The 57,671-nt window shown below is 70.3% G+C and carries 41 protein-coding genes (1 of these 41 cut by a window edge); 12 read left to right on the top strand and 29 right to left on the bottom strand.

Going from position 1 to position 57,671, the window contains the following annotated elements; translation table 11 throughout:
- Positions 1–361: 361 nt before the first annotated feature.
- Positions 362–2,485, bottom strand: a complete 2,124-nt coding sequence (locus DI272_RS13195; RefSeq protein WP_109495565.1) for a type IIA DNA topoisomerase subunit B — start codon at positions 2,483–2,485, stop codon at positions 362–364.
- Positions 2,486–2,925: 440 nt separating this feature from the next.
- Between DI272_RS13195 and DI272_RS13200 the strand changes: the two genes are divergently transcribed.
- Positions 2,926–3,156, top strand: coding sequence for a hypothetical protein (locus DI272_RS13200; protein WP_109495566.1), 231 nt, complete (start codon positions 2,926–2,928; stop codon positions 3,154–3,156).
- Positions 3,157–3,301: 145 nt separating this feature from the next.
- On the opposite strand, the gene DI272_RS13205 is transcribed toward DI272_RS13200, so the two are convergent.
- The 8 genes from DI272_RS13205 to DI272_RS13240 all read right to left on the bottom strand — a co-directional run bounded on the left by DI272_RS13205 (position 3,302) and on the right by DI272_RS13240 (position 17,815).
- Complete coding sequence (locus tag DI272_RS13205; protein WP_109495567.1) at positions 3,302–4,159, bottom strand: trypsin-like serine protease; 858 nt, start codon at positions 4,157–4,159, stop codon at positions 3,302–3,304.
- 167 nt (positions 4,160–4,326) lie between these two features.
- Positions 4,327–5,862, bottom strand: coding sequence for an RNA polymerase sigma factor (locus DI272_RS13210; RefSeq protein ID WP_109500818.1), 1,536 nt, complete (start codon positions 5,860–5,862; stop codon positions 4,327–4,329).
- A gap of 431 nt (positions 5,863–6,293) precedes the next feature.
- The gene (locus DI272_RS13215) at positions 6,294–7,181 is read right to left on the bottom strand and encodes a FadR/GntR family transcriptional regulator (RefSeq protein ID WP_109495568.1); all 888 of its coding nucleotides are present in this window, start codon (positions 7,179–7,181) and stop codon (positions 6,294–6,296) included.
- A 162-nt stretch (positions 7,182–7,343) separates the two neighbouring features.
- Positions 7,344–9,563 (bottom strand): ATP-binding cassette domain-containing protein, encoded by a 2,220-nt coding sequence (locus DI272_RS13220; RefSeq protein ID WP_109500819.1) that lies wholly within the window; start codon positions 9,561–9,563, stop codon positions 7,344–7,346.
- Positions 9,564–9,723: 160 nt separating this feature from the next.
- On the bottom strand, positions 9,724–10,482 hold the full coding sequence (locus DI272_RS13225) for an NUDIX domain-containing protein (protein WP_109495569.1): 759 nt from the start codon (positions 10,480–10,482) through the stop codon (positions 9,724–9,726).
- A gap of 130 nt (positions 10,483–10,612) precedes the next feature.
- Positions 10,613–12,529, bottom strand: coding sequence for a glycogen debranching N-terminal domain-containing protein (locus DI272_RS13230; RefSeq protein ID WP_258314883.1), 1,917 nt, complete (start codon positions 12,527–12,529; stop codon positions 10,613–10,615).
- Between the two features lie 1,090 nt (positions 12,530–13,619).
- Complete coding sequence (locus tag DI272_RS13235) at positions 13,620–15,473, bottom strand: DUF4192 domain-containing protein (protein WP_258314542.1); 1,854 nt, start codon at positions 15,471–15,473, stop codon at positions 13,620–13,622.
- A gap of 182 nt (positions 15,474–15,655) precedes the next feature.
- Complete coding sequence (locus DI272_RS13240) at positions 15,656–17,815, bottom strand: RecQ family ATP-dependent DNA helicase (protein WP_109495571.1); 2,160 nt, start codon at positions 17,813–17,815, stop codon at positions 15,656–15,658.
- A gap of 308 nt (positions 17,816–18,123) precedes the next feature.
- Between DI272_RS13240 and DI272_RS13245 the strand changes: the two genes are divergently transcribed.
- Positions 18,124–18,756, top strand: coding sequence for a hypothetical protein (locus DI272_RS13245; RefSeq protein ID WP_109495572.1), 633 nt, complete (start codon positions 18,124–18,126; stop codon positions 18,754–18,756).
- Positions 18,757–19,245: 489 nt separating this feature from the next.
- Here DI272_RS13245 and DI272_RS13250 read toward each other — a convergent pair whose 3' ends face one another.
- The 3 genes from DI272_RS13250 to DI272_RS13260 form a co-directional block, all read right to left on the bottom strand.
- Positions 19,246–19,878 (bottom strand): hypothetical protein, encoded by a 633-nt coding sequence (locus tag DI272_RS13250; RefSeq protein ID WP_109495573.1) that lies wholly within the window; start codon positions 19,876–19,878, stop codon positions 19,246–19,248.
- 68 nt (positions 19,879–19,946) lie between these two features.
- On the bottom strand, positions 19,947–20,648 hold the full coding sequence (locus DI272_RS13255; RefSeq protein ID WP_109495574.1) for a ribonuclease HII: 702 nt from the start codon (positions 20,646–20,648) through the stop codon (positions 19,947–19,949).
- A gap of 115 nt (positions 20,649–20,763) precedes the next feature.
- On the bottom strand, positions 20,764–21,387 hold the full coding sequence (locus tag DI272_RS13260; RefSeq protein WP_109495575.1) for a TetR/AcrR family transcriptional regulator: 624 nt from the start codon (positions 21,385–21,387) through the stop codon (positions 20,764–20,766).
- Between the two features lie 187 nt (positions 21,388–21,574).
- On the opposite strand from DI272_RS13260, the gene DI272_RS13270 reads away from it, so the two are divergent.
- Positions 21,575–23,122 (top strand): MFS transporter, encoded by a 1,548-nt coding sequence (locus DI272_RS13270; RefSeq protein WP_109495576.1) that lies wholly within the window; start codon positions 21,575–21,577, stop codon positions 23,120–23,122.
- A gap of 452 nt (positions 23,123–23,574) precedes the next feature.
- On the opposite strand, the gene DI272_RS13275 is transcribed toward DI272_RS13270, so the two are convergent.
- Positions 23,575–24,480: an ADP-ribosylglycohydrolase family protein gene (locus DI272_RS13275; protein WP_109495577.1), complete on the bottom strand. Its 906-nt coding sequence runs from the start codon at positions 24,478–24,480 to the stop codon at positions 23,575–23,577.
- Between the two features lie 592 nt (positions 24,481–25,072).
- Between DI272_RS13275 and DI272_RS13280 the strand changes: the two genes are divergently transcribed.
- Together DI272_RS13280 and DI272_RS13285 are read left to right on the top strand one after the other, a co-directional pair.
- Positions 25,073–26,314, top strand: a complete 1,242-nt coding sequence (locus DI272_RS13280; RefSeq protein WP_109495578.1) for an IS110 family transposase — start codon at positions 25,073–25,075, stop codon at positions 26,312–26,314.
- A gap of 54 nt (positions 26,315–26,368) precedes the next feature.
- Positions 26,369–26,905 carry a DUF4240 domain-containing protein gene (locus DI272_RS13285; protein ID WP_109495579.1) on the top strand — a complete coding sequence of 179 codons (537 nt, stop codon included), beginning with the start codon at positions 26,369–26,371 and terminating at the stop codon, positions 26,903–26,905.
- A 47-nt stretch (positions 26,906–26,952) separates the two neighbouring features.
- On the opposite strand, the gene DI272_RS13290 is transcribed toward DI272_RS13285, so the two are convergent.
- Together DI272_RS13290 and DI272_RS13295 are read right to left on the bottom strand one after the other, a co-directional pair.
- Entirely contained in the window at positions 26,953–27,612 is a 660-nt protein-coding gene (locus tag DI272_RS13290; protein WP_109495580.1) for a histidine phosphatase family protein, read from the bottom strand.
- A gap of 119 nt (positions 27,613–27,731) precedes the next feature.
- Entirely contained in the window at positions 27,732–28,337 is a 606-nt protein-coding gene (locus tag DI272_RS13295) for a YdbC family protein (RefSeq protein WP_109495581.1), read from the bottom strand.
- A 148-nt stretch (positions 28,338–28,485) separates the two neighbouring features.
- On the opposite strand from DI272_RS13295, the gene DI272_RS13300 reads away from it, so the two are divergent.
- Complete coding sequence (locus DI272_RS13300; protein WP_109495582.1) at positions 28,486–29,019, top strand: TerD family protein; 534 nt, start codon at positions 28,486–28,488, stop codon at positions 29,017–29,019.
- Between the two features lie 137 nt (positions 29,020–29,156).
- Here the strand turns inward: DI272_RS13300 and DI272_RS13305 are convergent, their stop codons facing one another.
- Together DI272_RS13305 and nrdR are read right to left on the bottom strand one after the other, a co-directional pair.
- Positions 29,157–32,051, bottom strand: coding sequence for a vitamin B12-dependent ribonucleotide reductase (locus DI272_RS13305; protein ID WP_109495583.1), 2,895 nt, complete (start codon positions 32,049–32,051; stop codon positions 29,157–29,159).
- Positions 32,052–32,214: 163 nt separating this feature from the next.
- Positions 32,215–32,757 carry a transcriptional regulator NrdR gene (gene nrdR / locus DI272_RS13310; RefSeq protein WP_109495584.1) on the bottom strand — a complete coding sequence of 181 codons (543 nt, stop codon included), beginning with the start codon at positions 32,755–32,757 and terminating at the stop codon, positions 32,215–32,217.
- 574 nt (positions 32,758–33,331) lie between these two features.
- Here nrdR and lexA point away from each other — a divergent pair.
- Entirely contained in the window at positions 33,332–34,111 is a 780-nt protein-coding gene (gene lexA / locus DI272_RS13315; protein ID WP_109495585.1) for a transcriptional repressor LexA, read from the top strand.
- Positions 34,112–34,325: 214 nt separating this feature from the next.
- Here lexA and DI272_RS13320 read toward each other — a convergent pair whose 3' ends face one another.
- The 4 genes from DI272_RS13320 to DI272_RS13335 form a co-directional block, all read right to left on the bottom strand.
- A complete protein-coding gene (locus DI272_RS13320; protein ID WP_109495586.1) occupies positions 34,326–36,308 on the bottom strand; it encodes an ATP-dependent DNA helicase in 1,983 nt (660 codons plus the stop codon).
- A 455-nt stretch (positions 36,309–36,763) separates the two neighbouring features.
- Complete coding sequence (locus DI272_RS13325; RefSeq protein ID WP_109495587.1) at positions 36,764–37,576, bottom strand: GNAT family N-acetyltransferase; 813 nt, start codon at positions 37,574–37,576, stop codon at positions 36,764–36,766.
- Between the two features lie 142 nt (positions 37,577–37,718).
- Positions 37,719–39,878, bottom strand: coding sequence for an IucA/IucC family siderophore biosynthesis protein (locus DI272_RS13330; RefSeq protein WP_109495588.1), 2,160 nt, complete (start codon positions 39,876–39,878; stop codon positions 37,719–37,721).
- Positions 39,879–40,359: 481 nt separating this feature from the next.
- Positions 40,360–42,000, bottom strand: a complete 1,641-nt coding sequence (locus DI272_RS13335) for an aminotransferase class III-fold pyridoxal phosphate-dependent enzyme (RefSeq protein ID WP_109500821.1) — start codon at positions 41,998–42,000, stop codon at positions 40,360–40,362.
- A 400-nt stretch (positions 42,001–42,400) separates the two neighbouring features.
- Between DI272_RS13335 and DI272_RS13340 the strand changes: the two genes are divergently transcribed.
- The 3 genes from DI272_RS13340 (at position 42,401) to DI272_RS13350 (ending at position 46,297) form a co-directional block, all read left to right on the top strand.
- Positions 42,401–43,627: a serine protease gene (locus DI272_RS13340; RefSeq protein ID WP_109495589.1), complete on the top strand. Its 1,227-nt coding sequence runs from the start codon at positions 42,401–42,403 to the stop codon at positions 43,625–43,627.
- Between the two features lie 165 nt (positions 43,628–43,792).
- Positions 43,793–44,995 carry a serine protease gene (locus DI272_RS13345; RefSeq protein ID WP_109495590.1) on the top strand — a complete coding sequence of 401 codons (1,203 nt, stop codon included), beginning with the start codon at positions 43,793–43,795 and terminating at the stop codon, positions 44,993–44,995.
- Positions 44,996–45,154: 159 nt separating this feature from the next.
- A complete protein-coding gene (locus DI272_RS13350; protein ID WP_375138113.1) occupies positions 45,155–46,297 on the top strand; it encodes an IS30 family transposase in 1,143 nt (380 codons plus the stop codon).
- A gap of 81 nt (positions 46,298–46,378) precedes the next feature.
- Here DI272_RS13350 and hflX read toward each other — a convergent pair whose 3' ends face one another.
- From hflX to miaA, 6 genes are all read right to left on the bottom strand, one after another.
- Positions 46,379–47,872 (bottom strand): GTPase HflX, encoded by a 1,494-nt coding sequence (gene hflX / locus DI272_RS13355; protein WP_109495592.1) that lies wholly within the window; start codon positions 47,870–47,872, stop codon positions 46,379–46,381.
- Positions 47,873–48,017: 145 nt separating this feature from the next.
- Entirely contained in the window at positions 48,018–49,487 is a 1,470-nt protein-coding gene (locus tag DI272_RS13360; RefSeq protein ID WP_109495593.1) for a M1 family metallopeptidase, read from the bottom strand.
- Positions 49,488–49,901: 414 nt separating this feature from the next.
- Positions 49,902–52,100 carry a bifunctional (p)ppGpp synthetase/guanosine-3',5'-bis(diphosphate) 3'-pyrophosphohydrolase gene (locus DI272_RS13365; protein WP_109495594.1) on the bottom strand — a complete coding sequence of 733 codons (2,199 nt, stop codon included), beginning with the start codon at positions 52,098–52,100 and terminating at the stop codon, positions 49,902–49,904.
- Positions 52,101–52,388: 288 nt separating this feature from the next.
- Complete coding sequence (dapF, locus tag DI272_RS13370; protein WP_109495595.1) at positions 52,389–53,264, bottom strand: diaminopimelate epimerase; 876 nt, start codon at positions 53,262–53,264, stop codon at positions 52,389–52,391.
- A 161-nt stretch (positions 53,265–53,425) separates the two neighbouring features.
- On the bottom strand, positions 53,426–53,929 hold the full coding sequence (locus tag DI272_RS13375) for a hypothetical protein (protein WP_109495596.1): 504 nt from the start codon (positions 53,927–53,929) through the stop codon (positions 53,426–53,428).
- Between the two features lie 108 nt (positions 53,930–54,037).
- The gene (miaA, locus tag DI272_RS13380; protein WP_109495597.1) at positions 54,038–54,976 is read right to left on the bottom strand and encodes a tRNA (adenosine(37)-N6)-dimethylallyltransferase MiaA; all 939 of its coding nucleotides are present in this window, start codon (positions 54,974–54,976) and stop codon (positions 54,038–54,040) included.
- A gap of 182 nt (positions 54,977–55,158) precedes the next feature.
- On the opposite strand from miaA, the gene DI272_RS13385 reads away from it, so the two are divergent.
- On the top strand, positions 55,159–55,488 hold the full coding sequence (locus DI272_RS13385; protein WP_109495598.1) for a hypothetical protein: 330 nt from the start codon (positions 55,159–55,161) through the stop codon (positions 55,486–55,488).
- Between the two features lie 24 nt (positions 55,489–55,512).
- Positions 55,513–55,779 (top strand): antitoxin, encoded by a 267-nt coding sequence (locus DI272_RS13390; protein ID WP_109495599.1) that lies wholly within the window; start codon positions 55,513–55,515, stop codon positions 55,777–55,779.
- A gap of 111 nt (positions 55,780–55,890) precedes the next feature.
- Here DI272_RS13390 and DI272_RS13395 read toward each other — a convergent pair whose 3' ends face one another.
- Both DI272_RS13395 and miaB read right to left on the bottom strand, forming a co-directional pair.
- A complete protein-coding gene (locus DI272_RS13395) occupies positions 55,891–56,619 on the bottom strand; it encodes a class III extradiol dioxygenase subunit B-like domain-containing protein (RefSeq protein ID WP_109495600.1) in 729 nt (242 codons plus the stop codon).
- A gap of 213 nt (positions 56,620–56,832) precedes the next feature.
- A protein-coding gene (miaB, locus tag DI272_RS13400) for a tRNA (N6-isopentenyl adenosine(37)-C2)-methylthiotransferase MiaB (protein WP_181387178.1) crosses the window boundary here: on the bottom strand, positions 56,833–57,671 show its 3' portion. 688 nt of this gene lie beyond the right edge of the window; the window shows 839 of its 1,527 coding nt (coding positions 689–1,527); its start codon lies beyond the right edge, outside the window; it ends in the stop codon at positions 56,833–56,835.

Genomic DNA, 57,671 nt, shown 5'->3' on the forward strand with positions numbered 1-57,671 from the left:
CCGACCGACCCTAGAGCCCAGCCCCCGTCCCAGAAACCGATCCCGACCGAGAAGCCAGCCCGCCCCGCCCCGCCCCGCCCCGCCCCGCCCCGCCCCGCCCCGGAAACCGATCCCAACCGACCTCGCCGCCGTCAATCCTGGTTCGACCCGCGAGCCAGGCCCCGACCTGAGGCGGGAGAACCCGCCCCAGACCGGCCCCGGCCCACGATCCGCCCCGGCCCCTGCCCCGCCCACGTTCACACCCGGCCCACGATCCGAGCCCGGCCCGCGCACCTTGAACCCGCAGACCCAGATCAGCCCACGGCCCGCGCACCCCGAACCCGCAGACCCAGATCAGCCCCGCCCCAAGCAGCGCGCAGCGCTACGCGTCGATGCGCGACCGATCCAGCGTCGCGGCCGAGCTGGAGATGAACTCCTTGCGCGGCGCCACGTCGTTGCCCATCAGCAGGTCGAAGACCTGCTCGGCCGCCTCCAGGTCGGAGAGGTTCACCCGGCGCAGCGTGCGGTGGCGCGGGTCCATGGTCGTCTCCGCCAGCTGGTCGGCGTCCATTTCGCCGAGACCCTTGTAGCGCTGGATGGAGTCCTTGTACCGGATGCCCTTGCTCTGGAACTCCATGAGCTTGTCGCGCAGCTCGCGGTCCGAGTACGTGTAGACGTACTTGTCCTGCCCCTTCTTGGGCTGGATGAGCTCGATCCGGTGCAGCGGCGGCACCGCCGCGAAGACGCGCCCCGCCTCGATCATCGGCCGCATGTAACGCTGGAAGAGCGTCAGCAGCAGAGTCCGGATGTGGGAGCCGTCCACATCGGCGTCGGTCATCATGATGATCTTGCCGTAGCGCGCCGCGTCGATGTCGAAGGTCCGGCCCGACCCTGCTCCTATGACCTGGATGATCGCGCCGCACTCGGCGTTCTTGAGCATGTCGGTCACGGACGACTTCTGAACGTTGAGAATCTTGCCGCGGATCGGCAGCAGCGCCTGGAACTCGGAGTTCCGAGCCAGCTTCGCCGTACCCAGCGCGGAGTCTCCCTCGACGATGAACAGCTCACTGCGGTCGACGTCGTCGCTGCGGCAGTCGGCGAGCTTGGCGGGCAGCGACGAGGACTCCAGGGCCGTCTTCCGGCGCTGCGCGTCCTTGTGCTGACGGGCGGCGATACGCGTGCGTGCCGCCGCCACCGCCTTCTCCATGACGACTCGGGCCTGCGCCGCGGCATCCCGCTTGGTGGAGGTCAGGAACGCCTTGAGCTCCTTGGAGATCACGGTGTTCACGATGCGACGGGCCGCCGAGGTACCGAGGACCTCCTTGGTCTGCCCCTCGAACTGCGGCTCGGCTAGGCGGACCGTCACCACCGCCGTGAGGCCTTCCAGGGCGTCGTCCTTGACGATGTCGTCCTCGGCCACGCGCAGCAGCTTCTTGGCACGCAGCACCTCGTTCATGGTGCTGGTCACCGCGGTCTCGAAGCCCGCCACATGGGTGCCGCCCTTGGGGGTGGCGATGATGTTCACGAACGACTTCAGGGTCGTGTCGTACCCCGTGCCCCAGCGCAGGGCGACGTCGACGTCGAGCTCCCGGGTGACCTGGGTGGGCGTCATCTGCCCGTGCTCGTCGAGAACGGGAACCGTCTCCCTGAAGGTGCCCTGGCCGGAGAAGCGGAGGACATCGCAGACGGCCTTGTCGGTCGCCAGGTACTCGCAGAACTCGCTGATGCCGCCGTCGAAGCGGAAGGACTCCTCGCCCTTGCTGCCGCCCTCTCCGAGACCGAACTCGTCGCGGACGACGATGGTGAGGCCGGGGACGAGGAACGCGGTCTGACGGGCGCGCTGGTGGAGGTTCTCCAGGGAGAGCTTGGCGTCCTTGAGGAAGATCTGCCGGTCGGCCCAGTAGCGCACGCGCGTGCCGGTGCGGGTCTTGGGGATCTTCTTGGCCTTGCGCAGGCCGCCCGTCGCGTCGAACTTGGCGTCGGGTCCGGCCGCGGCGAAGCCGCCGGGCACGCCACGTCGGAAGCTGATCGCATGCGTGTGTCCGTTGCGGTCCACCTCGACGTCCAGCCGCGCGGACAGGGCGTTCACCACGGAGGCGCCCACGCCGTGCAGACCGCCGGAGGCCGCGTAGGAGCCGCCTCCGAACTTGCCGCCGGCGTGCAGCTTGGTCATGACGACCTCGACGCCGGACAGGCCGGTCTTCGGTTCGACGTCGACCGGGATGCCGCGGCCGTTGTCCCGGACCTCCACCGACCCGTCGTCGTGGAGGATGACCTCGATGTGGTCGCAGTAGCCCCCGAGGGCCTCGTCCACGGAGTTGTCGATGATCTCCCACAGGCAGTGCATCAGGCCACGACTGTCAGTCGAGCCGATGTACATACCCGGGCGCTTGCGCACGGCCTCGAGCCCCTCAAGGACGAGCAGGTGCCGCGCGGTGTAGTTGGAACCGTCCCGGTCTGCTCCTGCCAGCAGCGCTGTGGACGGCACGGACGTCTCGGCGGTCACGCGGTTCGCTCCTCGCTGAATTTCAGGTGTGGCCCTTGTGGGTAAGGGCGCGGCTTCGGCCGCCGCCAAGAGGGTACCGAGGCCTGGTAGAGCCGTTGTAACGCCACCCTCGTCTGAACTCACACTAGTCCAGAGTCGCATGCATGTTCGATCCCTCGATGGAGTGAAGTACATATCACGTTCCCTTCGGGGCATGAACCATTTAGGCTCCGGGCACGTCCTCATGAACAACCGGCAAGCCAGCCGGGAGGACAGACATCGACATACAGCGCGAACCCGTAAGACACAAAGACACGCAATACGGCACATTCGCCGCCAACCGGCAACAGACAGCCGGCCTCGAAAGATTTTTTCGAGGAAAAGCCCCGAGCGGGAACGTTTTAGGGCTGGTTGGATGTTGACCCTGGTACGACAGCTCGTCGAGCTAGAGAAGAGGCGACGTGACTACTGTTCTGACCCCCGCGAGCCCGTTGACGGCCGCCGATCGCTGCGACCGCTGCGGCGCCCAGGCATACCTGCGCGTCGTCCTGCTCAGCGGCGGTGAACTGCTCTTCTGCGCCCACCACGGGCGCAAGTTCGAGCCGGAACTCAAGAAGATCGCCGCTGAGATACAGGACGAGACGGAGCGGCTGACGTCCGTTCCCGCATCCGCCTCCGAAGAAGAGCGCTGACACCTCGCGTCCACGACGAGTCGGCATCGGCACAGGCCGATACGCGGACGGCCGCCCCTGACAGCAGGGGCGGCCGTCCGCACTCATGACCGGCGGTCACCGGGACGGCCGCCCGACCAATCGCCCGTGGCGCCGTCACGCCCCCTCAGGGCGCCGTACGGCCCTCTCCCGCCCTGTCGGCCCATCCGAGCGTCCGTACGACCTCGGACACGCGCGTGTAGACGCCGGGACTGCCCGGCAACGCGCAACCGCTCCCCCAGGACACCAGCCCGATCAGCCGCCCCTGGGCGACCAACGGACCGCCGCTGTCGCCCTGACAGGCATCACGACCGCCCTCTTCCTCGCCGGCGCACAGCATCGAGTCGGCGCGGTAGGTGCCGTCCGCACTGCCTGGGTAGGCCCGCTCGCACAGACCGTCGGACAGCACATGGACGCGGGCGGCCCGCAGGCTCCGGGCGTAGTCGCCGCTGCCTGTCACATCTCCCCACCCGTAGACCGTCGCATCCCCGCCCGGCTCGTACGCCGCGTCACCGTCGGCCGCCATGGTGATGGCCGAGTCGCGCGGCAGCGGCTTGGCGAGCCTGAGCAGCGCGAAGTCCCCGGCATTGGTGTCGGGGTCGTACTCCGGGTTCACCCACGTGTCGCGCACGCGGATCTCCTGACCCTGGTCGGAGAGCAGGTCGGTACGGCCCGCGATGACCTTGAAATCACGCACCCGGTGCGGAGGCACCCCCAGGACGTCCTCACCCACGCAATGCGCCGCGGTGAGCACGGTGGTCCGGCCGACGGCCACGCCCCCGCAGAACTGTCCCGCGCGCGTACCCCCGAACCGGTCACGACTGGACAGCGCCACGGTCCACGGGGCGTCCGAGATGTCGACGGGGAAACCGCCTACGACGATGCTGTCGGCGGCCACCGGGGCGGCGGACGCCAGCGGTATGGCACCCGCCACGGCCGCCAGGACCAGCGACCGGTTCAGCGCCCGGGCAAAGGGACGACGCATGCATGCTCCTCACTCTGGGGTGGACTTGGAAAACCCAGAGTGATCCACGGCGCCGCGCCCCGCACCCGCGGACGCCGCAGCCACGCCCCGCCCAGCCCGGTCCAGCACGAAGGCCCGGCCCCCTGAGGGGAGCCGGGCCTTCGACGTCGTACGACCGCGTCCGCTTCCTAGTCGAGGTAGTCGCGCAGCACCTGCGAACGCGACGGGTGGCGCAGCTTCGACATGGTCTTGGACTCGATCTGGCGGATGCGCTCACGCGTCACGCCGTACACCTTGCCGATCTCGTCGAGGGTCTTCGGCTGACCGTCGGTGAGACCGAAGCGCATCGAGACGACGCCCGCCTCGCGCTCGGACAGGGTGTCGAGGACAGAGTGCAGCTGCTCCTGGAGGAGCGTGAAGCTGACCGCGTCGGCCGGGACCACGGCCTCGGAGTCCTCGATGAGGTCACCGAACTCGCTGTCGCCGTCCTCGCCCAGCGGGGTGTGCAGGGAGATGGGCTCGCGGCCGTACTTCTGGACCTCGATGACCTTCTCGGGGGTCATGTCGAGTTCCTTGGCCAGCTCCTCCGGGGTGGGCTCGCGGCCCAGGTCCTGGAGCATCTGACGCTGCACGCGCGCGAGCTTGTTGATGACCTCGACCATGTGCACCGGGATACGGATGGTGCGGGCCTGGTCGGCCATCGCGCGGGTGATCGCCTGACGGATCCACCAGGTGGCGTACGTGGAGAACTTGTAGCCCTTGGTGTAGTCGAACTTCTCGACCGCGCGGATCAGACCGAGGTTGCCCTCCTGGATGAGGTCCAGGAAGAGCATGCCGCGGCCGGTGTAGCGCTTGGCCAGGGAGACCACCAGACGGAGGTTGGCCTCCAGGAGGTGGTTCTTGGCGCGGCGGCCGTCCTCGGCGATGATCTCCAGCTCGCGCTTGAGCTTCGGGGCCAGCTTGTCGGCGTTGGACAGCTTGTCCTCGGCGAACAGGCCGGCCTCGATGCGCTTGGCGAGCTCGACCTCCTGCTCGGCGTTGAGCAGCGGGACCTTACCGATCTGCTTGAGGTAGTCCTTGACGGGGTCGGCGGTGGCGCCGGCCACGGCGACCTGCTGCGCGGGCGCGTCGTCCTCGTCGTCGTCGGAGAGGACGAAGCCCTTGCTCTCGCCGCCCTCCTCTTCCTCCTCGCCGGGCTTGATGTCCTCGAGAACCTCGTCCTCGAGAACCTCCGCGTCGTCCTTGCCGGCGGTCGTCTTCTTGGCCGTCGCCTTCTTGGCGACGGTCTTCTTCGCGACCGCCTTCTTGGCGGTCGTCGCCTTCTTCGCAGCGGCCTTCTTCACGGGCGCCTCGCCCTCGGCGGAGGCCTCGGCGGCGGGTGCCGCCGGAGTGGCGGTGGCGGTGGCCTTCTTGGTGGTCACCGCCTTCGCCGCGACCGTCTTGGTAGCGGTGCGCTTGGCCGGACTCTTCGCTGCGACGCTCTTTCGGGTGCGCTTGGGCTCCGCGGCACTGACCATCAGCGTCACACCCTCTTCCTCGAGGATCTGGTTGAGGCTGCGCAGTACGTTCTTCCACTGAGTGGCCGGAATCTGGTCAGCTTCGAAGGCCCGACGCACATCGTCGCCGGCGATCTGCCCCTCAGCCTTTCCCCGCTCAATCAGAGCCATGACAGAGACGGACTCGGCGATCTCCGGCGGGAGCGTACGGGATGTGCTGGCCGACACGAACAACCTCTCGGAACGTTGGAAAACGGCTTCCGGCCCCGTCCGGGATTGGACAGGAACCGACCACCGGCCATGAGGACGGGCCGACGGTGCGGGCGGGGGCCGGGAAGATGCACAGCGCCATGCATGGCGTCCGTATTCCCTCCGCGGCTGTCACCTCTTAGGTCATCGCGTTGCTTCCACGAGCGTTACGCCCAATCTGCGTGGCCCGAGTCACACCCCGTAAGCGCTCAAAAACGGTCAGAAGCGGACAGAGGCGGTCGCCTGCGCGCGTCGGGAGGAAGAAAACAGCTTGCAGACCGCCTCGCCCGCACTGTCGGACCCCGCAGGATCCCGAAGGATCCTGCGGGGTCCGACGGGAGGCGGCCCTTCGGCCGGACCGTACCCAGGAGGGGGAGGCACCCTCCGGCCGCGCCGCCCGCGGTGCGTGGTCAGTGCTCGCGCGGCGCCGGCACCACGCGCTCCACCTCGGGGTGGACGATGAGCAACTGGCGCATGGCGGACTCGGCCGCCATGCCGTCGCCGGTGGCGAGAGCGTCGACGATCCTGCCGTGCTGCGCCAGCGATGCCTCGTTGGGGCGGTCGCATCCGGTGACCGGACCACCCGACACCTGAAGGGCAGCCGACACGATCCCGGAAAGGTGCTCCAGCATGCGGTTGCCCGCGACCTGGATGAGCAGGGAGTGGAACTCGGCATCCGCGCGCGAGAACGTCAGCGCGTCCCCCTGCGCCATGGCGTGCCCCATGATCTCCACCATGTCGGCAAGCCGCTGCTGCACTTCCTCGCGCCCATGGCCGGCGGCGAGGCGGGCGGCGAGCGGTTCGATCGTCCAACGCAGCTCGCTCAGCTCGCGGCGCTGGTCGTCGCGCTGCGGCCCGAACGCCCGCCATTCGATGATGTCCGGGTCGAGGAGGTTCCAGTCACTGACAGGGCGCACGCGCGTGCCGACGTTCGGGCGGGCGCTGACCAGGCCCTTGGCCTCCAGGACGCGGAGGGACTCACGGACGACGGTACGGGAGACCTCGAAACGCTGGCCGATCTCCTCGGGCACCAGCGGGCGGTCGGCGCCCAGGTCGCCGGAGACGATCATCTGACCCAGCTGCTGGACGAGTTGGCCGTGCAGTCCGCGTCCACGGCTGCCCGCGGCACGCCGGCCGACGCGGCCCAGTTCGGGTTCCGCGGCGTCCCAGGCGGAGGCGCCGAGGCGGTCTGCGGCGGGCACATCCGCGTAGGGGTAGCGGTCGAGTTCGCCCGGGCCGGCGAGACCGGAGTCTGCGGAGCGGGCGGCGGTCATCATGGTGTGCGCAAGGGTACTCACGGATCCTTTGTCGGCGCCGTCCTCAACTCCCTTGAGGTCTTTGGTGAAAAGCACACGAAAGGGTGATCGCTCACCCCGTCGCAATTGACGCCTTATCGGAAAGAAATGGGCTTTCCGTGGGGAGTTGCGTACAGAGCAGGTCCAGAAGGTCGCGGACGGTCGTCATCGGACCCTGCTGCGCAGGGTCGTGAGCAGATATGCGCAGAGCAGGCCCGTCAACGACAACGCCAGCGCGCCGCCCACGGGTTGACCGATCACTCGGGCCACGCCGGACAGATAGCGCTCTCCACCGAAGGGCCACTGGAGCAGAAACGTCTCACGCAGCCGCAGTGGGAATCCCGCGGCCGTCCGCACAGCCGGTCCCTCCAAGGCCTTTTGTACGAGGGGGACGACGACGACCGGTACGGCGACCACGGCGGCCAGCCCCGCGGTGGTGGACCGGAAGATGCCCGCGGCCAGCACACCGGCCCAGGCACACCCGACGACGAGCCCCAGCCAACTCGCGCCCAGCGAGAGCCAGTCGGCGGGAACTCTGGCGAGCTCCCCTCCGTATACGAGATAGAGCACTTCGGCGTCGCAGCCCACGGTGAGGAACGCCAGCAGCAGCGCGGTGGCGCCGGAGACGACGAGTTTGGCCGCGAGCAGCCCCAGCCGACGGGGCACGGTGCCGCGGTCAGCCGCGAGGGCGGGGTGGCGGAACTCGTCACCGAAGGCGAACGCACCCAGCAACCCAGCTCCGAGCGCCGCGGGCGGCAGGGGCAGCTCTCGCGGCCACGCGGCCAGAAGACGGTGCTGCGGGGTGTGGCCGACGCGGGCGAGCAGTACGGCGGTCAGAGCGGACGCGACGAGCACGGCGGCCCCCGTGAGGAACCCGGTCCCGACCCCGACCGCGCGACGCAGCTCATAGCGAAGGGGACGCAGGGGGCTGGGAGCGGGACGGACCGAGATGGGGGGTGGGAGTGGGGACAGGGCGCCGGGCCCGGAGATGGCGCGGACGGGAACGGGGCGCGCGGGTGCGGGGCGCGCGCCGGGCTCGGCAGGCGGTGCAGTCCGCGCAGGAGCCCGCTGTTGCGGGGCCGCGCAGGAGCGGGCGTCAGACGTGCTCGCCTCGGGGAGGCGGGTGCCGGGTTTCTGCACCGCTTGGGCCGCCGCGCCCTGGGCGAGCTGAGCGAGGCCGGTTTGCGGGGCTCCCGGGGCGTCGAGGTGCGGGTGGCGGTCTCGGGCGGGGCGTGAGGGCGGTGAGTCCGTCAGGGACTGCGGTACGAAGTCGGACGCGTGGGACGAGTGCGTCGCCGTCGGCTCCGGTCCAGGGCTGCGGGAACCGCAGGAAGCGTCGACCTCTCCGGGGTCGGCCAGGTCGACCGGGCCCTCCGAGGCCAGGCGGGCTGCCTCCGGGGGATCGGTCCGCTCGGGTACGTCCGCAACGGCCGAGTCCGCCGATACGACGCCGGGACTCCCCCGCCCATCCGCAGCGGGTCCCCCGCTCCCTGGAGCCGTTCCCGCGCCCGGACCCATGTCGCCGACCTCGTCGGCCAGTTGATGGACGAGCACGCCATGACGGAACGCGATCTCGCCGACGTCGGCGCAGGTGCTGCCGTACACGGAGAGACGGTTGCCGCCCTCCCGGACGACCTCGACCGAGCGGTGTGCGGTGCGGGCCTCCTTGGCCAGGAGCGCGGCGAGACGGACGGCGTGCGGGGTGCGGACGACGACGCGGGGACGCAGCCGGGTGCGGGAGAAGTCGGCGGCCTCCTGATCGGCGACGAGTCTGCCCTCGTCGAGGGTGACGACCCGATCGGCGGTGCGGGCGGCCTCCTTGGGGTCGGCGGTGGTGATGAGCACGGTGCCGCCCTGTGTCGCGTGAGCGCGCAGCATGCCGTACAGCCAGCGGCCCTCCCGGACGGAGAGACCCTCGGCAGCGTCGTCCAGCACCAGCGTGTGCGGGTCGGACAGCAGGGCGCAGGCCAGGCCGAGGCGGCGGTCCATGCCGCGCGAGAGGGTGCCGAGGCGCTCCTCGCGCAGACTGACGAGACCGACGACCTCCAGTACCTCGTCGGCACGCCGTACCGGAACCCCTGCCGCGGCACACAGCATCCTCAGATGCCCCCGGACCGTGCGTGCCGGGTGGCCCGGCACATCGCCGAGGAGCACGCCGACTTCGCGCGAGGGATGGGCGATCCGGTGCAGGGGGCGTCCTCTGAAGTAGGTGACGCCGCGGCCCTGTTGGAGTTCGAGCATGAGCCTGAGCGCGGTCGTCTTGCCCGACCCCGGCGCACCGAGCAGCGCGGTCACGCGGCCTGCCCGGGCTTCGAAGGAGAGGTCGTCGACGACGGGCGGAAGCTCCTTGCGAGGGTTGCTGGTCAATCCGTAGGCCTGGATCACCCGCAGCAAGATAGCGCGCTATGTCCGTTTTTTCGGGTACCGCGAGGCCCGCTCGCCGGACGGCAGTCAGGCCTCGCGGACCGGAGTTCGCCGCTCACCCGATCCACCGAACAGCGCCCGGACCCCTACCTCCCGCCGTGATGAGGGCGGTTGAGCAGCCTCACACCTCGGGGCGCAGCATCGGCGGGTTGAGGAGAGTGGCGCCGCCGGCGCGGAAGAGCTGGGCGGGACGGCCCCCCTGGCGGGTGGTCGTCCCGCCGGTGGGGACGAGGAAGCCCGGCGTGCCCGTCACCTTGCGGTGGAAGTTGCGCGGGTCCAGCGCCACTCCCCACACGGCTTCGTAGACGCGACGCAGTTCCCCCACGGTGAACTCGGTGGGGCAGAACGCCGTGGCCAGCGACGAGTACTCGATCTTGGAACGGGCGCGCTCGACACCGTCGGACAGGATCTGCGCGTGGTCGAAGGCGAGCGGTGCGACCGGTTCGCCGTCGCGTCCATAGCCCCCTTGCTGGAGCAGTTCCTCGACCGGCGCCCAACGTGCGTTACTGGCGTCGCCGCCCGCCCGGGGTGCGGGGAGGTCGGGGGCGAGCGCGAGGTGCGCGACGCTGACCACCCGCATGCGGGGGTCCCGCTTGGGGTCGCCGTAGGTCGCGAGCTGCTCCAGGTGCGCGCCGTTGTCCTGCGCCGGCACGGCCGGTTCGTGGGCGCGCAGCCCCGTCTCCTCGGCGAGTTCGCGGGCCGCCGCCTGCGACAGGTCCTCGTCGGCCCGTACGAAACCGCCGGGCAGCGCCCAGCGCCCCTGGAAGGGCGGTTCGCCCCTGCGCACCGCCAGCGCGCACAGGGCATGGCGGCGCACGGTCAGCACGACCAGGTCCACGGTGACGGCGAAGGGCGGAAAGGCTGACGGGTCGTAGGGCATGCGGCGATCATAGTCGTCTGCCTGACGATAAACACTCCCTTCGTCGGCCGCATCGGTGGCTGATCCACTTCGGTCCGGAACCTGCCGATCGCCCGCTCCGGGCTGTACCGCGGCAGTGCGTCGTACGAGGTCACACCCCTAGTTGCAGCCCGTCGGCCGCCTCTTCGACCATGGCGAGACCGAGGCGGCCGACCCGCACGGAGAACGGGGCACCGGCGATCCGCAGTCCGGTCAGCACGATCTCTCCCAGCGGCGCACTGCGCACGGGACGCAGGGTGACCGTCCCGGCCGGGGCGTCGGGGCGGATTCCCGCGAGCGTGGTCAGCAGCAGCACCCCCGCGGCCGCCGCGGTGGCCGCGGGCCGACACGCCGCCGGGTGCGGGACGGGCGTGCTCCCGTCGGTGCGCTGCTCCCCCGCGTACATCTCGGGCAGCCGGTGACCGAAGGCCTCGGCCGCTGCCAGCATGCCCTGGAGCAGTGACGTCGCCTGCTTCTCGTATCCGGCGGCGGCCAGGCCCGCGACGGCGACCGCCGTCTCGTGTGTCCGGACGGCACCCCCGCGATGTCCGTACGGGTTGTACCCCGCCTCCTTCGCGCCCAGCCCCCGCAACCCCCAGCCCGAGTCCATGGCAGGACCGCCGAGCAGCCGGGCCAGCTGTTCGGTCCGCACCTTGCCGAGCAGCCCGGCGGCCAGCTCACCGGCGCCCAGCAGACCGGTGTCGAGGAGATGCACGGCCGCAGCGCCGAGGTGCGGGACGGGACGGCCGTCCGGGGCGAGGGCTGCCGCGGGCCGACCGCCGCTCAGATCGTCGATCCAGAACTCGCCCTGAAAGGCGGCCCGCAACTCCTGCGCCCATTGCCGCAGCCCGGGACCACCCGGTCTGCCGCAGGAGTCCAGCAGATCGGCGCCGAGCAGGGCCGCGCGATGGGCATGTGCCTGCGTCTCGCAGCGCAGCGGGCCGCCGGGCTGCGGATCGCGCAGATAGGGACCGTCGCCGACGTTGGTGCGCAGCCAGGTCAGACAGCGCTCGGCGACCGGCAGGAACTCTTCCGTCTCGGCATCAGGCAGCCCCCAGCGACGGGCTTCGGCGAGCAGCGCCGGGAAGAGCAGCGTGGCCTCCGTCCCGGTGCAGCTCGGCGGCAGATGGGTGCCCGCGTCCCGTCTGGGTCCGGGAAGCATCCCGGACTGCGGCCCTGTGCCCTGGAGTTGGGTGCGGGCGAGGGTGCGCAGTGTGCCTGCGGCGAGGCGGGTGCCGAGCGGCAGGGCCATCCGGGCCGCGGCGAGCGCGTCGGCCGGCGCCAGCCCGCACCGCCAAGGCGCGCCGGCGGCCAGGTGGGTGTCGGTGGGATGTGCGGGGTCGCGCAGCAACAGGGCCTGAAGGTCCTCGATGCTCGTCCGCAGGAGGTGCTGCGCCCTGGGGTCGTCGCCCATCGCCCGGGCGGCAGCGAGAGGGCTCGTCGCCGCCCGGCCCACGGCCCGGGCGGGGCCGGCACCGTCGAGGCGCACCCGCAGCTCCACGCTCGCGCTGCCTCCCGGCGGCACGACGAACTCCCAGCGCAGCAGTCCGGCCGAGGCCAGTGCGTCGGCGGGCGGCGGGTCGGCCGTGACCGACGAGTTCCCGGCGGGGGACGACCAGCGCAGGCCGGAGTCGTGCACGCTCGCGGGCAGTTCGGGTCCCGGACCTCCGCCCGCGATGGCTCCCAGGTCGGCCAGATCCGTGCCGAGGGCCACCTCGACCGGCAGTCTCAGCGGGCGAACGGCCGCGCTGTGCACAGTGATCCGCTCCGTACCGTCAGCGTGCCGGATGCGCTCGACGATCACATCGGGGTCTGGGCCCACATGCGGAGAGGTACGCAAGGTGCCGAGGAATCGCACGCTGTCGGCCCCGGTCATACGCGCCTGGACCGTGAGCGGTTCACGCCCGGCCACTCGGACCTGACAGCGCGACAGCACACGTCGACCGGCCCGGAAGACCCCTTCCAGCCCGCTGCCCGTCAGCTGTCCTTGCTCCGTGGAGATGGCGAGGCTTGGGAGGGCGACGCAGATCAGAAGGGTGTGGGTGGGAGGCAGGTCGGCAGGACGCCGGGGCGGCGGCAGTTGACCGCTCGGTGCCGGTGCGGCCGGGGAACGGCTTGCCTGCCGCAGGGGGCGGGGTGGCGTCGAGGAGTGGGGCGTGTGCGTGTGCTGGTCTGTCCGCGGTGGGGTTGGAGGACGTGTCTGGATTGCCGTCGGCGGGATCGGTGGGTGTGTCTGGTCTGCCGTCAGCGGGGTGCGGAGGGGTGTCTGGTCTGCCGTCAGCGGGGTTGGGAGGGGTGTCTGGTCTGCCGTCGGTGGCATTGGAAAGCGTTTCTGATCTGCCGTCGGCGGGTTCGAAGGGCGTGGCTCGGGTGCCGCTGCGGCGGAGGGTGGGCCATGCGCTTCGACGGGGTCCGGCTCCCATGAGGGAGACGGGTCCTGGCCCCTCGTCCCGCTGATGGGGTCAGCCGGAACGGCCTCCCATGATGGGTGGGATGAGGGGCGAGCAGGGACGCCGCGCAGGCCTCCCGGCGCGGGCTGTCCGGCACCTTCGGGTCCGGCACCGTCAGGTCCGCCGCCGTCAGTTCGGGCACCCTCGGGTCCGACACCATCCATGAGCGAGGAGAGGCGGGGACGCCGCGCAGGCGGATCCGCGGCGGAAGGGTGGTCGGCGGCGGCGGGCGGAGTCGGCTGGTACATGGGCGGCCTCTTCTGCGCTCGGTGCGCCTCGGGCAGGTGCGGCGTCCTCGGGGCGGGACTCTGAATCGTGGCGGGACTGTGAACGGGGGTGCGGCGGCAGGTCCGTCCACGCGTTCCGCCACTCAGGTGAACGGAGCAGGACTCCTCGGGGTCACGCCTCCGGCCACCGATGCAGACCGGATGGCGGTGGGGTCGGAAACCCGCGGCCAGGCAGGTGCGGTATCTCCTCCACACCACCCGCGCCACCCACGCCGCCCGCCCCACCCACGATGCCGCCCGACAGCCAGGTTCGACGGCCTTGGCGACGGCCCCCAGCCGTCCGAAGCCGCAGGAGCCATAGAAGCCGCAAACGCCCTTGCAGATGCCGAAGCGGTGCACTCCGCCGAAGCCGCCGAGTCGGCAGCGCCTGCCCCACGCGCCCTCACGTTGTTTCCGCATCCCCTACGCCCCCGGATCGCGCATCGTCTCCGCGCGTCCCGCGTCCGCTCCCGTCGACGCCCTTCCGTGTACGTCCGGTACGCGCTCCCTCAGGCCGCGTACCACCCGCGGACGTGCGCCCCGCGCCAGGCCGCCGCGAACCACTCGACGACGAGCGCGCCGCACCAGGCCGCGCACCTCCCGCGGCCGACGCACGAGGGCGGGAGCTGCCCACCCCCGGACTGTGTCCATCCTCCTTCGCTGATCGGGCCCCGCTCGCAGCCGCGTCGGCGGATCGGGTCCGGCGTCGACGGGCGGAACCCTGCGCAGGCGACAGAAGCGGCACGGACACGGCAACATCGCCGTCCTCTACGGCCCGCATGTCCTCGTCGTCTCCGGCGCTTCCCGCGGTCGACAGATCCGGCGCCGTTCCAGCCACGGAATCACCGGCTTCCGCGGTCTCCGTCCGTCCCCTGTCACCACGTTCCGCCCGCAGGCAACGGCGGATGGACTCCGGGTCCAAGCCCTCGTTGCAGGCCTGATGGAGCAGACGCGCGAAGAGGTAGTCAGGGTCCGCGCCCAGGGCCATGGCCAGCGCCTCCCTGGCCTCCAACTGGTCGCCGGTCGACCATGCGACCCAGCCGGCGAGGGTCAGAGGCGCCGCGGCATGTTCGCCGTACGGTCCGACGCAACGTCGGGCGAGGGCGCGCCAGAGACGAAGGGCCGGGCCTGCCGCGTCCCCTTCCATCCACTCGGCCGCACGGTCACGGGTCGTGCGGTCCTGAAGGCCGAGAATCAGTGCCGCGGCCTCATCGTGGCCCAGCAGTTGGTCGTCCCGAAGATCCTCGGTGAGGATGCCGCACACGGACGGTGCTTGCTCGAAGCGCCGCATGATCAGTTCGGCGAGTTCCAGAGTCTCCTCGGCAACTCCGGCGCGGCCGGCCTCGTCGAGGATCCTCGGGACGATGGCCATACCGGCCGTGTCCAGGGCAATCTCCTGGGCCAGGGCGGAGGCGTTCTCCCAGGGCATCATCCTGGCCCGCAACTCCCGCAGGGTGCCTCGCACTTGGAGGCCGGCATAGGTGGCGGCAGCCGCCAGCACCGAGGTACCGGGCAGGCCCATCGCATGCCCCTCGGGCGGACAGCACGCCTCGCTCACGCAGCAGTACGACCAGAAGCGGCCGTCGGAAATGCACAGCGCCTCGATCACCGGCACGTCGCGGGAACCGCACTCGATGCGCAACTGCTGGGCGAGCGGCCGGAGTCGTTCCATCACCTGCCGGCCCGATTCGCCTCGCCCCGGCTCCTGGCAGAGGTAGGCGACCATCTGGTCGGGACGGGCTCCTCTGCGCTCGCTGCCCGTGACCAACCCGTGGGCCAACTGCCGGGCCACCGCGGGCCAGTCGTCGGCACTGGCGGGGATGCCGAGCCGAGCCCGGCCTCCGAAGCGGCCACGTCCGTCCTTGTCGCGGAGGGCGACCAGGACGATGCTGTCCTCCGGCCGGTAGCCGAGCAGATACGGCAGGGCGTCGGCCAGTTCGGCCGGGGTGCGCAACGTCAGCTGGTCGTCGCCGTGGCCGTCGTACGCGAGGGAACTGACAGGTTCCGTCCGCCCCGGGCGCTCGCCTCGCGCGCCGAGCACTGGGCGGGTGCCGCTTGCCGGTGCCCCGCCACCGTCGGACGAGGTGCCCCTCTCAGGGACGGAATCGGGGCTCCCGACGGGCGAGGCGTTTTCGAGAGATGTGGTGCTTTCGTGAGACGCGGTGCTTTCGAGGGATGAGGCGTTCGAGAGCGATGAGGTGCTTTCGGTGGATCCAGAGCTTTCAGGGGATCCAGTCGTTTCGCCGTGATTCGTCATGCCCTGACGATCTCGCACCTCGCCGCATCCCGCTTGAGCCTGTGGATAACTCCGGCCGCGGACACGTCAATTCGATCCAGGCGCGCCTACGTCAACGCTCTCGGGCGCACCAACGGACACGCTGACGCACGCCCCGAGAGACACGCTGACGAACATGCTGACGGGCGCCCGCACGAAGCGACTCAGCCTGCCGCCGCAAGCACCAGGGGAAGCACCTGCGCGCTCCCGGCCCGAAGGAGCAGGCGGGCGGCGACCGCCAGAGTCCAGCCGGAATCGGTGTAGTCGTCCACGAGCAGGACGGGGCCGGGAGTCCGGGCCAGGGCCTCGGCGAGCCCCTCCGACACACCGAAGCTGCCGGACAGCGCCTTGAGCCGCTGCGCGGAATTGCTGCGCCGGGCGGTGTGCGCACCCCCTGGGCCCGTGTAGGTCAAGGTGCCCAGGAACGGGAGGTGGCCGATGCCCGCGATGCCCTCGGCAAGGGAACCCACCAAGCGGGGGCGGGCCAGGGACGGTACGGCGACGACACCCACCGGCCGGGCGGCGGCTTCCGCGCTGCCTGAGGCCCACCCGCCCGGAGAGCGCGCCCAGTCGGCGAGGACCGCCACCGCGGCCCGCAGCACGTCGTCCGGGACCGGGCCGTCGGGCGCGTCCTCGGCCAGCAGCGGGCGGAGCCGGTTGCCCCAGCCGATGTCGGAGAGCCGCCCCAGGGCACGCCCGGTGGAGCACTGCTCCTTGGCCGGGATACGGCCCTTGAGGTCGATGCCCAGCGCGGGCATGCCGGTCGGCCACATCCGACGCGGTTCGACCTCGACACCGGGGCGGTCCAGTTCCTTCGTCGCCGCCGTCAGCGTCTCCGCCGAGACGGAGGTGTCGGCCCAGGGCCCGGCGCAGTTGTCGCAGCGGCCGCAGGGGGCCGCCCCCTCGTCGTCCAGTTGGCGGCGCAGGAACTCCATGCGGCACCGGTCCGTGCTCACATAGTCGCGCATGGCCTGCTGCTCGGCGGCGCGCTGCCGCGCCACCCAGGCGTACCGCTCGGCGTCGTAGACCCATGGTTCGCCGGTGGCGACCCAGCCGCCCTTGACCCGTTGGACGGCCCCGTCCACGTCGAGGACCTTGAGCATGGTCTCCAGGCGGGTGCGCCGGAGGTCCACCACCGCCTCCAGTGCGGGCACCGACAGCGGTCGGCCGGCGTCGGCCAGCGCCGCGAGGGTCTGGCGGACCTGCGCCTCGGGCGGGAAGGCGGTGTCGGCGAAGTAACGCCAGATGGCTTCGTCCTCCTTGCCCGGCAGCAGCAGCACATCGGCGTGCGCCACACCGCGTCCCGCGCGGCCGACCTGCTGGTAGTAGGCGATCGGCGAGGACGGCGAGCCGAGATGGAGGACGAAGCCCAGGTCGGGCTTGTCGAAGCCCATGCCCAGCGCCGAGGTCGCGACCAGCGCCTTGACCCGGTTCTCCAGCAGGTCGGTCTCGGCCTGGAGCCGGTCCGCGTTCTCCGTACGCCCCGTGTAGGAGGCGACCTGGTGTCCTCGCTGTCGCAGATACGCCGTCGCCTCCTCGGCTGCGGCGACCGTCAGCGTGTAGATGATTCCGGAGCCGGGCAGCTCGTCCAGGTGCTCGGCGAGCCATGCCAGGCGGTGCGCGGCGTCCGGGAGGCGCACGACGCCGAGGCGCAGGCTCTCCCGCTCCAGCGGGCCGCGCAGCACCAGGGCCTCGCCCGCGCCGGTGCCCAGTTGCTCGGCCACGTCCGCGGTCACGCGCGCGTTGGCCGTCGCGGTGGTGGCCAGTACAGGAACCCCGGGGGCGAGCTCGGTGAGCATCGCCCGCAACCGGCGGTAGTCCGGGCGGAAGTCGTGCCCCCAGTCGGAGATGCAGTGCGCCTCGTCGACCACCAGCAGACCGGTCGTCGCCGCCAGCTTGGGCAGCAACTGGTCCCGGAAGTCTACGGAGTTGAGGCGCTCCGGGCTGACCAGGAGCACATCGGTCTCGCCCCGCTCCACCTCCTCGTGGATGGTGTCCCACTCCTCGGGGTTGGCCGAGTTGATGGTGCGCGCCTTGATCCCGGCCCGTGCCGCCGACTCGACCTGGTTGCGCATCAGCGCCAGGAGCGGCGAGACGATCACCGTCGGGCCCGCGCCGCGGCGGCGCAGCAGCGCGGTGGCGACGAAGTACACCGCCGACTTGCCCCAGCCGGTGCGCTGCACCACCAGCGCGCGCCGTCGGTCCTCCACCAGCGCGGCCACCGCCTGCCACTGGTCCTCCCGCAGCCGCGCGGAGCCGTCCGGCGCCCCGACCAGCTCGGCGAGGACGGCGTCGGCTTCGGCACGGAGATCCAGGTTGTCCATGACTCCATGCAACCCGATGGCACTGACAATCGGCCACTTCACACCGCGTGACACCAGGCATCCTGTCCGTCAGGCACGCGTGCGTGTCTGGCGTCGCACGGTGAGACACCGGGTAGGGATATAAACCACACACCGTCAGATACCGGTCGGTGGCCCCAATTGCTCGTTGCCGCATCCAAGTTCGCCAGGAAGAATTGAACTCCGCTCCCCGCACGGCTCGCCCGTGGTCCGGTAGGGCTCTGCTGCGGCGTGCGTTCCCCCGAATCCGACCCCGCCCGCAGTGTGGGCGCGTAGCCGAAGGGAGGACCGTGACCTTCGGATTCGCTCCGTCCTCGGCGGCATCCACGTCGACGTCTGCCGACCTGTCCGCCGCATCCAACCCGCTGACCCGTCTGCTCGAACCCGCGGAGTGGGCCGCAGCCGGGATTCCCCTGCTGCGCAACCCCCGGGAGGTCGTCAGCGGACTGCACTCCCGGCACCGTCCGACGACCGCGACGGCGATCGTGGCCGTCCTCGATCCGGACGAACGGCTGCGCGCGAGCGCCTCGTTCACCCGCCGCCCGGCACCGGCCGACGGGTGGATGTTCCGCAACGCGCTGCTCGCCCAGCTGCGCCGGGTCATCCCGCACGATCTGCGCCGCCGCACGCCGGTACGTACGGCCGTGCTGCTGTACTGCCGTGACGGCGACGCGCGTTGGACGGAGGAGGACGGGGCGTGGATGTGGGGACTGCGCGACGCCTGCACCCTGCATGGACTGCGCTGCGGCGCCTACATCACGCTGACCCGTGACGGCTGGCAGGTCCTCGGCGAGGGCCGCGGCGGCCGTCGGCCCAATTCCACGTCGGCGCCGGAACCCTTCGCCTTGTCCGAGGCGCCGCCCCCGCTGCCGCGCACCGGCGGTGCCGCTTCAGAGGTGCTGCGCCGCGCGGCAGCCCGCTGAGCTCCGGAAGGTGCCCCAAGCCGCCTTCCGACGCGCGGCGCGGGCCCTCCGGTCAACTCCCGACAACCACGGCTCCCCCGGACTCGCCACACAGCCATGTCGTACGGCGTCACGCCGCATCGAAGCCGTCGTACGACGACGTACGGCATCGCACGGCGCCCTGCAGCGTCACACAGCGCCCCACTGCATGAGTGTCGAGCGTCCTGAAGAGGTCGGGGTCGTCACGCAGCGACGCCCGCCCTGGGTACCGCACGTCCACGGCAAAGGACGACGGGCGGGCCTCTTCTGGATGTGGCCCAGCACAGCCCCACCGCGAGCCGTACTCACCGCAGCGAGCCGCTCAGCGGCGCCGGAACCGACCAGGGCGAGGGCACGCGCACGGACCGCCCTCAGGCGTCCGCGCACGACAAACCCCCCACCGTGCAGGCGCCACCGCAGCGGCGCCCTCATCATTCCCGGCGGCGTCCCCCCGGACGTACCGGAACGGGCTCAGACGCCCGTGCCCAGCACCGAGTTGATCTGCTGCGGGTCGCCGCAGACGATCAGCAGGGCGCCGGCCCGGCTGTGGGCCAGGGGCAGGGCACCAGCGGCGACGGCGTCGGAACCGCCGTTGACGGCGACCACGACGACAGGGCGCGCGGCGGCACGGGCCACGGCATCGGCGTCGAGGTAGAAGACGTCGTCGCCCGCGTCGTGCTGAGCCCAGTAGGCGGCTTCGCCGAAGGACAGCTCGTGGGCGGCCCACGGGTGCTGCTCGCCGGTGGTGACCACCAGGACGTCGCCGGGGGCACGACCCGATTCCAGGAGCAGGTCGACGGCTTCCTCGGCGGCGTCGAGCGCGCCGTCGGCGGAGGCCGGGATCAGCTGGATCTGCGGGGTCGCCGGAGCAGGAGCGGCGGCGCGGGGCGCCGGGCTCGGTCCGGGCTTGGCGGCCACGTCATGCGGCGCGCGCTGCACCGGAGGCGTGGGGCGGAGGGGGCCGGGACGCCCGGGACGCGGATGGGCCGCGGGCCGGGGACCGGGTACGGGGCGGGGGGTCGGCGCGGTACGGCCACTGGCCGAAGTGGCGCGGGGACCCTGGGCACTCTCGTGAATCTGAGGCTCCTCGGGAAGGAGAGGCATGAGCTGACTTTTATCAAACATTGGTGCGGCTCGCGTCGGCGGGTGGCACATAAGTGCGAGCGGAACGGTCAGAAATCGAAGCCGAGCTGGCCCTCGATCTCCGGAACGCGTCCGTTCGCCCAGCTGCGGACCTTCTTGAGATGCCGCCACTGGGGCAGCGCATCAAGATACGCCCACGACAGCCGGTGGTACGGGGTGGGCCCCCGCTCCTCCAGCGCGGCCTTGTGCACGGGTGACGGATACCCGGCATTGTCCGCAAAACCGAAGTCTGCATGGTCGATACCCAGTTCGGCCATCATTTTGTCGCGCTGGACCTTGGCGATCACCGAGGCCGCCGCGACCGCCACGCAGGACTGGTCGCCCTTGATCACCGTACGAACCTGCCACGGCACCCCGAGGTAGTCGTGCTTGCCGTCGAGGATCACCGCCTCGGGACGGACCGGCAGGGCGTCCAGGGCACGTACTGCCGCCAGTCGCAGGGCGGCTGTCATGCCCAGGTCGTCGATCTCCTCCGGGGACGCGTGCCCCAGGGCGTACGACGTCACCCACTTCCGCAGCTCCGCGGCGAGCTCGGTGCGCCGCTTGACGGTGAGCAGCTTGGAGTCGGTGAGGCCTTCGGGGGGTCGGCGCAGTCCGGTGATCGCCGCGCAGACGGTGACGGGGCCGGCCCACGCACCGCGCCCCACCTCGTCGACACCGGCAATGACCTTCGCTCCGGTCGTGGCGCGGAGGGAGCGCTCGACGGTGTGTGTAGGCGGTTCGTACGGCATGGCGCCCTTAGCGTACGCCGCCCGGATCATCCGGCGACACCCCGGTTCCCGGAGTGGTGTCACGCTCCGCCCGCGACCCACTCAGCCCGCGACGGTACAGCCGCGGCAAGGCCCTTCAGTCACCGCTCGGCCGCAGCAGGGGAACCATGAACTGGTCGAGCATCTCCTGCAACTCCTGATCAGTCCATTCGCTTCCGCTCATCTTGGAGCGGTACATCATCATGGCCGGAATGGCGTCGAAGACATAGCCGTTCGCAGCGTCGGCGCGGACCTCCCCCCGCTCGATTCCGCGGGCGATGACCTCCCTGAGCAGTCTGAGCGTCGGCTCCACGACCCCTCCGAAGATCACCCCATGGAAGCGCTCCGCCTGAGCCTCGTCGCATTCGTGAATGACGGCACGGAGCGCGAAACCGGGACGCGAGTACATCGCGTCACGCGCCTGCCGACAGAGCGCGAGGAGGTCCGCACGCAACCCGCCGAGGTCGGGCGCCTCGTCTATCAACGGCAGTCCGGCCTTGAGCGCGTCCGCGACCAGATCCTCCTTGGAGGGCCAGCGGCGGTAGACCGCGGCCTTGCCGGTCTGGGCGCCCGCGGCGACTCCTTCCATGGTGAGACCTTTCCAGCCGACCGTACTGAGCTGCTCCAGCGCAGCATCGAGGATCGCGCGTTCGAGCACGGCGCCGCGCCGACGGAGGGAGGCCGCCTGAGCGGGGGCGGCCGTCCAGCGCGAGGTAACCATCTGAGTTTCTCCAGCGAGCAAGGGGATCGGGGAGGTCGGTACTGCAAGGAAGACGCGCGGCGACAACGGGGGGAAACGCCACACGACTCCAATTTAAGTGAACGCTTGCGTTCACTAAGGGGGACTCACTACCGTGGACGCGACAGTGAACGCGAGCGTTCACTAAGGCATTTGTGGGGGACCCATAGTGACAACCTCTCAGTTGATCAAGAATCAGAAGCCAGGTGCGGCTCGCCGGGAAGGACACCCCGGCATCGCGCTCACCGTCATCGCGGCCTGCCAACTCATGGTGGTCCTCGACGCGACGATTGTGAACATCGCGCTCCCGCACATTCAAGACGCTCTGAAGTTCAGCACCACCGACCTCACCTGGGTCGTCAGCGCCTACACACTCACCTTCGGCGGGCTGCTGCTCCTGGGCGGCCGCGCCGGTGACATCCTCGGCCGGCGACGAGTCTTCACCACCGGCATCCTGCTGTTCACCCTTGCCTCGCTGCTGGGTGGACTCGCCCAGGAGCCCTGGCAGTTGCTGGCGGCACGCGTCCTGCAAGGCGTGGGGGGTGCGATCGCGTCGCCCACCTCGCTGGCCCTCATCACCACCACGTTCCCCGAAGGCCCGGAGCGGAACCGGGCGTTCGGAGTCTTCGCCGCGGTCTCGGCGGGCGGTGGCGCGATCGGCCTCCTCGCGGGCGGCATGCTGACCGAGTGGCTGGACTGGCGGTGGGTGTTCTTCGTCAACGTGCCGATCGGTGTACTGATCGCCGTCCTCACGCCGCTGTACATCAGCGAGTCCGAACGGCACACCGGCCGCTTCGACATCGCGGGCGCACTCACCTCGACAGCCGGTATGGCATCCCTCGTCTATGGCTTCATCCGCGCGGCGGACGAGGGCTGGCGGGACAGCCTGACGATCGGCTCCTTCGCCGCCGCGGTCGTCCTGCTGCTGTCCTTCGCGTTCATCGAGACGCGCGCGAAGGAGCCGATCACGCCGCTGAGGATGTTCGCCGACCGCAACCGCTCGGGCACCTACGTGATCATGCTGAGTCTGGCTGCGGCGATGTTCGGCATGTTCTTCTACATCGTTCTCTTCGTGCAGAACGTGCTGGACTACACCCCGATCGAGGCAGGACTCGCCTTCCTGCCGGTGACGGTGGTCATCGCTCTCGGCGCGGGTCTGTCGCAGCGGTTCCTGCCGGTGCTCGGCCCCAAGCCGTTCATGCTCGCGGGCTCGGCCCTCGCGGTGATCGGCCTGTTCTGGCAGACCCTGCTCAGCTCCGACAGCACGTACGCCGGCGGCGTTCTCGGCCCGATGCTGGTGTTCGGCTTCGGAATGGGCCTGAACTTCGTCACGCTGACGATCACCGCGGTCTCCGGCGTCGCCCCGCACGAGGCGGGCGCGGCATCCGGACTGCTCAACACCACGCAGCAGGTGGGCGGATCGCTCGGCCTGTCCATCCTGACCACGGTGTTCGGCTCGGCCAGCAAGGATGAGGCGGAGAAGCAGCTGCCTCAGTTCATGGCCGACGGCACGGCGGAGCAGAAGGCGGAGTTCGCCAAGACGCATCAGCTGCCCGCGCCCTGGGGCCACGAGGTGCTCGCGCAGGGCATCTCGACGGGATTCGTCGCGGCGGCTTCCATGGCCGTACTCGCCCTCGCCACCGCCTGGCTGGTCATCCGGGTCCGCAAGAGCGACCTGGAAGCGCTCGCGGGGACGGCAGGCCCCGGCATCGGCTGACCGGGGCGGACTCACGCAAAGCCGCGGATGGCCGGGCGTCGTCCGGCGGACGGCAGGCGCCGACGCCGGTCCGGCCATCCGCGCGGCGAGAACCAGCAGCCCCACCAGAATCCACACCGCCCGCATGACACCCCCAGCACCCGTCGTACGTCACTTGGCCGCAGGCCCCATGGCTCACACCGCGACTGCCACGACAACGCACGGGCGGTCACACAGAGTTCCCGTCATGCACGGAGAGTTTTCAGACGAACCGACAACGACACGCAGCGCTGCGCGCCCCCGTGTGAGGGTCACACGGTCCTGGTCGAAGCCGCCCGCCAGTCCGGGCCGAAGCGGCCTCGCAAGTTCCTCGGCCGAAGCAGTCCCGCATACAGACGCCGCCAGCCACTGCGCCCCCCTGCGCCGAACCACCGCGCCGCCATGCTCCACAGCAACCTGACGCAGGCACCGATTCAGCCGGCCACAGCCATCCACTCCGGCAGCACCTCGGTCCGCCCCACCCACTCGGCGGGCGGCGCTCCCGCCTTCCCCGCGGCGATGACACCGCCCACGATGGCGCAGGTCGTATCCACGTCGCCGCCCACCTGGGCGGTCGACCAGAACGCCTCTTCGTAGTCACTGAGCGACCGGGCGGCCGACCAGATGGCGAAAGGCACGGTGTCATGGGCCGTCGTACGACGGCCGCAGCCCAGCACCGCCGCGACGGTGTTCGCGTCGCCGTAGTCGAGCATGTCCCTGGCGCGGCGCAGGCCCGCCCCGACGGCGGATTTCGGAACGAGCGCGATGACGCCGTCGAGAAGTTCTTCGGCGCTCGGCGGGCCACTGGGCGCCGCGACCAGCGCGGCCGCCGCGGCGACCGCCATGGCGCCCACCACGGCCTCGCGGTGCTGGTGCGTGGGGTAGGCGGAGATCTCGGCCTGGTGGGTCGCCTGTTCCGGGTCGTCCGCGTACCAGGCGCCGAGCGGGGCGATCCGCATCGCGGCGCCGTTGCCCCAGGACCCCTGTCCGTTGAAGAGCCCGGCGGCCAGCTCACGCCAGTCGCCGCCTTCGCGGACCAGTCGCAGCAGGCGGTTGACCGCGGGACCGTAGCCGCGGTCGAAGTCGTGGTGGTGGGCGAAGGACTGGGCCAGCGCGTCCTGGTCGATGCGCTGGTGGGCGGCCAGGACGGCCACCACGGAGCAGGCCATTTCGGTGTCATCCGTCCACTGCCAGGGCTCGGACGGCAGCTCGCGACGCTTGAGCAGCGGGTAATTCACCGGCACGAAGAACTGTGAGCCGAGCGCGTCCCCCACCGCGAGTCCGCGCAGGCTGGACAGAGCGCGGTCCAGGCGCCCGTCGGGAGAGGAGTCAGCGGTCATCGCTCTGCCACTCTAATTCGTTACTGCCGGATCCAGCACCACCCACCACGCATGTGGCCTTGCTGGGCCCGTTCGAACACTGGGACCGTGACATCTGTTGCCACTCCGGCTGATAGAAGCCTCCGGATAGACCGGTGCACGGTCCTGGTGTTTGTAGTGGTGGCGGTCGTGTGGGCGTCGAGCGGATGTCTTCACGCGACTTGGTCGGTACGAGACCTCCCCAGAGAGTGGCGACGCTCGACGTCTTCACGACCGCCACCACTTCAGACGTTGGCGGGCCCGTGGACTGTTGCTGGATGCCACGTCAGGACCGGGCAACAGAATGCCTCTTCCAAGATCGGCAGCACCTACGGCCGCGGGCTCGTCAACACCGTCGGCTTGATCACTCGTTGGAGTTGGCGGTGCGAGCCCTCCGCACGGTGACCTCTTGAAGCTCCCGAGTAGACCGAGGCCCGTGGGGTGAGCTGGTGCCACGAACACGGCTGATGAGGTGTCGGACCAGCTCCAGGGCTGAGTCCTGGAATTAGGTCGCTGCGTGGCCCGCATGTGCTCGTGACCAGCGCAAACACCCGTGCCATGGGGAGGGAACAACTTGATCTACTGCGGAATCGACTGGGCCGAGCGCCACCACGACGTCGCTCTCGTCGACGACACCGGCGAACTACTCGCCAAGCGCCGTATCACCGACGACGCTGCCGGCTATCAACTGCTGATGGACCTGCTTGCCGAGTACGGCGACACGGAAGACGCCCCGATCCCGATCGCGATCGAGGCCTCTCGCGGTCTGCTGGTCGCCGTGCTGCGGACCGGCAAGCGCCAGGTCTTCGCGATCAACCCGATGGCCGCCGCCCGCTACCGCGACCGCCACTCCGTCTCCCGCAAGAAATCCGACCCCGGCGACGCCCTGGTCCTGGCGAACATCCTCCGCACTGACATGCACGCCCACCGGCCCCTGCCACAGGACAGTGACCTGGCCCGCGCCATCGCCGTCCTAGCACGCGCTCAGCAGGACGCCACTTGGAACCGGCAGCAGAACTCCAACCAGCTCCGATCCCTGCTGCGTGAGTACTACCCGTCCGCCCTGGACGCCGTCGCCACCTGGCAGAACGGCCTCTGCCGACCTGAAGCACGTGAACTGCTCAGGCTCGCCCCTACACCCTCGCAGGCCGCACGGCTGAGCCGCACACAGACTCAGGCCGCGCTGAAGCGAGCCGGCCGCAAGCGGGGCATCGAGGCCGAGGCGGATCGGCTCCGCGAGGTCTTCCGCGCCGAGTGGGCCCACCAGCCTCCGCTGGTCGAGGACGCGCTCGGCAAGCAGATGCTCGCCCTCCTGATCCAGCTGGAGGCCGCCTGCACGGCCGCCGACAACCTTGCGAAGGCGGTGGAAGATGCCTTCCCTCAGTACCCGGACGCTGAGGTCATCCTCAGCTTTCCCGGCCTCGGCGTCCAGCTTGGTGCCCGGGTGCTGGCCGAGATCGGAGACGACCGGAGCCGTTTCGCTGACGCCCGCGGTCTGAAGGCTTATGCGGGCGCCTCTCCGATCACCAGGGCCTCCGGCAAGAAGTCGAGCATCATCCGGCGGAGGGTGAAGAACGACCGGCTCAACCATGCCGGCTATCTGTGGGCCTTCGCGGCCCCCAACGGATCACCCGGGGCCAAGGCCCACTACCGGCGCCGACGCGACGTCCACGGAGACTGGCACGCGGCCGCCCTGCGCAATCTCTTCAACCGGATGCTCGGCCAGCTCTATCGCTGCCTCCAGGGGCACACGCCCTTCGATGAGCTGGTCGCCTTTCCGACCCCGAGCCTGGAGGCAGAGAAGGCGGCAGCCTGATCTCCAACGGTCGAGAACTCGTTCTGTCAGTACGAGGTGGCATGCTCTCCCGCCATGAACAAGGAGCAGTTCTGGGAGCTCATCGCGGCGGCCCGCGACCGGGCGATCACCCCACACGAAAGCGAAGCGGTCGCCCGCGAAGCGACCTCGCTGCTGGCCGCCCGGCCGGTCGAGGAGATCATCGCCGCTGAGAAGGTGCTGTGGGACCTGATGGTTGAGTCCTACACCAACCCTCTGTGGGCCGCTGCCTACATCGCCAACGGCGGATGCTCCGACGATGGCTTCGACTACTTCCGCGGCTGGCTGATCGCCCAGGGGCGTGACGTCTTCAAGCGCGCAGTCGCTAATCCTGATGCCCTCGCAGAACTGCCCATTGTTCAAGCCGCCGCAACAGACGGCGACGACCTGGAAGGTGAGGACATGCTGGTTATCGCCTGGAACGCACACATCACGGCGACCGGTGACCAGCTTCCTGCGGGAGGCCCCACCATCCGCTACCCGCAGCTGGACCCTACCTGGGCCTTCGACTTCGACGACTCAGACGAGATGGCTCGCCGCCTGCCGCGTCTGGCTGCCCTCTACCTGCAGTAGTTCGAACACCGCAGCCGGCGCCTTGACGAGTTAGCACCATGAGGTGTCTATCCGGTGATCCCGTACGGTTCCGGATCTCGCCAGCGGTCGAAGGGCCGGTCAAGGGTGTACCGGCCGTCGTCACCGAGAACGAGCATCCGCATCTCCGCGTTCCCGGGGTTCGACAGCGACTCGAATTCCGCGACACTCCAGTGGAACCAGCGCATGCAGAACAGGCGCATGGCGAGGCCATGGGTGACCAGCAGGACGTTCGGTGGGTGGTCGGGCGCCTCGAAGCTGCGGAAGAGACTCTCCAGGAAGCCGCCGACCCGGTCGTAGACGTCGGCTCCGGACTCCCCCTGGGCGAAGCGGTAGAAGAAGTGACCGTACGCGTCCCGATAGGCCTTCTGCAGTCGCACGTCGTCGCGGTCCTGCCAGTTCCCCCAGTCCTGCTCGCGCAGCCGGGGCTCCTCGCGTACGCGGACCTGTTCCGGGTCGAGATGGAAGGCGCGGAAGGTCTCGTGGGTCCGGCGGTACGGCGACACGTACACGCTGACGCGCTCGCGGCCGAATGTCTCGCGCAGGCGTTTACCCGTCTCCTCCGCCTGCTGCCAGCCTCGCTCGGTCAGCGCCAAGGCGTGGTCGGGCTCACGTTCGTACACGGTGTCATCAACATTGCCCGTTGACTCGCCGTGCCGGACAAGGACGATGCGCCGTGGTCGTGCCATGCCAAGACCCTAGATCGAGTCACGGCCCGCCGAGCACCCGTACGGCCTCCATACGGCGTAGGTCACACATTTCCTGCACCACTGGCCCCATAGGGCCGCACGTGCACCAGGTCCGGATTTCAAACCGTCCAGGTCGGTTCGAGCTCCACAATGTCACCCGTGAGTGAGGCGACGTCCGCCTCGATCTGTGCCCGCAGCGCCAGTCGCTCGACCCGTTCCGTCCGGTACTTGCCGTGCTCTGCGGCGGACTGCCACATCGACAGTACGAGGAACTCATGGCCCGGGGCCTCACCGAAGAGGCCGCGGATCATGCCCGGCGACCCGGCCATCGCCGGGTTCCAGACCTTCTCCTGCATCAGCGTGAAATGCTCGGCGCGCTCCTCGTGGACCCGGCAGTGGGCGACGCGCACCAGGTCGGCGTCGGTGAAGCGCGGCTCGAAGCCGGTCTTCACGTCGAAGCGGTAGTCGAAGAGCTTGACCTGCGCGTCCTTGAACGTGCCCGACTGGGCGGACGCCAGTCGGTCATGGGAGCGGGCCATGAAGGAGTCGTAGAAGGAGCGGCTCTCCCAGAAGGAGAAGACGTGCGCCACGCCGGTCCGCCCCCGGCTCCAGCCTCCGCCCTGTCCCCGAAAACCCGGCTCACCCAGTAGCCCCGCCCATTTTCGCTGCCCCCGCTCGAAGCCGCGGCGGTCCACCACGGTGCAGCGAATCCACTTGACCAGCACCGCGCCATCGTAAGGCCACGCAGCGTGGCGCCGGTCACGCTCCGACGGAGATCTCTCCCGCGTGGGGCCCCGCGTGCGTGGCAGGATGGACAACCGGCCCTGGCCTCATGGCAGTTCGGGCCGCGACACACGGGGAAGGGGAAGTCTGGTGAACGGCCTCAACAAGGGGATTCGCAAGGTCGAGGTCGCGCTGAAGTGGGACCCGAGTCCCGCCGGTCACGCGGCCACCGATCTCGACATCGTGGCCGCGCCCTATCTGGCGAGCGACCCGTACGGCGACCCGGCCTACGTCGTGCACTTCGACAGCCGCTCCCCCGACGGCACCATGTACCTCAACCGGGACAGCAAGGACGGCAAGGGCTTCGGCTGGGACGAAGTCATGACGCTGGAACTCGATCGGCTCGACAGCAGGTACGCGCGCGTGGTGGTCGGCGTCGTCATCCAGCAGCGTTCCGAGGAGCGCACCTTCGTCGGTGTGGCCAATCCCGCGCTGCGCATCCGTGAGGGTTACACGGTCCTGGCCGAGGACGACTTCGGCACGGTGCCCGGAGCCACGGCGGCGACGGTCGCGGAGTTCGTCCGGGACGGCTCCGGCACCTGGGAGTTCCACCCGGGCATCCATGGCTTCGAGGGCGACCCGGAAGGGTTCACCCGAGCCATGGGCAAGACCCACCAGCCCTGACTCGCGGGCGCCCTGGTGGTCGCCGCGCTTCGGCCCGGCGGACCTGTCGCACAGCGTGGCAGCACAGCCCGCGGACGCGCAGGAGGCGGTGGAGCCGGAACCGGCCCCACCGCCTCACAGATCACTCACGCGCGTGGTCAGCTGCAACCGCTCGTCGAGCCGCAGCCCTCGCAGATGTAGCAGGAACCGGCCCGCTGCATCTTCGTACCGCAGGAGAAGCAGAGCGGGGCGTCCGCCTGGATGCCCAGCTGCATCTCCACCAGCTCGGCGCTGGTGTGGGCCTGCTTCGGGGCGGGCTTGGCCGCCTCGACCTCGGCCTTCGGGGTGGCGACGGCCTTCAGCTCCTGGGCGCGCGGCGCCGACTGGGCCAGACCCTCGACGTCGACCTCGTCCTCGGTCGGCTCGTAGGAGCCGGTCTCCAGGTGACGCTGGCGCTCCTCGGCGGAGTGGATGCCGAGTGCGGAGCGCGTCTCGAAGGGCAGGAAGTCCAGCGCCAGGCGGCGGAAGATGTAGTCGACGATCGACTGCGCCATGCGGACATCGGGGTCGTCCGTCATGCCTGCCGGCTCGAAGCGCATGTTGGTGAACTTCGAGACGTACGTCTCCAGCGGCACGCCGTACTGAAGGCCGACCGAGACCGCGATGGAGAAGGCGTCCATCATGCCCGCGAGCGTCGATCCCTGCTTGGACATCTTCAGGAAGACCTCGCCGAGACCGTCGTCCGGGTAGGAGTTGGCGGTCATGTAGCCCTCGGCGCCACCGACCGTGAAGGACGTGGTGATGCCGGGACGGCCCTTGGGCAGGCGCTTGCGGACCGGGCGGTACTCGACGACCTTCTCGACCGTCTCGCGGATGGTCGCCTCGGCCTTGGCGGTGACCTCGGCCTTCTCCTTCTCCTTGGTCTTGGCGGAGAGGGGCTGGCCGACCTTGCAGTTGTCGCGGTAGATGGCGAGCGCCTTGACGCCCATCTTCCAGGCCTCGAAGTAGATCTCCTCGACCTCCTCGACGGTCGCCGACTCCGGCATGTTGACCGTCTTGGAGAGCGCGCCGGAGATCCACGGCTGGATCGCGGCCATCATGCGGACGTGGCCCATCGCGGAGATGGAGCGCTCGCCCATGGCGCAGTCGAAGACCTCGTAGTGCTCGTGCTTGAGGCCGGGGGCGTCGACGACATTGCCGTGCTCGGCGATGTGGGCGACGATCGCCTCGATCTGCTCCTCCTGGTAGCCCAGGCGGCGCAGGGCCTGCGGGACGGTGCCGTTGACGATCTGCATCGAGCCGCCGCCGACGAGCTTCTTGAACTTGACCAGGGCGAGGTCGGGCTCGAGACCGGTGGTGTCGCAGGACATCGCCAGACCGATGGTGCCGGTCGGGGCGATGACCGACGCCTGGGAGTTACGGAAACCGTTCTTCTCACCGAGTCGCAGCACGTCCTGCCAGGCCTCCGTGGCGGCGGCCCAGATCGGCGTGTCCAGGTCGTCCATGCGGACGGCCTTGGTGTTCTCGTCCGCGTGCTGCTTCATGACCCGCAGGTGCGGCTGCGCATTGCGGGCGTAGCCGTCGTACGGGCCGACGACCGCGGCGAGTTCGGCGGAGCGCTTGTACGACGTACCGGTCATCAGGGAGGTGATGGCACCGGCGAGGGCACGGCCGCCGTCGGAGTCGTAGGCGTGGCCGGTCGCCATCAGCAGGGCGCCGAGGTTGGCGTAGCCGATGCCGAGCTGGCGGAACGCGCGCGTGTTCTCACCGATCTTCTGCGTCGGGAAGTCCGCGAAGCAGATGGAGATGTCCATGGCGGTGATGACGAGCTCGACGACCTTGGCGAAGCGCTCGACGTCGAAGGACTGGTGGCCCTTGCCGTCGTCCTTGAGGAACTTCATCAGGTTCAGCGAGGCGAGGTTGCAGGACGTGTTGTCCAGGTGCATGTACTCGCTGCACGGGTTCGAGCCGTTGATACGGCCGGACTCCGGGCACGTGTGCCAGTGGTTGATGGTGTCGTCGTACTGGATGCCCGGGTCGGCGCACGCCCAGGCGGCCTCGGCCATCTTGCGGAACAGGGCCTTGGCGTCGACCTCTTCGATGACCTCGCCGGTCATCCGCGCGCGGAGGCCGAACTTACCGCCCTGCTCGACGGCCTTCATGAACTCGTCGTTCACACGGACCGAGTTGTTGGCGTTCTGGTACTGGACGGACGTGATGTCGTCGCCGCCCAGGTCCATGTCGAAGCCCGCGTCACGCAGGGCGCGGATCTTCTCCTCTTCCTTCACCTTGGTCTCGATGAAGTCCTCGATGTCGGGGTGGTCGACGTCGAGGATGACCATCTTGGCGGCACGCCGCGTGGCGCCACCCGACTTGATCGTTCCCGCGGAGGCGTCGGCACCGCGCATGAAGGAGACCGGACCCGAGGCGTTGCCGCCGGAGGAGAGCAGTTCCTTGGAGGAGCGGATACGGGAGAGGTTCAGGCCGGCGCCGGAGCCGCCCTTGAAGATCATGCCCTCTTCCTTGTACCAGTCGAGGATCGACTCCATGGAGTCGTCGACGGCCAGGATGAAGCAGGCGGAGACCTGCTGCGGCTGGGGCGTACCGACGTTGAACCACACCGGGCTGTTGAAGCTGAAGATCTGGTGCAGGAGGGCGTACGCCAGCTCGTGCTCGAAGATCTCCGCGTCGGCGGGCGAGGCGAAGTACTTGTAGTCCTCGCCGGCCTTCCGGTACGTCTTCACGATGCGGTCGATCAGCTGCTTGAGGCCGGTCTCGCGCTGCGGGGTGCCGACGGCACCGCGGAAGTACTTGCTGGTGACGATGTTGACCGCGTTCACCGACCAGAAGTCGGGGAACTCGACGCCACGCTGCTCGAAGTTCACCGAGCCGTCGCGCCAGTTGGTCATGACGACGTCACGACGCTCCCACTGGACCTCGTCGTACGGGTGCACGCCGGGAGTGGTGTGGATGCGCTCGATACGCAGTCCCTTGGTGGCCTTGGTGCCCTTGGCTCGGGAACCTCGTGCCGGACCGCTCGCCGTCTCTGTCATGCCGCCTCCCTGTACGGGCAAAAACGCCCTGAAGTGCCCCTATGTTCCCGAGGCACGGTGTTCTGTCTTGTATTGCGGGCACCCACTCGCTACCGCCCGCAACAGGTCTTCATTCGCCGCCGTCCGGCCGTCCCGGTGTCCGAAGACCGGGTCGGCCCGGTCTTCAGTCGGCGGCACCCGCGGGCTCGGGGACCGATACGGTCTCTCCCGCGCCGCGGTCGTCTTCCTGGCTCCCCACGTCCGTGTCCGCGCCGGGACGCCCCGTCGCCTCCCTGAGTTCCGCGATGGCGGCCTCGAAGTCCTCGAGCGAGTCGAACGCCCGATAGACGGAGGCGAATCGCAGATAGGCGACCAGATCGAGCTCCTGCAACGGGCCGAGTATGGCCAGCCCCACGTCATGGGTGGTCAGCTCGGCGCTCCCGGTGGCCCGCACCGCCTCCTCGACCCGCTGGCCGAGCTGAGCGAGAGCGTCCTCGGTGACAGGTCGTCCTTGGCATGCCTTGCGCACACCATTGATGACCTTGGTACGACTGAAAGGCTCGGTGACTCCGGACCGCTTGACCACCATGAGCGAACACGTCTCCACGGTCGTGAAACGACGGGAGCAGTCCGGACACTGGCGGCGCCGGCGGATCGACGTGCCGTCGTCGGTCGTACGACTGTCGACGACGCGGCTGTCGGGGTGCCTGCAGAAGGGGCAGTGCATGAACTCCCAACCCTCCTCACAGCAGACTCAATAGCCTCAATGGGCCTCTGGGGCCCCTCGAAGCAGCCCCAAGCATAGGCGATCGCGGAGGCTCCGAAGACCCGGGGGACCACAACTTCTGGGCTGCTGTAGCAATCCAAGCACTAGATGTAGGGATCGTCACCGTAAACACGCCGTACACGCGTGTCGCTCCCGTATTGGCATGTGCCGCATGACCGAGGCGCCGCGCGGGACACGGCCACGCACAGCCATACCGCCGCGCCGCATGCGGAGATACCGTGGGCGGCGCACGGAGAGCGCACGGAGAGCGCGTGCGACTCCCGCGCAGATGAGGGCCGGACCTCGGCCGACGGGGCACCGGATGGCAGACTGATTCAACAACCCACGAGGTCGTCACCCGGCGGTGAAGAGTACAACAAAGGGCCCTTTTGTCCGCCAGGCACCACGTTGGCTATACACCCAGGCACATGATCACGTCAGGCGAACCAGACTTTTTCACTCGAACGTGTGTTTGGCGCAACCTTTCGAAAGCAACTACCGTTGTCCAGCAGGGAGACCATCGAGAGGGGCCGACGTGACCACCACCGCAGACAGTGCCACCATCACTGCCCAGGACCGCTCCCAGGGCCGACTCGAGCCGGTGCATGCGATGAATGAAGCCGTGAATCCGGAGGGGCACAAGCGCTCCCTGCCGGGCCGACCTCCAGGCATCCGGGCCGACAGCTCGGGACTCACCGACCGGCAGCGCCGAGTGATCGAGGTCATCAGGGACTCCGTGCAGCGGCGCGGCTACCCACCGTCCATGCGGGAGATCGGACAGGCGGTCGGCCTCTCCAGCACTTCCTCGGTCGCACACCAGCTCATGGCACTGGAGCGCAAGGGCTTCCTGCGCCGCGACCCGCACCGCCCGCGCGCGTACGAAGTGCGCGGTTCCGACCAGGCCGCCTCCGTGCAGCCCAACGACACCGCCGGCAAGCCCGCCGCGTCGTACGTCCCCCTCGTCGGCCGCATCGCCGCCGGTGGCCCGATCCTCGCGGAGGAGTCCGTCGAGGACGTCTTCCCTCTCCCCCGCCAGCTCGTCGGCGACGGTGAGCTGTTCGTCCTCAAGGTCGTCGGCGACTCGATGATCGAGGCCGCGATCTGCGACGGCGACTGGGTCACGGTCCGCCGCCAGCCGGTCGCCGAGAACGGTGACATCGTGGCCGCCATGCTCGACGGCGAAGCCACCGTCAAGCGCTTCAAGCGCGAGGACGGCCATGTCTGGCTCCTCCCGCACAACGCCGCGTACGAGCCGATCCCCGGAGACGACGCGACCATCCTCGGCAAGGTGGTGGCGGTGCTCCGCCGCGTGTGACGGCTGCGCCGGGCGGACCGCTTCAGGTCCGCCCCATGACCGGGCCCCGGGACCCCTGCGCCGGTTCCGGGGCCCAGTGCTGTGCGGACAGGCACTACCGCGTCTGTCGTACGGCGGCTTCGGGGCGTGGGTGGCCTGACCCCTCCGGTCAGACCACCCACGCCCTTACTGCTGCCTCTCAACTCTGCTGCGCCACGCCGTTACTGCTGTCGTCTCACCCCTGCTGCGTCTCCACCTGCTGAGCCGCCGCATCGATCGCCGCCAGCGACCGGCGGACCTGGTTAAGGTCCGTCGTGTACCAGAAGTCGGGTAGCGACGCCTTCAGATAGCTCCCGTACCGCGCGGTCGCCAGCCGCTGATCCAGTACGGCCACCACGCCACGGTCCCCCGACGCCCGTACGAGCCGGCCGGCGCCCTGGGCCATGAGCAGCGCCGCGTGCGTGGCGGCGACCGCCATGAAGCCGTTGCCGCCCGCGTCCTCAACGGCCTTCTGGCGAGCGCTCATCAGCGGGTCGTCGGGGCGCGGGAACGGAATCTTGTCCATGACGACCAGCTGGCAACTGGGGCCGGGGACGTCGACGCCCTGCCAGAGCGACAGCGTGCCGAACAGACAGGTCTTGGGGTCGGCCGCGAAGTTCTTGATCAGCTCACCCAGGGTTTCCTCGCCCTGGAGGAGGATCGGGAACTCGGGGACCCGGGAGCGCAGTTCCTCGGCGGCCAACTGCGCGGCCCGCATCGAGGAGAACAGGCCCAGGGTGCGGCCGCCGGCCGCCTGGATCAGCTCGGTCAGTTCGTCGAGCATGTCCGCGCGGTCGCCGTCCCGCGCGGGGCGCGAGAGGTGCTTGGCCACGTACAGGATGCCCTGCTTCGGATAATCGAAGGGCGAGCCGACGTCGACGCCCTTCCACTGCGGGAGGTCGTCCCCCTGGGTGCCTTCGGGGGCCAGTCCCAGAGACGCGCCCACTCCGTTGAAGTCACCGCCCAGTTTTAGGGTCGCCGAGGTCAGGACGACGGAGCGGTCCGTGAAGAGCTTCTCCCTGAGGAGGCCCGACACGGACATGGGGGCGACACGCAGGGACGCGCCGAAGCGGTCGTGGCGCTCGTACCAGACGACGTCCCACTCGGACCCGTTCGTGATCCGCTCCGCCACGTCGTGCACGGTCTCCACGGAGGCCAGCGCCTGCTTGCGGACGGCGTCCTCGTCCTGGACGGACTTGTCGCGGGTGGTGCCGATCGCGGAGATGACGGTCCGGGCCGCGTCTCGCAGGGCCATGAGCGCGTAGGCGAGGTCCTCCGGGATCTCCTCCAGACGGCCCGGAAGAGCGAGCTCCATCAGCCGCTCGAAGCCCTCGGCGGCGGTCTGGAGCTGATCTGCGGCCTTCTCGTTGACCAGCTTCGCGGCCCGGCGCACCGCACGGTTGACCTGGCCGGGAGTGAGCTCGCCGGTGGCGACGCCGGTGACCCGGGACACCAGCTCGTGCGCCTCGTCGACGATCAGCACCTCGTGCTGCGGCAGGACCGGGGCGCCCTCGATGGCGTCGATGGCGAGCAGTGCGTGATTGGTGACGACGACTTCGGCGAGCTTGGCGCGTTCACGGGCACTCTCGGCGAAGCACTCGGCACCGTACGCGCACTTCGTGGCCCCCAGGCACTCGCGCGACGAGACCGACACCTGGGCCCAGGCCCGGTCGGAGACACCGGGAGTGAGATCGTCCCGGTCGCCGGTCTCCGTCTCGTCCGACCAGTCCCGCAGACGCAGCAGATCCTGGCCCAGCTTGCTGCTGGGGGCGGCCGCCTCGAACTGATCGAAAAGGCCCTCCTCCTCGTCCTGTGGCACTCCCTCGTGCAGGCGGTGCAAGCACAGGTAGTTCGATCTGCCCTTGAGCATCGCGAACTCCGGGCGGCGGCGCAGCAGTGGGTGCAGGGCGTCCACCGTGCGCGGCAGGTCGCGCTCCACGAGCTGGCGCTGGAGGGCCAGGGTGGCGGTCGCGACGACGACTCTCTCCCCGTGCGCGAGCGCGGGCACGAGATAGCCCAGCGACTTTCCGGTGCCGGTGCCGGCCTGGACCAGCAGGTGGGAACCGTCGTCGATCGCCTCCGCGACGGCTTCGGCCATGGTCACCTGACCGGGGCGCTCCGTGCCGCCGACGGCAGTGACGGCAGCATGCAGGAGTTCGGGGAGTGAGGGCTTCGTCATAGCGCGACAACCCTACGGCCCGGCACTGACAAACGAGTGGTCAAGGGTGAGACGAGGGGCTGGATCGGGCCTCGATGGGGACCAGAGGGCGATCAGATGGGATCGCTCGGGGGCGGCGGGGGTCGGGATCGGTCGCTTGCGGTCAGCACCGAGCGGCTCTGTGCACGCATGCCGGGTTTCGGCGGAATCCGCTCGGCCGGAAAAAGCCGTCTCGCGAGTGGGAACCGGATCGCCCCGAGCGGTGTACCAAAAGTGATGACGATGTGACGCGACGTGACATCAACCAGCGAGGAAGGGGTGCCTGGTCATGAGTACATCGAGTGAGTCGGCAAAGCCCGATGCGGCATGGCGTACGGAAGCACGGCGCACGGAGACACGACGCACCGCGGCGCGGCACGGGGAGACGCCGAACGGGGAGGGACAACACGGCGTGGTTCGGATGACGCGGGATCGCGTCAGAGGAGATCGCGCCGTGAGCGGTCCCGGACCATGAAGGCCGCCCGCTTGCCGGGCAGGTCGATCTCGGCGGAGAACCGGAAACCGGCGCTCAGGAAAGCGGAGACGGAGGAGGTGTTGCGGAGGTCGGGTTCCGCAATGACGCGCGCGCAGGCGGGCCGCTTGTCCAGCGCGAGATCGGCGACGGCCCTGAGGAGCGCGCTGCCCAGCCCTCGCCCACGGTCGGCGGGGGCGCCGATGAGCAGGTGGATTCCGGTGTCATGAGGTCGGGCGGGATAGTGGCGGGCCACGGGATCGAGGTCGGCCCGGTAGATCTCCCAGTAGCTCATCGGCATGCCGTCCAGCATTCCGAGGCAGGGCACGCTCCGCCCGTCGCCGGAGAGTTGGGACCGCACATGTTCCTCGGTCCGGTTCTGGGGCCCGGCCAGCCCCCAGAACTCCGCGACGGTGGGGTCGTTCATCCAGCGACCGATGAGCGGAAGGTCCCGCTCGGCATGCACGGGAACGAGCTGGAACACGCCCACCGACGTGGCCACCGGCCCCCAACCGGCTACGCCATCGAGGAGGTCATCGCGGTTCCGTCCGCCCGCGCCGGTTTGCGCCCTGCGCTCTGCGCCGCTTCGTTCCACACCGGCGGCCGCCTCGTCGGCGATCAGCGCGAGGAATTCGGCAGGCAGGCGTAGGTCGAGGGTGTCCTCGCAGTCCGTACCCGGGGTCTCGCCCGGACCAGGATCGGCACCCGTGCCTGGTCCGGCATCGGTGACCAGGGCGGGAGTGGTGGTGGCATTGGCGCTCGCGTCGGTGGACGGCATTGCGGCGCTCCTCTCAAAGACGGGTCGGGGCATGTTCCTCAGGGATGAACGGACAGAGGTGACACGAAGGACAGGCATGGCCGGTGGGGCTGAAGCAGCCGCCGTGCCCGGGAGTTGAGGCGAAAGGGGTCAGATGTGCAGGTCAGGCACGAAGGGGGTTGGCGATGGTGACGTAGACGGACTGGGTGTCGACCGGGCCGACTAGTTCATCGAGGCCATGCAGTCGCGTCAGCAGGTTGGCTTTGCAGCGCAGAACAGGTGAGTCCAGCAGGCGGGCGGGCAGCGTGGTGCGCAGGCGACCAGGCCCGGCGGCGACGTCACAGAGGAAACGACGGAAGGCGGCGAGCAACAACCGTTCTTCGGCCAGTCGCTGGGACCCGAAGGCACCGATGAGTCCGAGGACGTTGTTGATCGCGAGGTAGTACGCGAAGCGTTCGTCGGTGACCTCGTCGGAGACGAACGTGTCGCTGTGCTCACCGATCCCGGGCAGACGGGCGCCCAGTTCGGCCCGCCGCGAGTCTCGGAAGTAGTAGCCCTGGTTGTCCCGGTAGCGGCCACCCGTGGGCCAGCCGTCGCCGTCCAGGAGAACCAGCGTGTTCTGCTGGTGCGCCTCCAGGGCGATACCGGCCTCAGCGTCGAACCACAACACCGGCCGGACCACATGCTCCAGGTAGCGCAGGAACCACTCGGCGGCGACGGCGCCCAGCGGCCGACGGGTCCGGCTCGCAAGGCGTGCGACGACCTCGGCCAGTCGGGACCGCATGGCCGGCTGATCCTCGGGCGTGCCTCCGGTACGGGTCGGCCGGGTGAAGGGCCTGGGCGCGACGAGTCCGGCGATGCAGGAGACGTCGTCGACGGGGGTGAAGGGGTTGTGCCGGATCACCACGTCGAGCCCCGGTACAGGCCGACCGTCCGATCCGTCGACGGCCAGCCAGGCCGGATCGCGGACGATGTCGAAGCCGGGGTGCACCGCCTGCCACTGCTCGGCAAGTCCGCTGCGCAGCAAGCGGTGGACCTCGACGCCTCGATGAAGTTCTTTGCGGAGGTTCTGTCGGCGGGAGTTGGTGATGCGCAGGCCGAGCGACAACTTGAGCATGGCGGGCGCACCGGATCGATAGACGGTGCGTACGGAGGAGGTGGGGTGCCATGCGGAGCCGTGCGCTCCGAGATCGCGGAGCAGTCCGGCATCGAACAGTGCGGCGATCATGGGATCGTGCCGGACCTCCCGCAACTGCCAAGGGTGCAGCGGCAGGGCCGCGTGGCCGTCGGGGAGCGGTGGTCCGGACACCGCGAGGCGTGCGGTGAGGTGAGCGGCGGGAACGGGACGTCCGCGCTCGGTCCAGGCCGAGTCGGCGGCGAGTGCGGAGGGGGCGACTGCGATCCAGTGCAGGGGGAAGGCGCCGCGCAACTCTGGCGAGTAGAGCCGCGCTTCGGCCTCTGTCAGGCCCTCTCGACTCTTCGGTGTGGGGTGCAGGGGGTGTCCCAGCAGCAGGGCTTGCTCGGCCGCGAGGAACAGGTCGGGCGCGTCCGAGGGACGCTCTCTGCGCTCGTGGACGAAGACGGCGGTGCGGCGCGCAGAGTCGGCAACTCGGGCCACGAGGTCGGTACCCGCTGTGGTGGCCGTGGTGGAGGAGTAGGCGTCGGCCGTGGTGGCGGAGTGAGTGCCGAGGGGGGTGTTCGTGGGCGCGCCGAGGGGGGTGTTCGCGTGCGCGCCGAGGGGGGTGTTCGCGTGCGCGCCGAGGGGGGTTTTGGGGTCAGCGTCGGCGGGGGTGTTGGGGTGAGCGTCGGCCGTGAGGGTGGCTTGCGAACTGGTCTCGGGGGCGGTGCGGAAAGGAGGCGCGGCGACAGAGTCGGAGGACGTGCCGGCCGGGCCGTCCACGGAGGGCTCTCTGGCGAGCAGTGCCGCGAGGGTGACGGCATCGAGAGGTGGGGACTGTTCAGGGGCGCTGGCCAGACGCGGAGGACCGAAGCGGTGCCAACCCGTCGGGGACCAGTAGCGGACGGGCGTGAGCAGGGCGGTGCCGCTCGCGGGGAGTGGGATGCGGAGAGTCCCGTGGGCGGGGGCGGAGAGGTCGGCTTCGCGTACCCAGCAGCGCAGCAGGTTCTCCACGGCGGCGGACTCGGCGGCGATGTGCGGGTCGGGGTGGTCCAGGGGGTCGGCTGTGGCTCCGCACAGCCAGTCTGCGTTCGGGTGGGGAACCTGCTGGCCCGGGTGGCCTGCCGGTGTGGAGGTTCCGCCCCCGCCCGGCGTCTGCTGACTTGGGTGCCCCAGCGGCGTGGAGGTTCCGCCCTCGCCTGGCATCTGCTGACCCGACCGACCCATCGGCGTAGAGGTTCCCCCTCCGCCTGGCATCCGCTGATCCCGGTCACCGGAGCCGCCCACGCGCCTCGTGCTTGCCCTCTGCTCTGCGGGCTGGTCATCGCAGGACCTCGGCATCAGCTCCTGCCCCTGCCCTTCCTCCCACCCCCGCCCTTGTTCCGGAACCCGACCTTCGGCCGCGACCCGCTCCCGCGAAGGGGTCCCGGCGACGTCCGTCGGACCACTACTGGGTCCCGGCTCGGGCCGACGGGGAGGCTCCAGCACGGCACGGCCTGTTGTCGGCGGGTGGCTGGAGGCGTCGGAGGTCGGGGTGGTGTTCAAGGTTGTTCCTCGTGAGCGGGTCAGGCAGGGAGTGCCGGGATACGGAGGCGGGATGTCGTTCGGAAGCAGTTGGTGTGGGCGGACGTCGAGGGATGGTTGCGGCACACTGACACGGCGCCATCTGGCGTCAGTCACCGTCGGGCTATCCCGCGCGTGCGCTGTACTGGCCTCGCGGATGGCAGGCGGGGCCAGGAGGAGCCGTCTGGGTCGGGCGGCCCTGGTCATGGGCCGCCGCTTCCACCGCGTCGGAGAGACGGTCGAGCACCGCCTCCGCCTGCTCGTCGCTGATGGTGAGGGGCGGGAGGAGTTGGACGACGTTGCCCTGAGGTCCGCCGAGTTCGACGATCAGGCCCCGCCGCAGGCACTCCCGCTGGACCGCGGCGGCAAGTTCGGGAGCGGCTGGGCGAGGGACGACGCCAGAGGCGGCCACAACCGCTCCCGACCCCACACCGAGAGGCGGGGCGCCGGGCGCCGTCTTCGCCCGACCGTCGGCCGCGGTGCCATACCCATCCACCGAACTCTTTCTCTCTCCGCCGTAGCCATTTACCGCCGCGCCCCGGCCTTCTCCGCCGTAGCCATCTACCGCCGCGCCCCGGCCTTCTCCGCCGTACCCACCCACCGCGCCCCGACTCTCTCCGCCGTACCCATCCGCCACACCCCGGTTCCCTCCACCGCCCCGGCCCGCCTCCCCCGCACTCTCCGGGTCCACCAACTCCACACCGAGCATCAACCCGCGCCCCCGCACGTCCCCGACACACGTGAAATGCCCTCGCAGAGACCGCAGATGGGCGAGCATGCGGGCGCCCAGGAGGGAGGCGCGTTCCGCGAGGCGGTTCTCGCGGACGTGGGCGAGGGTGGCCGTGCCGGCGGCCATGGCGAGTTGGTTGCCGCGGACCGCGCCCGTGGGGGCAATGGGTGCGTGGACGCCGAGGTCGTCGCGGTAGACCACGACGGCGAGTGGCAGGCTGCCTCCGATGGCCTTGGACAGCACCATCACGTCAGGAGTGATCCCGCTGTGCTCCACGGCCCAGAACGCGCCGGTGCGGCCGACTCCCGTCCGGCTCTCGTCGGCCACGAGCGGGATGGCGCGGTCGGCCGTGAGCCGGCGCATGCGCCGCAGCCAGGCGTCCGGCGCCGGGATCACCCCGCCCTCGCCCTGGACGGGCTCGACGATCATCCCGGCGGCACCGGCCGCCCCCGACGGGAGGTCGTCGAGGACGGAATCGGTCCAGTCCGCGGCGAGTTCGGCACCGTATGCGCCGCCCACACCGAAAGGGCAACGGTAGTCCTGTGGGTAGGGCAGGCGCGGGGGCCGGGCCGTGGCCGGAGCCAGGTCCCCCGTCTCCGCCAGGGCAGCGCCGGTCACGCCGTGGCGAGCGTCGGCGAAAGTGAGCATTGCGCTGCGCCCGGTCGCTTCCCGCACGAGCCTGAAGGCGGCCTCCACGGCGTCCGTGTCGGCGGGACCGCAGAACTGCACGCGAGCACGGCCGGCGAGACCGGGCGGCAGGGTGCGGAACAGCTCGGCGAGGAAAGCGTCCTCGACGGGGGTCGCGAGGCCCAGGGTGTGCAGGGGAGCACCGGAGTCCAGGACGCCGCGGATCGCTTCCAGCACCACGGGATGGTTGTGACCGAGGGCCAGTGTCCCCGCGCCGGAGCAGCAGTCGAGGTAACGGCGGCCGTCCGCGCCCTCGACGGTCAACCCGCGTGCGCGTACGGGCACGATCGGCAGCGCGCGCGGGTAGGTGCGTGCAGCCGGTTCGCGCGCCGACTGGCGCCGCAGCATCCCCTCGGAGGTGCATCTGCCGTACAGAGCCTCGGCCACGTCTTCTTGTCCTCCCGCCGTCGTCCGACGCCCGGGCCGAGCCGAACTCCCGCCCCGGGCACGGAGGACCGCACCCGGACAGCAGGCCCCCCACCGCTACCAACCCCGGATACGGCACGGGGTTACGGGTTGCCTCAAGATCCTTGCCGTGACGGAACCGTTGCCGTTCCGTCGGAAGTCCCCCACAGCGAGCGCATAGTGTGTGATGCCGTTCCAACAGGTCGTGAGAACACCCCGGGATCAGCGCGGAATCGGCGCGGGGTCGACGCGGGGGAGAACGAACCGGTGTGATATCGCGCCGTGTTCGACGTGGGCTCACGGCCACCGCGTCAAGTTCGTTCACCTCAGGGGGAGTCAGATCATGCGATCCACAAGGCCGTCGTTCACCGCCCGCAGGGCCAGGGGCGCGCGGCGCAGAACCTCCCCCGTCCTGGCTGCCGTCGCCCTCGCGTCGGTGCTCGCGCTCACGGCCACCGCCTGCGAGTCGGGCGACGACCAGGCGGCGGGCGGCAGCGCCTCGGCCTCGGCTTCCTCGGACGGAAAGATCACGATCCCGGACGACATCAAGGACCGGCTGAAGGAGCACGGGATCGATGTCGACAAGTGGAAGGACGGCGCCTGGAAGGACTGGAACAAGGACGACTGGCTGCGCGAGGCCCAGGACTTCGTCAACCCGATCATCGAGGGCCTGTGGGACCCGGACCGCATGCGCGGCGCCGAGGACCCGGACCAGGGCAAGGGTGTCGACGACAGCGACATCTCCGGGGACCAGGGCGTGACCGACCCGGAGCCGGCGCCGGTGGACGCCAAGGCCGTGCCGGCTACGTACCACGACAGCGTCCCCGTGGCGGGCAAGGTGTTCTTCGACTCCCCCGAGGGCACGATGGTCTGCTCGGCGACGGTCGTGCAGGACCCGGCCAACCCCGGCAAGTCCAACATGGTGTGGACCGCGGGCCATTGTGTGCACGCCGGCAAGAAGGGCGGCTGGTACCGCAACATCGCGTTCGTGCCCTCGTACAACAACGACGCCATGTCGACCGCGGAGTTGGAGAAGGCCTCCCGGGAGGACGTCGCTCCGTACGGTGTCTGGTGGGGTGACTGGGCGCAGACCTCTGACCAGTGGATCGAGCAGGGAGGCGAGACGGGCGGGGACGGCGCCTCGTACGACTTCGCGGTCATCCATGTGACGCCGGAGAAGGGCGGCTCGGGAAAGTCCCTTGAGGAGACGGTCGGTTCGGCCCTCCCGGTGAACTTCAACGCCCCTGCCGCGACGAAGATCCAGAGCATGACGGCGACGGGTTACCCGGCGGCGGCGCCGTACGACGGCGAGACGATGTACCAGTGCCAGGACAAGCCGGGGCGGCTGTCGATCAACGCGTCGGACCCGACGATGTACCGCATCGGCTGCACCATGACGGGTGGTTCGTCGGGTGGCGGCTGGGTCGCGACCGGTTCGGACGGCAAGCCGGCGCTGGTCTCCAACACGTCCATCGGCCCGGTGACCGCAGGCTGGCTGGCCGGACCGCGGCTGGGTGACGTGGCCAAGGGTGTCTACGACTCGGTCAGCGAGAAGTTCGCCGGTCAGTGACGGGGTCGGCGGCGGGGTGGGGCCAAGAAATCTTCACCACCCCGCCGCCGTTCACCCTCAACTGCCCGGGCATAGTGGGGTGTCGCGCACGGGGGCGCCTTTTTCCCTAGTGACGCGCGCATGACATAACAGCACGACAACAGCTCCAACGGGGGTCAACGCACCATGCGTTCCACACGTACGTCCCGTACGTCAGCGAAGCGGCAGCGCACCGCGCTCGCCGCCACCGGCCTGGTCGCCGCCCTGGCGCTCACCGCGACGGCCTGCAACGGCTCGGACGAGGCCAGCGACAAACCCGAGGCCACCGCCTCCCAGGCTGCCGACAGCGGCAACGACAAGATCCAGATCCCGGCCGACATCGCCGCCAAGCTCAAGGAGCACGGCATCGACGTCGACGACTGGAAGGACGGCGGCTGGAAGAACTGGGACAAGGACAAGTGGCTCAGTGAGGCCAAGGACTTCGTCAACCCGGTCATCAAGGGTCTGTGGAAGCCGGAGCGGATGAAGTCCGCGAAGGAGGCCAACAAGACGTACTCGACGAAGGACGCGGCGGCCGACGCGGGCGTCACCGACCCGGACCCGCTGCCCGTCGAGGCGTCCGCGGAGAAGACGCCGTACCACGAGAACGCGGCACCGGTCGGCAAGATCTTCTTCGACACCCCCGAGGGCACGGCAGTCTGCTCGGGAACGGTCGTCAAGGACGTCAACCACCCGGGCAAGTCCAACCTGGTGTGGACGGCCGGCCACTGCGTGCACGCCGGCTCGGGCGGCGGCTGGTACCGCAACATCATGTTCGTCCCGGCCTACAACGACTACGGCAAGTCCGAGGCGCAGCTGACCGACTCCAACCCCGCGGAGATCGCGCCGTACGGCCAGTGGTGGGCGGACTGGGCCTCCACCTCCAACGAGTGGATCGCGGGCGGCTCGGAGACGGGCGGTGACGGAGCGGCGTACGACTACTCGGTGCTGCACGTGAAGCCGGAGTCCGGCGCCAAGTCGCTGGAGGAGACGGTCGGTGCCGCCCTGGACATCGACTTCTCCGCCCCCTCCGCCACCGAGGTCGCCAAGATGGGCGCCTGGGGCTACCCGCAGGCGGCGCCGTACAACGGTCTGAAGATGTTCAAGTGCATCGACCAGCCCGGCCGCCTGTCGCTGAGCACCACGTTGCCGACGATGTACCGCATCGGCTGCACCATGACCGGCGGTTCGTCCGGCGGCGGCTGGTTCCGGGTGGTGGACGGTGAGACCAAGCTGGTCTCGAACACGTCGATCGGCCCGGCCGACAACACCTGGCTGGCGGGCCCGCAGCTGGGCGCGACCGCCGAGGCGATCTACCAGAACATGAGCAAGACGTACGGCGGCAAGTGACGCCCTACGCGCACGAAGGCCCGCCCCTCACATCTTCCGTTCTAGTGGTCGTTGCAACACCCCAGTTCAAGGGGTGCGATGGACTCCAAGTTTCGGGAGATCCGGACGGCTCAAGGGCCGACGAAGCTGCTGCGTGAGCGGGAGGCATACTTCCGGCTCATGCAGCAGGGCTTCAGCAACAACCAGGCGTGCCTGATCGTCGGCGTCAACTCGAAGACGGGCCGCCGGTGGCGCAACGGCCGCAACGCCGACCGCAAGCAGAAGGCGGCACCTCCGGTTCGGCCGGTGGTGCCGCCTTCGGGTCCGTCGCGGTACTTGCGCGGGGACGAGCGGATCTATATCGCCGACCGTTTGCGAGAAAGGGCCGCAGTCCGGCAGATCGCCGCTGAACTGGACCGCAGTCCGTCCACCATCAGCCGGGAGATACGCCGCAACCGCACCGCCGGAACCCGTGGCCTGGGGCACTGTCGCCCGCACGCCGCCCAGGCCCGCGCGGAGGCCCGTCGGCCTCGCCCTAAGCCCGGGAAGATCGGGCAGAACCCCGAACTCCGCGCCTTTGTCCAGGACCACCTGGACCTGCGGTGGAGTCCTGAGCAGAGCTGCCAGGCCCTGCGTGCCCAGTTCCCCGACCGGCCGGAGATGCACGTGGTCCACGAGACCGTCTACCAGTCGCTCTACGTCCAGGGCCGGGGCGAACTACGCCGTGAGACCTCGCCAGGGCGTTGCGGACGGGGCCGCACCCGGCGCAAGCCCCGCCGCCAGGCACAGCAGCGCCAGCCCCGTTTCCGCGATCCGATGATGATCAGCGAACGGCCTGCCGAGGCCGGGGACCGGGCGGTGCCCGGCCATGGGGAAGGCGACCTGATCATCGGCAAGGACGGCGCCTCCGCCATCGGCACCCTGGTCGAACGCTCCACCCGCTACGTGATGCTTCTGCACCTTCCCGGCGGCCGTGGCACCGAGCTGGTCCGTGACGCCCTGGTGGAGACGGTCCGGACACTGCCGGCCCATCTGAAGCGGTCCCTGACCCGGGACCACGGGGTGGAGATCGGACGCCACCGCGAGTTCACCGTCGCGACCGACATCCCTGTCCACTTCTGCGACCCGGCCGGCCCCTGGCAGCGCGGTTCGAACGAGAACACCAACGGTCTGCTCCGGCAGTACTTCCCCAAGAGCACCGACCTGTCCGTCCACACCCGCGAGGACCTGGACGCCGTCGCTGCCGAACTCAACGGACGCCCACGCAAAACGCTCGGCTGGGAAACCCCAGCCGAGCGCCTGCATAGACTGCTCACGGCCTGATCAACACGACCGCGTGTTGCGACGACCCCTAGAAAGCGCCCTCACGGGACCCGGGCCTTCCCATATCAAGCGGTCCTGCTGTTATGCCACCGGCGCCGGAACGTACGGCGCCAGATCCGCCGCCAGCTCCTCGTGCACCCGCACCTTCAGCAGGGTGCCCTCCGGGGTGTGCTCCTCGGAGATCACCTCGCCCTCGGAGTGGGCACGGGCGACGAGCTTGCCCAGCGTGTACGGCACGAGCGCCTCGATCTCGACCGAGGGCCGCGGCAGCTCGTTGTCGATGAGCGCCAGCAGTTCCTGGATGCCCTGGCCGGTACGGGCCGAGACGGCGATGGAACGCTTCTCGATCCGCATCAGCCGCTGCAGCGTCAGCGGGTCCGCCGCGTCGGCCTTGTTGATCACGACGATCTCGGGTACGTCGGTGGCGCCGACGTCCCTGATCACCTCGCGCACGGCGGCGAGCTGCTCCTCCGGGTTCGGGTGCGAGCCGTCCACCACGTGCAGGATCAGGTCGGACTCGCCGACCTCCTCCATGGTGGAGCGGAACGCCTCGACCAGGTGGTGCGGCAGGTGCCGTACGAAGCCGACGGTGTCGGCGAGGGTGTACAGGCGCCCGCTGGGCGTCTCGGCCCTCCGGACGGTCGGGTCCAGGGTCGCGAACAGGGCGTTCTCGACCAGGACACCGGCGCCGGTGAGGCGGTTGAGCAGGGAGGACTTGCCGGCGTTGGTGTAGCCCGCGATGGCGACGGACGGCACCTTGTTGCGCTTGCGCTCCTGGCGCTTGATCTCGCGGCCGGTCTTCATCTCCGCGATCTCCCGGCGCATCTTCGCCATCTTCTCGCGAATCCGGCGCCGGTCCGTCTCGATCTTGGTCTCACCGGGACCACGGGTGGCGAGACCGCCGCCCTTGCCGCCGCCCATCTGACGGGACAGCGACTGACCCCAACCCCGCAGCCGCGGCAGCATGTACTGCATCTGCGCGAGCGCGACCTGCGCCTTGCCCTCCCGGGACTTGGCGTGCTGGGCGAAGATGTCGAGGATCAGGGCCGTACGGTCGATGACCTTGACCTTGACGACGTCTTCGAGGTGGATGAGCTGGCCCGGGCTGAGCTCACCGTCGCAGATGACGGTGTCAGCGCCCGTTTCGAGGACGATGTCCCGCAGCTCGGTGGCCTTGCCGGAGCCGATGTAGGTGGCCGCGTCGGGCTTGTCACGGCGCTGGATCACGCCGTCGAGCACGAGCGCGCCCGCGGTCTCCGCGAGGGCGGCGAGCTCCGCGAGGGAGTTCTCCGAGTCCTGCGCGGTCCCCGAGGTCCAGACGCCGACGAGCACGACCCGCTCCAGACGGAGCTGTCGGTACTCGACCTCGGTGACGTCCTCGAGCTCGGTGGAGAGGCCCGCCACGCGGCGCAGAGCCGCGCGCTCGGAGCGGTCGAACTGCTCGCCGTCCCGCTCTCCGTCGATCTCGTGGCTCCAGGCGACGTCCTCTTCCATCAGGGCATCGGCCCGAAGACCTTCGGGGTATGTGTGCGCGAAGCGCTGTGCGTCCTGGGAAAAGGATGAAGAGGAGGTCATTGGATCCTTACGTCGTTGGGGATGCCGATTCGGCGATCGTGACTTCGTCACTGGTCACAACGCACGAGTACCCCGGGAGATTCCCGTGTCCCGTGCCGCGCCGACCCGAAGATGGTCGCACGGGACGGGGCGTCTCGTCACCGCCTTATTTGCCCACCGCGACGGACTTCCAGTCCGGGTGGCCCGGCATCGGCGGGGTCTTCTCTCCGTACAGCCAGTCCTGGAAGAACCCGCCGAGGTCGCGTCCGGAGAGCTCAGAGGCGAGGGAGACGAAGTCCGCGGTCGTGGCGGTGCCGTCCTCGTGGCGGCTCACCCAGACCCGTTCCAGGCGCTCGAAGGCCTCGCGGCCGATCTCCTGGCGCAGGGCGTAGAGGGCGAGCGCGGCTCCGTCGTAGACGTTCGGGCGGAAGATGCTGATCTTCTGGCCGGGGTCCGGCGCCTTGGGCGCGGCGGGCGGGCCGCCGGCCGCGCGCCAGCGGTCGGAGGCGCCGTACGCCGCCTTCATCCGCGCCTCCATCGACTTGCCGGCCTTCTCCTCGGCGTACAGCGCCTCGTACCAGGTGGCGTGCCCCTCGTTGAGCCACAGGTCGGACCAGGTAGCCGGGGCGACGCTGTCGCCGAACCACTGGTGGGCCAGCTCGTGGACCATGATCGACTCGACGTACCACTTGGGGTAGGCGGGCTCGGTGAAGAGCTCTCTCTCGAAGAGAGAGAGCGTCTGCGTCTCGAGTTCGAAACCGGTGTCGGCGTCCGCCATGAGCAGGCCGTACGTCTCGAAGGGGTAGCGGCCGACCTTGCTCTCCAGCCAGGAGATCTGGTCCGGGGTCTTCTTCAGCCAGGGTTCGAGCGCCTTGCGGTGCTTGGTCGGCACGACGTCGCGGACCGGCAGCCCATGCGGGCCCCTGCGGTGCAGCACGGTGGAACGGCCGATGGACACCTGGGCGAGCTCGGTGGCCATGGGGTGCTGCGTGCGGTACGTCCAGGTGGTCGTCCCGGCGGCCCGGTCGACGCCGGTCGGCAGCCCGTTGGCGACGGCGGTGTAGCCGTCGGGCGCGTTGACCCGGATGGTGAACATCGCCTTGTCGGAGGGGTGGTCGTTGCAGGGGAAGACCAGGTGGGCGGCGTCGGCCTGGTTGGCCATGGCGAGCCCGTCGGTGGTCCGCACCCAGCCGCCGTCGCGGTCGTCGGACGACACGGGGTCGCTGGTGTGGCGCACGGTGATCCGCATCCAGCTGCCGCTGGGCAGCTCCTCCTCCGGCGTGACCACCAGGTCCTCACCGGCCTCGGCGAACGACGCCGGCTCGCCGTCGACGTCGACCGACTCGACCTCGCCGTGCGCGAAGTCGAGGTTGATGCGGTCGAGAGAGGTGGTCGTCCAGGCGTCGATGGTGGTGACGGCCTTCAGCGGCTTGGTGTTGGAGCCGGGATAGGTGAAGGAGAGGTCGTACGACGCGACGTCGTATCCGGGGTTGCCGAGGTGCGGGAAGAGGCGGTCGCCGACACCGAGCGGGGCGGCGGGGGCGCTCGCGGCGACGAGACAGACGGAGACGGCGGAGGCGAGCAGCGCGGCCGCCTTCAGCCGCCGGGGCGTCCTGGCGTGGGGGGTGAGCAGCATGCACCACCGCTACCAGCGCACGCGCGCGTGGCGGCGCCGACGCGCGACCGGCCCACCCGAACGAGTGCGACCGCCCTTGACCTCGCCTCGGCCTGACGCCTCATGACTGGACTGACGCGCAGACGCGACCCGACGGCTCATGGCTGACGCACAGACGGGACCCGACAACCTCCGGCTGGCCTTTAGGCGCCCCCGACGACCCACGGCTGGCAGTCAGGCGCGCCCCGACCGGGCACCGCTCTCACAAGGCCCACCCTGACCTGTCGCGGGACGCACAAGGCTGCCCACCCCGGCGGCGGAACACGGCTCACACAGCGGCCCGGCCCAGGCGGAGAACCCCACCCGCGCGGGGCATGCCACACAGAGCCCGGTCCCACGCGGGGCATGCCACACAGAAGCCCCCTCCCGCGCGCGTCACGCCCCCGACGTCTGCGCCCGGCTCACGTCGTACACCCCGGGTACGTTCCGCATCGCCCGCATCAACGCGGGGAGCAGGGCCGCGTCGGGGAGGTCGACCGTGTAGGTGTGGCGGACGCGCTGCTGGCTGGGGGGTTCGACGGTCGCCGAGACGATCTCGGCGCCTTCGAGGGCCATGGCTTCGGTGAGGTCCGCGAGCAGATGCGGGCGGCCGAACGATTCGGCGTACAGCGTGACCCGGCACGCGGCGGTGTCACCCCAGCGCACCCCGACCTCCGTACGCCCGGAGTCCTTCATGCGGGCGACCGCTGGACACCCGACGCGGTGCACGGTGACCGCTCCCCCGCGCACGGCGAAGCCGGTGACGTCGTCGGGCGGCACGGGCGTGCAGCAGCCGGCCAGGCGCACGGTCGCGCCGGGCTGGTCGACGAGGACGTCGGCGGTACGGGGTCGAGCCGGCGCGGCGTCGGTCGTACGCGGACGGGGTCGCTGGGCATCGGGGGCGGACAGGGTGCCGGCGGCCCCGGTGGGCGCCTCGGCGGAGGGTCGTGGCCCCTCGGGGCGATTCACCGTGCCGTGCAGGCTCTCGCTCAGGCCCTCCCCCGGCACCTGGGGCGCGGGATGCGTGGCCAGCCAGCGCTGGATGGCGATCCGCGCGGCGGGCGTCTGCGCGTGCTCCAGCCACTCTCTGGAGGGTTCCGAGGCCGGGTCCTGCCCCATGAGGAGCTGGACCGTGTCGCCGTCCTTCAGCACGGTGCTCAGGGTCGCCAGCCGGCCGTTCACGCGGGCGCCGATGCACGCGTGCGCGTCCTCGCCGTACTGCGCGTACGCGGCGTCCACACAGGTCGCGCCCTCGGGCAGGCCCAGCGTGCCGCCGTCGGGCCGGAAGACGGTGATCTCGCGGTCCTGGGCGAGGTCCTCGCGCAGCGTCGACCAGAACGTGTCGGGGTCGGGCGCGGCCTCCTGCCAGTCGAGGAGCCGGGAGAGCCAGCCGGGCCGGGTCGGGTCCTCGCGCTCGCCGTCGACGGGCTCCTCCGACGGAGAGGCGACGTAGGGATTTCCGAGCGCGATGACGCCGGCCTCGGCGACCTTGTGCATCTGGTGCGTGCGGATGAGGACTTCGGCGACCTGGCCGTCGGGGCGGGCGACCGCGGTGTGCAGCGACTGGTACAGGTTGAACTTCGGTACCGCGATGAAGTCCTTGAACTCCGAGACGACGGGCGTCAGACAGGTGTGCAGCTCGCCGAGGACGCCGTAGCAGTCCGCGTCCTCGTTCACGAGCACCAGCAGCCGGCCGAAGTCCGCGCCGCGCAACTGGCCGCGTTTACGGGCCACTCGGTGCACGGAGACGAAGTGCCGTGGCCGGATGACGACTTCGGCCTGGATGTCGGCGTCCCGCAGGACACCGCGCACCTCGTCGGCGATCTCCGCGAGGGGGTCGTCCGTGCGCGAGGCGTTGTCGACGATCAGCTCGCGCGTGTGCTCGTACTCCTCGGGGTGCAGGATCGCGAAGACCAGGTCTTCCAGTTCGGTCTTGAGCGCCTGCACGCCGAGTCGTTCGGCGAGCGGGATGAGGACGTCGCGGGTCACCTTGGCGATGCGCGCCTGCTTCTCCGGGCGCATGACGCCGAGGGTGCGCATGTTGTGCAGCCGGTCGGCGAGTTTGATCGACATCACGCGGACGTCGCTGCCGGTGGCCTTGAGCATCTTGCGGAAGGTCTCCGGCTCGGCAGCGGCGCCGTAGTCGACCTTCTCCAACTTCGTGACGCCGTCGACGAGATAGCGGACCTCGGCGCCGAACTGCTCGCCGACCTGATCGAGCGTCACATCGGTGTCCTCGACGGTGTCGTGCAGCAGGGATGCGGTCAAGGTGGTGGTCTCGGCGCCGAGTTCGGCCAGGATCAGGGTGACGGCGAGCGGGTGCGTGATGTAGGGCTCGCCGCTCTTGCGCATCTGGCCGCGGTGCGAGGACTCGGCCAGGACCCAGGCGCGGCGCAGGGGTTCGAGGTCGGCGTCGGGATGGTGGGCGCGATGGGCCTCCGCGACATGGCCGATGGCGTCGGGCAGCCGGTCGCGGGCGGCCGGGCCGAGCAAGGCGGCGCGGCCCAGGCGACGCAGGTCGATCCGCGCCCGCCAGCGCGCCGCGGGCCCGGTTACCGGACCTGGGGTCGCGGGGTTCGTGGCCTCCGCACTCATGGGCACCTCCGGCTGCATTGACCGGCGGACGGGGTGCCCCAGGGCGGACACGGCACAGGGGATGTCATCGGTCCCCCGTCCGGGCCGGTGCTTGATGCTACCGAGCCCATCACGCGCGGCTGACCGCCTCTCGTCGAGCGTGAAACGGATCACCCATTCGAGCGACGGTTTTCAGGTTTACGATTTCGCGCCACCCGACCTGCGGTTCTCCGTCGTTTCGTGTCACCGAAGGCGGGTGAGGCTGCGGATTCCAGTGTTCCGAACCGCCGGAACCCGCCTTTCACTCACTCAACGCGCGGCGTTTTCCAGCCATTCCCGGTCGATCTCGCCCTCGGCCACAATCACGGCCGGGCCGGTCATCTCGATCTCTCCGTCGGGCCGCTCAGTGATCACGAGCGTGCCGCCGGGCACGTCGACGGTGTACGTCGCCGGGGTCCCGGTCACCGCGGGATCGACGCCGTCCCTGCGGGCGGTGGCCACGGCGACGGCGCACGCGCCCGTGCCGCAGGAGCGGGTCTCGCCGGCACCGCGCTCGTGCACCCGCAGGGCGACGTGCTGCGGGCCGCGGTCGACCACGAACTCCACGTTGACCCCGTCCGGGTAGGCGGAGGCCGGGCTGAAGGGCGGCGCGTCGTACAGGGTGCCCGCATGGGCGAGGTCCTCGACGAAGGCCACGGCGTGCGGGTTGCCCATGTTCACGTTGCGCGCGGGCCAGCTGCGCTCGCCGACACTCACCTGGACGTCCCCCTCGGGGAGGCGGGCCTTGCCCATGCCGACGGTGATGTCGCCGTCCTTGGCGATGTGCACGGTCTTCACGCCCCCGCGCGTGGCGACGGCGAGGTCGCCCTCGGTGGCGAGCCCGGCGTGCTGGAGGTAGCGCGCGAAGACGCGGACGCCGTTGCCGCACATCTCGGCGATCGAGCCGTCGCCGTTGCGGTAGTCCATGAACCACTCCGCCTCGGCGGCCATGTGCTGCGCCTCGGGGTGGGCGGCGGATCGCACGACGTGCAGCAGCCCGTCACCACCGATACCGGCCCGGCGGTCGCACAGGGCGGCGACGGCGGCGGGGGGCAGGTCGACGGCGTTCCCGGGGTCCGGGACGATCACGAAGTCGTTCTCGGTGCCGTGGCCCTTGAGGAAGGCGATCCGCGTGCGCGTGCTCATGCGTCGATCGTACGGGGTGGGTACGACAGCCGGTCATCGACGGTCGTATGGCAGCTCACACACCCGCGCGTGCCGCTGCGGCGGCCGACCACACGCCGCTCGGAGCGACGCCACGCGCGCGTGGCCGCAGGCCCTACGGCACCCGCACGCGCGCGTGCGGATCAGCGCAGGCGCGCCACGCGCCACACGGCCAGCACGACCACCGCGGCGACGATCACGACGTACAGGAGCACCACGCGCCAGTCCGGGCGTCGGCCTGAGCCTCTCGGCGGCAGGCCCGGCAGGGTGTACCCCACCCGGCGCGCGGCCATCATGCCCCAGCCCGCCGCGCACGAGCAGATCAGCAGGCCCAGCATGGCGATCACGGCCCCGCTGTCGCCGAAGTCGAAGGCGAGCGGGAAGGCGAACATCAGGGAGCCGAGCGCGGCCAGGGCGACGATGGGGGCGAGTTGCCAGATGCGCATCCGGCGCTGCGGGCGCAGCTCGACCTCGACCTCGGGACCGTCGGCGAACATCTCCTCGGGCTCGGGGCCGTCGGCGATCACGCCGCCTTGCGTCTCGTCGGGCCCGTCGGGGCTCAGACGGTCCTCGTCCTGCTCCGGTTCACCGCTGTCTGCGGTGCGGGGCTCGGTGCTCCGTGCGGTGTCGCGAGGGCCGGCCTCCATCGCCACGCGCCCTCCCAACTCGGACTCCACTTGGTCGATCGAAGCTCGATGATGGCACGGCGCCGGAGGCCCGGATGACGGCCTGAGCGTCCCGATGCCAGGACGTGATCAGGCTGTAACCGGTCGTTCGACCAACGCCAGTGCGAGCTTTGGAAGTTCTGTGAGATCCGCCGCAGCCCCACTGAGCCAGTGCACTCGCGGATCGCGTCTGAACCACGAATCCTGACGGCGCGCGAAGCGCTTGGTGGCGCGTACGGTCTCGGCTCGGGCCTCCTCCAGGGTGCACTCCCCGGAGAGCGCCGCGAGCACCTGCTGGTAGCCGAGCGCACGCGAGGCGGTGCGCCCCTCGCGCAGCCCCCGCGCCTCCAGCGCCCGCACCTCGTCGACCAGTCCGGCGTCCCACATCCGGTCGACGCGGCGCGCGATCCGCTCGTCGAGTTCGGGGCGCTCCACGTCGACGCCGATCTGGACGGTGTCGTAGACCGAGTCATGGCCGGGCAGGTTGGCGGTGAAGGGCTTGCCGGTGATCTCGATGACTTCCAGGGCCCGGACGATCCGGCGGCCGTTGCTGGGCAGGATCGCCTGCGCGGCCTCCGGGTCGGCGGCGGCCAGGCGGGCGTGCAGCGCGCCGGAGCCGCGGAGGGTGAGCTCCTCCTCCAGGCGGGCCCTGACCTCCGGGTCGGTGCCGGGGAACTCGAGGTTGTCGACGGCGCCACGGACGTAGAGGCCGGAGCCGCCGACCAGGATGGGCCAGCGTCCCTCGGCGAGCAGCGCGTCGATCCGCTCGCGGGCGAGGCGCTGGTACTCGGCGACGGAGGCCGTGACGGTCACGTCCCAGATGTCGAGGAGGTGGTGCGGGACGCCGCCGCGCTCCTCGGGCGTCAGTTTGGCGGTGCCGATGTCCATCCCTCGGTAGAGCTGCATGGAGTCGGCGTTGACGACCTCGCCGCCGAGACGCTGGGCCAGGAAGACGCCCAGATCGGACTTTCCGGCCGCGGTCGGTCCGACGACGGCGATGACTCGGGGGGCGGGGGGTGCGCTGCTCACCGCCCCAGTCTCGCAAACGTCGCGCCGTGGCCTCGAACGAGTTACGTGACGGCACGGGTGCGGGGTCGTTGCCTGTTGCGAGGTTTCCGCCGCCGGTTCGCAGAGGCGGCACCCCGGTCGACGCAAATGGGCGCACCGGGCGACGCGGGATTTCGCCCGCACGAGTACCGTATGGAGCTGATATGGGTGTTTTCGCACGACTTCTCCGGAGGTCGAAAGCTACGGAGGAGACGTCAACCGCCGAGGCCACGGCCGCCACGCTGACGGCCGAACCCGAGGCGGCGGCCGCAGACACGGTGGCGGCGAAGGAGTCGGCCGAGGCGCAGCCCGAGGCCGGGACCGAGACCGAGACCGAGGAAGCGGCTGCGTCTGCGGAGTCGAAGGCCGAGACGGAGACGGAAGCGACGGCGGAGACCGGCGCGTCCGGTGCCGCCGAAGGCGTCGACATCCCCAAGCAGCAGTCCGCCGAAGAGGCGGCCGACAGCGAGGCCGGCGAGAGCGCCCGCACGTAACTGCCCCGCGCGGGAAGGTGAACGATGGGCCTCCTGGACAATTTGAAAGCCAAGCTCAACCCGGCCAAGGACAAGGTCTCCGGCCTCGCGCAGCAGCACGGGGACAAGATCCAGCACGGTCTCGACCGGGCCGCCAAGGTCGTCGACGAGAAGACCAAGGGCAAGTACAGCGACAAGATCCAGACGGGCACGGGCAAGGCCAAGGACGCCATGGACCGACTCGCGCACAAGGACGACGGTGGCACGGGCGGCACGACCACGCCCCCGACCGCACCGCCGCCCGCTTCCTGAACGGACCAGGGACGCGGCCGCCCAGCGGCGGACTCGCGTCATCGACGGACGGCCGCGGAGCACACGCTCCCGGCCGTCCGCCGTTGCACGGGCAGGGCCGGGAGACGTGTGTCAGGACCAGGCCGCGACCATGTACCCCACTCCGTACGGCGCGTCCTCGTACAGCAGTTCCCCACCGAGCCCAGCCCCCTCGGCCGCGCCCGCGAGGACCTGCCACGGGGCCCGGCCGGACGCCTTGAGCTCGTACGCCAGCTCGGCGTCCAGCGCTTCGAGGGCCGGTACGTCCGCCGCCCCGAGGGCCCGCGCGACCTCCGCGTCGAAGGGGGCGGCGCGCTCGTCGAGATATCCGGGCGCCTTGAGGGTGCGGCAGGCGCTGGCGTCGCCCATCACCAGCAGCGCCACGCGCCCGGCCCGCGCGGCGATGTCCCTTCCGACTTCAATACACCGCTCGGCCGCGAGAGGTTCCCCCACCCCGAGTCCCTCGATCGGGGCGTGCGCCCAGCGGGTCCTCGCCAGCAGCCACGCGGCAACGGAGAGCGAGGTCGGAAGCGTGGGCTGCGACTCGTCGCCGTCCCCACCCGGGTCGGATCCCGGACCCAGGCGTACGTCGACGTCCACGCCGAAGCCCCGGAACGAGCCCCGCGCCCCCTCGGCGTGCGTCCCTCGTCCGCCCTGCTCCGCGGGCCCGATCACCACGAGCAGGTCCGGCCGGGCGGCGGCGAGCACGCCGAGCGCGTCCGTGCAGGCGGCACGCGCGGCATCCAGTTCGGGCGCGGCGCCCGCGGCGACCTCGGGCACGAGGAGGGGCGGGCAGGGGCAGACTGCGGCGGCGACAAGCATGATCGGCAGCGTAACGCCGTAGGGCGCCGACGCGTCACTCCGTGACGGGCACGTCCATGAGATCGATGCCGTACGGCGCCGAACCTCACCACAGCGCCGGCTCCGCACCCCGTACCGCACCGAACCCCACCACAGCCCCGGCCCCGCACCCCGTACAGGCCGGCGCCGTGTCCCGCACAGCGCCGCACCCCGTGCGGCGCCGTCCTCGTGCCGTCAGTGGGCCGCGCAGCCCCCCGTCGCCGCCGGCAGCGGTGCCGGGACGCCGATCTGGGGCAGCCCGAGCATCACGCCCGCCGGCTTGGCCGCCTCGGCCGCGTTGCGCTTCTCCCAGGCGTCGCCCGCGCGCGTACGGCGCACGCTCAGGACGGGGCCCTCGGCGAGGAGGTGGTGCGGGGCGGCGTACGTGATCTCGACCGTCACGACGTCACCGGGGCGCACTTCCTCGTCGGGCTTGGTGAAGTGGACCAGGCGGTTGTCGGGGGCGCGGCCGGAGAGGCGGTGGGTGGAGCCGTCCTTGCGGCCCTCGCCCTCGGCGACCATCAACTCCAGCGTGCGGCCGACCTGCTTCTTGTTCTCGTCCCAGGAGATCTCCTCCTGGAGGGCGACGAGCCGCTCGTAGCGCGCCTGGACGACCTCCTTGGGGATCTGGCCCTCCATGGTCGCGGCCGGGGTTCCGGGGCGCTTGGAGTACTGGAAGGTGAAGGCGTTCGTGAAGCGGGCCTCGCGGACCACGTGCATGGTCTGCTCGAAGTCTTCCTCGGTCTCGCCGGGGAAGCCGACGATGATGTCGGTCGAGATCGCGGCGTCCGGCATCGCGGCCCGCACCTTCTCGATGATCCCGAGGAAACGCTCCTGCCGGTACGAGCGGCGCATCGCCTTCAGGACCGTGTCCGAGCCGGACTGGAGCGGCATGTGCAGCTGCGGCATCACGTTGGGCGTCTCGGCCATGGCGGCGATGACGTCGTCGGTGAAGTCGCGCGGGTGCGGGGAGGTGAAGCGGACGCGCTCCAGGCCCTCGATCTTCCCGCAGGCCCGCAGCAGCTTGCTGAAGG

It is taken from the genome of Streptomyces sp. Act143 (assembly GCF_003143935.1).
Lineage (GTDB): Bacteria > Actinomycetota > Actinomycetes > Streptomycetales > Streptomycetaceae > Streptomyces.

Bases quoted from the DNA above. Each gene is read 5' to 3' on its own strand.
- DI272_RS13205 (WP_109495567.1), bottom strand. From the start codon at position 4,159: ATGCGTCGTCCCTTTGCCCGGGCGCTGAACCGGTCGCTGGTCCTGGCG.
- DI272_RS13225 (WP_109495569.1), bottom strand. From the start codon at position 10,482: ATGCCCTACGACCCGTCAGCCTTTCCGCCCTTCGCCGTCACCGTGGAC.
- DI272_RS13235 (WP_258314542.1), bottom strand. From the start codon at position 15,473: ATGACGAATCACGGCGAAACGACTGGATCCCCTGAAAGCTCTGGATCC.
- DI272_RS13240 (WP_109495571.1), bottom strand. From the start codon at position 17,815: ATGGACAACCTGGATCTCCGTGCCGAAGCCGACGCCGTCCTCGCCGAG.
- DI272_RS13250 (WP_109495573.1), bottom strand. From the start codon at position 19,878: ATGCCTCTCCTTCCCGAGGAGCCTCAGATTCACGAGAGTGCCCAGGGT.
- DI272_RS13255 (WP_109495574.1), bottom strand. From the start codon at position 20,648: ATGCCGTACGAACCGCCTACACACACCGTCGAGCGCTCCCTCCGCGCC.
- DI272_RS13260 (WP_109495575.1), bottom strand. From the start codon at position 21,387: ATGGTTACCTCGCGCTGGACGGCCGCCCCCGCTCAGGCGGCCTCCCTC.
- DI272_RS13275 (WP_109495577.1), bottom strand. From the start codon at position 24,480: ATGACCGCTGACTCCTCTCCCGACGGGCGCCTGGACCGCGCTCTGTCC.
- DI272_RS13285 (WP_109495579.1), top strand. From the start codon at position 26,369: ATGAACAAGGAGCAGTTCTGGGAGCTCATCGCGGCGGCCCGCGACCGG.
- DI272_RS13290 (WP_109495580.1), bottom strand. From the start codon at position 27,612: ATGGCACGACCACGGCGCATCGTCCTTGTCCGGCACGGCGAGTCAACG.
- DI272_RS13305 (WP_109495583.1), bottom strand. From the start codon at position 32,051: ATGACAGAGACGGCGAGCGGTCCGGCACGAGGTTCCCGAGCCAAGGGC.
- nrdR (WP_109495584.1), bottom strand. From the start codon at position 32,757: ATGCACTGCCCCTTCTGCAGGCACCCCGACAGCCGCGTCGTCGACAGT.
- DI272_RS13320 (WP_109495586.1), bottom strand. From the start codon at position 36,308: ATGACGAAGCCCTCACTCCCCGAACTCCTGCATGCTGCCGTCACTGCC.
- DI272_RS13325 (WP_109495587.1), bottom strand. From the start codon at position 37,576: ATGCCGTCCACCGACGCGAGCGCCAATGCCACCACCACTCCCGCCCTG.
- DI272_RS13330 (WP_109495588.1), bottom strand. From the start codon at position 39,878: ATGCCAGGCGAGGGCGGAACCTCCACGCCGCTGGGGCACCCAAGTCAG.
- DI272_RS13335 (WP_109500821.1), bottom strand. From the start codon at position 42,000: ATGCTGCGGCGCCAGTCGGCGCGCGAACCGGCTGCACGCACCTACCCG.
- DI272_RS13340 (WP_109495589.1), top strand. From the start codon at position 42,401: ATGCGATCCACAAGGCCGTCGTTCACCGCCCGCAGGGCCAGGGGCGCG.
- DI272_RS13345 (WP_109495590.1), top strand. From the start codon at position 43,793: ATGCGTTCCACACGTACGTCCCGTACGTCAGCGAAGCGGCAGCGCACC.
- DI272_RS13350 (WP_375138113.1), top strand. From the start codon at position 45,155: ATGCAGCAGGGCTTCAGCAACAACCAGGCGTGCCTGATCGTCGGCGTC.
- hflX (WP_109495592.1), bottom strand. From the start codon at position 47,872: ATGACCTCCTCTTCATCCTTTTCCCAGGACGCACAGCGCTTCGCGCAC.
- DI272_RS13360 (WP_109495593.1), bottom strand. From the start codon at position 49,487: ATGCTGCTCACCCCCCACGCCAGGACGCCCCGGCGGCTGAAGGCGGCC.
- DI272_RS13365 (WP_109495594.1), bottom strand. From the start codon at position 52,100: ATGAGTGCGGAGGCCACGAACCCCGCGACCCCAGGTCCGGTAACCGGG.
- dapF (WP_109495595.1), bottom strand. From the start codon at position 53,264: ATGAGCACGCGCACGCGGATCGCCTTCCTCAAGGGCCACGGCACCGAG.
- DI272_RS13375 (WP_109495596.1), bottom strand. From the start codon at position 53,929: ATGGAGGCCGGCCCTCGCGACACCGCACGGAGCACCGAGCCCCGCACC.
- DI272_RS13385 (WP_109495598.1), top strand. From the start codon at position 55,159: ATGGGTGTTTTCGCACGACTTCTCCGGAGGTCGAAAGCTACGGAGGAG.
- DI272_RS13390 (WP_109495599.1), top strand. From the start codon at position 55,513: ATGGGCCTCCTGGACAATTTGAAAGCCAAGCTCAACCCGGCCAAGGAC.
- DI272_RS13395 (WP_109495600.1), bottom strand. From the start codon at position 56,619: ATGCTTGTCGCCGCCGCAGTCTGCCCCTGCCCGCCCCTCCTCGTGCCC.